Origin of the sequence: Nitrospina gracilis 3/211, from assembly GCF_000341545.2 — a bacterium.
GTDB classification, from domain to species: domain Bacteria; phylum Nitrospinota; class Nitrospinia; order Nitrospinales; family Nitrospinaceae; genus Nitrospina; species Nitrospina gracilis.
Genome location: NZ_HG422173.1, coordinates 426,342 through 484,012 on the forward strand (window position 1 = coordinate 426,342; position 57,671 = coordinate 484,012).

The 57,671-nt window shown below is 53.4% G+C and carries 43 protein-coding genes (1 of these 43 only partly in view); 17 read left to right on the forward strand and 26 right to left on the reverse strand.

Annotated elements, in window-relative coordinates:
- The 6 genes from TX82_RS01995 to TX82_RS02020 all read right to left on the reverse strand — a co-directional run.
- Positions 1-772, reverse strand: a 772-nt coding sequence (locus TX82_RS01995; protein ID WP_371828203.1) for a CBS domain-containing protein, incomplete at its 3' end; no start/stop codon positions are given.
- Positions 773-839: 67 nt separating this feature from the next.
- The gene (locus TX82_RS02000; protein ID WP_042250329.1) at positions 840-1,754 is read right to left on the reverse strand and encodes a mechanosensitive ion channel family protein; all 915 of its coding nucleotides are present in this window, start codon (positions 1,752-1,754) and stop codon (positions 840-842) included.
- 88 nt (positions 1,755-1,842) lie between these two features.
- On the reverse strand, positions 1,843-3,021 hold the full coding sequence (locus TX82_RS02005) for a PepSY-associated TM helix domain-containing protein (RefSeq protein ID WP_005006295.1): 1,179 nt from the start codon (positions 3,019-3,021) through the stop codon (positions 1,843-1,845).
- Between the two features lie 116 nt (positions 3,022-3,137).
- Positions 3,138-5,375 (reverse strand): TonB-dependent siderophore receptor, encoded by a 2,238-nt coding sequence (locus tag TX82_RS02010; RefSeq protein ID WP_222822945.1) that lies wholly within the window; start codon positions 5,373-5,375, stop codon positions 3,138-3,140.
- A gap of 391 nt (positions 5,376-5,766) precedes the next feature.
- Positions 5,767-6,795 carry a FecR family protein gene (locus tag TX82_RS02015; RefSeq protein WP_005006300.1) on the reverse strand — a complete coding sequence of 343 codons (1,029 nt, stop codon included), beginning with the start codon at positions 6,793-6,795 and terminating at the stop codon, positions 5,767-5,769.
- Between the two features lie 100 nt (positions 6,796-6,895).
- Positions 6,896-7,447 carry an RNA polymerase sigma factor gene (locus tag TX82_RS02020; protein ID WP_052338164.1) on the reverse strand — a complete coding sequence of 184 codons (552 nt, stop codon included), beginning with the start codon at positions 7,445-7,447 and terminating at the stop codon, positions 6,896-6,898.
- 734 nt (positions 7,448-8,181) lie between these two features.
- Between TX82_RS02020 and TX82_RS02025 the strand changes: the two genes are divergently transcribed.
- From TX82_RS02025 to TX82_RS02040, 4 genes are read left to right on the forward strand one after another with little or no spacing between them, the layout of a single operon-like run.
- On the forward strand, positions 8,182-8,907 hold the full coding sequence (locus TX82_RS02025; protein ID WP_005006306.1) for a MotA/TolQ/ExbB proton channel family protein: 726 nt from the start codon (positions 8,182-8,184) through the stop codon (positions 8,905-8,907).
- 18 nt (positions 8,908-8,925) lie between these two features.
- Entirely contained in the window at positions 8,926-9,342 is a 417-nt protein-coding gene (locus TX82_RS02030) for an ExbD/TolR family protein (protein ID WP_005006307.1), read from the forward strand.
- Positions 9,339-10,322 carry an energy transducer TonB gene (locus tag TX82_RS02035; protein WP_005006308.1) on the forward strand — a complete coding sequence of 328 codons (984 nt, stop codon included), beginning with the start codon at positions 9,339-9,341 and terminating at the stop codon, positions 10,320-10,322. Before TX82_RS02030 ends, TX82_RS02035 begins: the two co-directional genes overlap by 4 nt.
- A 4-nt stretch (positions 10,323-10,326) precedes the next feature.
- Entirely contained in the window at positions 10,327-11,061 is a 735-nt protein-coding gene (locus TX82_RS02040; RefSeq protein WP_005006309.1) for an EF-hand domain-containing protein, read from the forward strand.
- A gap of 77 nt (positions 11,062-11,138) precedes the next feature.
- On the opposite strand, the gene TX82_RS14935 is transcribed toward TX82_RS02040, so the two are convergent.
- From TX82_RS14935 to TX82_RS02110, 13 genes are all read right to left on the reverse strand, one after another.
- The gene (locus TX82_RS14935; protein WP_005006310.1) at positions 11,139-16,490 is read right to left on the reverse strand and encodes a PAS domain S-box protein; all 5,352 of its coding nucleotides are present in this window, start codon (positions 16,488-16,490) and stop codon (positions 11,139-11,141) included.
- Between the two features lie 257 nt (positions 16,491-16,747).
- Complete coding sequence (locus TX82_RS02050) at positions 16,748-17,188, reverse strand: hypothetical protein (protein ID WP_042250335.1); 441 nt, start codon at positions 17,186-17,188, stop codon at positions 16,748-16,750.
- Between the two features lie 35 nt (positions 17,189-17,223).
- Complete coding sequence (locus tag TX82_RS02055; RefSeq protein WP_052338165.1) at positions 17,224-17,910, reverse strand: response regulator; 687 nt, start codon at positions 17,908-17,910, stop codon at positions 17,224-17,226.
- Positions 17,911-18,001: 91 nt separating this feature from the next.
- Positions 18,002-18,931, reverse strand: coding sequence for a diguanylate cyclase (locus tag TX82_RS02060; RefSeq protein ID WP_042251642.1), 930 nt, complete (start codon positions 18,929-18,931; stop codon positions 18,002-18,004).
- A gap of 19 nt (positions 18,932-18,950) precedes the next feature.
- Entirely contained in the window at positions 18,951-22,199 is a 3,249-nt protein-coding gene (locus TX82_RS02065; protein ID WP_005006313.1) for a response regulator, read from the reverse strand.
- A 68-nt stretch (positions 22,200-22,267) separates the two neighbouring features.
- A complete protein-coding gene (locus TX82_RS14940; protein ID WP_005006317.1) occupies positions 22,268-27,253 on the reverse strand; it encodes an MHYT domain-containing protein in 4,986 nt (1,661 codons plus the stop codon).
- Between the two features lie 447 nt (positions 27,254-27,700).
- Complete coding sequence (locus TX82_RS02080) at positions 27,701-28,081, reverse strand: VOC family protein (protein ID WP_005006323.1); 381 nt, start codon at positions 28,079-28,081, stop codon at positions 27,701-27,703.
- 209 nt (positions 28,082-28,290) lie between these two features.
- Positions 28,291-29,409 (reverse strand): response regulator, encoded by a 1,119-nt coding sequence (locus TX82_RS02085; protein ID WP_005006326.1) that lies wholly within the window; start codon positions 29,407-29,409, stop codon positions 28,291-28,293.
- Between the two features lie 503 nt (positions 29,410-29,912).
- Positions 29,913-30,392, reverse strand: coding sequence for a response regulator (locus TX82_RS02090; RefSeq protein ID WP_084603918.1), 480 nt, complete (start codon positions 30,390-30,392; stop codon positions 29,913-29,915).
- 451 nt (positions 30,393-30,843) lie between these two features.
- Positions 30,844-31,494, reverse strand: a complete 651-nt coding sequence (locus TX82_RS02095) for a response regulator (protein ID WP_005006327.1) — start codon at positions 31,492-31,494, stop codon at positions 30,844-30,846.
- Positions 31,487-33,322: a CHASE sensor domain-containing protein gene (locus tag TX82_RS14945; RefSeq protein ID WP_005006330.1), complete on the reverse strand. Its 1,836-nt coding sequence runs from the start codon at positions 33,320-33,322 to the stop codon at positions 31,487-31,489. Before TX82_RS14945 ends, TX82_RS02095 begins: the two co-directional genes overlap by 8 nt.
- 6 nt (positions 33,323-33,328) lie before the next feature.
- The gene (locus tag TX82_RS02105; protein WP_187291892.1) at positions 33,329-33,835 is read right to left on the reverse strand and encodes a YfiR family protein; all 507 of its coding nucleotides are present in this window, start codon (positions 33,833-33,835) and stop codon (positions 33,329-33,331) included.
- An 81-nt stretch (positions 33,836-33,916) separates the two neighbouring features.
- Positions 33,917-35,857 carry a TonB-dependent receptor plug domain-containing protein gene (locus TX82_RS02110; RefSeq protein ID WP_187291893.1) on the reverse strand — a complete coding sequence of 647 codons (1,941 nt, stop codon included), beginning with the start codon at positions 35,855-35,857 and terminating at the stop codon, positions 33,917-33,919.
- A 513-nt stretch (positions 35,858-36,370) separates the two neighbouring features.
- Between TX82_RS02110 and TX82_RS02115 the strand changes: the two genes are divergently transcribed.
- From TX82_RS02115 to TX82_RS02135, 4 genes are all read left to right on the forward strand, one after another.
- On the forward strand, positions 36,371-36,601 hold the full coding sequence (locus TX82_RS02115) for a hypothetical protein (RefSeq protein WP_005006339.1): 231 nt from the start codon (positions 36,371-36,373) through the stop codon (positions 36,599-36,601).
- 208 nt (positions 36,602-36,809) lie between these two features.
- Positions 36,810-37,808 (forward strand): TOMM precursor leader peptide-binding protein, encoded by a 999-nt coding sequence (locus TX82_RS02120; protein WP_042250342.1) that lies wholly within the window; start codon positions 36,810-36,812, stop codon positions 37,806-37,808.
- Positions 37,795-38,979 carry a YcaO-like family protein gene (locus tag TX82_RS14950; protein WP_005006344.1) on the forward strand — a complete coding sequence of 395 codons (1,185 nt, stop codon included), beginning with the start codon at positions 37,795-37,797 and terminating at the stop codon, positions 38,977-38,979. Before TX82_RS02120 ends, TX82_RS14950 begins: the two co-directional genes overlap by 14 nt.
- 215 nt (positions 38,980-39,194) lie before the next feature.
- Complete coding sequence (locus TX82_RS02135; RefSeq protein WP_052338167.1) at positions 39,195-40,013, forward strand: SagB/ThcOx family dehydrogenase; 819 nt, start codon at positions 39,195-39,197, stop codon at positions 40,011-40,013.
- A gap of 226 nt (positions 40,014-40,239) precedes the next feature.
- On the opposite strand, the gene TX82_RS02140 is transcribed toward TX82_RS02135, so the two are convergent.
- The 7 genes from TX82_RS02140 to TX82_RS02170 form a co-directional block, all read right to left on the reverse strand.
- Positions 40,240-41,370 carry a response regulator gene (locus TX82_RS02140; protein ID WP_005006348.1) on the reverse strand — a complete coding sequence of 377 codons (1,131 nt, stop codon included), beginning with the start codon at positions 41,368-41,370 and terminating at the stop codon, positions 40,240-40,242.
- A 284-nt stretch (positions 41,371-41,654) separates the two neighbouring features.
- Positions 41,655-42,656, reverse strand: coding sequence for a hypothetical protein (locus TX82_RS02145; protein ID WP_005006351.1), 1,002 nt, complete (start codon positions 42,654-42,656; stop codon positions 41,655-41,657).
- Between the two features lie 11 nt (positions 42,657-42,667).
- Positions 42,668-43,426, reverse strand: coding sequence for a zinc-dependent metalloprotease family protein (locus TX82_RS02150; RefSeq protein ID WP_005006353.1), 759 nt, complete (start codon positions 43,424-43,426; stop codon positions 42,668-42,670).
- Positions 43,427-43,916: 490 nt separating this feature from the next.
- Positions 43,917-44,918 carry a GAF domain-containing sensor histidine kinase gene (locus TX82_RS02155; protein ID WP_144079056.1) on the reverse strand — a complete coding sequence of 334 codons (1,002 nt, stop codon included), beginning with the start codon at positions 44,916-44,918 and terminating at the stop codon, positions 43,917-43,919.
- 35 nt (positions 44,919-44,953) lie between these two features.
- Positions 44,954-45,586: a PAS domain-containing protein gene (locus tag TX82_RS02160; protein ID WP_084603925.1), complete on the reverse strand. Its 633-nt coding sequence runs from the start codon at positions 45,584-45,586 to the stop codon at positions 44,954-44,956.
- A 141-nt stretch (positions 45,587-45,727) separates the two neighbouring features.
- A complete protein-coding gene (locus tag TX82_RS02165) occupies positions 45,728-46,837 on the reverse strand; it encodes a hypothetical protein (protein ID WP_052338169.1) in 1,110 nt (369 codons plus the stop codon).
- A gap of 156 nt (positions 46,838-46,993) precedes the next feature.
- Positions 46,994-47,779: an outer membrane lipoprotein-sorting protein gene (locus TX82_RS02170; RefSeq protein ID WP_005006359.1), complete on the reverse strand. Its 786-nt coding sequence runs from the start codon at positions 47,777-47,779 to the stop codon at positions 46,994-46,996.
- A 342-nt stretch (positions 47,780-48,121) separates the two neighbouring features.
- Between TX82_RS02170 and TX82_RS02175 the strand changes: the two genes are divergently transcribed.
- The 9 genes from TX82_RS02175 to TX82_RS14970 form a co-directional block, all read left to right on the forward strand.
- Positions 48,122-49,270 carry a helix-turn-helix transcriptional regulator gene (locus tag TX82_RS02175; protein ID WP_005006361.1) on the forward strand — a complete coding sequence of 383 codons (1,149 nt, stop codon included), beginning with the start codon at positions 48,122-48,124 and terminating at the stop codon, positions 49,268-49,270.
- Positions 49,270-50,430 (forward strand): LuxR C-terminal-related transcriptional regulator, encoded by a 1,161-nt coding sequence (locus tag TX82_RS02180; RefSeq protein WP_005006363.1) that lies wholly within the window; start codon positions 49,270-49,272, stop codon positions 50,428-50,430. Before TX82_RS02175 ends, TX82_RS02180 begins: the two co-directional genes overlap by 1 nt.
- Positions 50,431-50,432: 2 nt before the next feature.
- Positions 50,433-51,590 (forward strand): helix-turn-helix transcriptional regulator, encoded by a 1,158-nt coding sequence (locus tag TX82_RS15585; RefSeq protein WP_005006365.1) that lies wholly within the window; start codon positions 50,433-50,435, stop codon positions 51,588-51,590.
- A 2-nt stretch (positions 51,591-51,592) separates the two neighbouring features.
- Positions 51,593-52,747, forward strand: coding sequence for a helix-turn-helix transcriptional regulator (locus TX82_RS14955; RefSeq protein ID WP_052338170.1), 1,155 nt, complete (start codon positions 51,593-51,595; stop codon positions 52,745-52,747).
- 2 nt (positions 52,748-52,749) lie between these two features.
- Positions 52,750-53,910 carry a helix-turn-helix transcriptional regulator gene (locus TX82_RS14960; RefSeq protein WP_052338171.1) on the forward strand — a complete coding sequence of 387 codons (1,161 nt, stop codon included), beginning with the start codon at positions 52,750-52,752 and terminating at the stop codon, positions 53,908-53,910.
- An 11-nt stretch (positions 53,911-53,921) separates the two neighbouring features.
- On the forward strand, positions 53,922-55,076 hold the full coding sequence (locus TX82_RS14965) for a helix-turn-helix transcriptional regulator (protein WP_005006372.1): 1,155 nt from the start codon (positions 53,922-53,924) through the stop codon (positions 55,074-55,076).
- Between the two features lie 3 nt (positions 55,077-55,079).
- Positions 55,080-56,213 (forward strand): helix-turn-helix transcriptional regulator, encoded by a 1,134-nt coding sequence (locus TX82_RS02205; RefSeq protein ID WP_005006373.1) that lies wholly within the window; start codon positions 55,080-55,082, stop codon positions 56,211-56,213.
- Between the two features lie 217 nt (positions 56,214-56,430).
- On the forward strand, positions 56,431-56,853 hold the full coding sequence (locus tag TX82_RS02210; RefSeq protein ID WP_005006374.1) for a response regulator: 423 nt from the start codon (positions 56,431-56,433) through the stop codon (positions 56,851-56,853).
- 264 nt (positions 56,854-57,117) lie between these two features.
- Positions 57,118-57,671, forward strand: the 5' portion of a protein-coding gene (locus TX82_RS14970; RefSeq protein WP_244874998.1) for a Tll0287-like domain-containing protein. Its footprint extends 463 nt past the window's final position; 554 of the gene's 1,017 nt are visible here — the first part of the coding sequence; its start codon is at positions 57,118-57,120; its stop codon lies beyond the right edge, outside the window.

Sequence of the window (57,671 nt, forward strand, 5' to 3'; positions counted from 1 at the left end):
TTTCGTTTTCCTTTACAGAGGGGGATTTGGGCGGTTCAAGAAACGGCAAGGATACCATGCCGCGCACCCATGCGGTGGCGGCAAGCAGGAACAACGGCACCAGGCTCTCGAACAGCGACGTGTCCTCCACAACCGCCTTGCCTGTGCCCAGCGCCTCCCGAACCTGCGCGGCTTTCAGCACACCTTCCAGTTGATGATCGACGTTGAGGACCGGAAGCACGCGAGCGTGGTGCCAGGCGGGCAAGGCGCGAACAGTCGTGAGAGGCGCCTGCACCAGGACGGGTTCCACATGCGGGTCAAGCAGTTCCGTCACCGGACAATCCGGGGATTCCTGCAGCAGGCGGGAGATCTCCACCGCTCCCACGTAATAACCGCTTCTCTGCATCACGAAAAAATGCTGGCCCTCACCGGACCCCGTACGGCGAAGCTGGTCCAGCGTTTCCTGCACCGTGGCGGAATCCGAAACGACGGACAACGGTTCTGACATCCAGTGCCCCACCGCGTCCGAACGGAAGGTGACCTGCCGGCTCAAAATCTTCTGTTTCTTTTTGGGAAGTTCATCAAGCAGACGCTTGCGAAAATCGGAATCGCTGAGCCGCAGGACATGACTCGCACGGTAAGAAGACAAAAGCCCGACACGCTCGGCCGCCTCCTGTGTCGTCCAGTGACCCAGGCACTGCGCGAGGTACCAGGGCAGAAGTTCCTCCATCACCGGCGCCGCGTCCTCCGGCTCCATGGACAACAGGTACGCGGCGGAATCCTGGGGCGGCATGGCTTCCAGCACGCGCGCGGCCTCCCCGGGGTATGCGGACAGGTAATGCCGGGTGAATTCAGTTGTCTCATCCATGTTCTTGTTGCCCGATCAACTGTTCCATGGGCTCCTGCTCAAACAAACTGGCAGGCAGGATCAATCGCCCTTCTTTTGTCGCCAGCACGACGGAGGTCGGTGTGAATTCCAGGATCACCCCTTCCCGTTTCCCCCAACGCACGCGCTGGCCGACCTCGTATTGCTTGTGCACGAAATGTGCGCCAATGAGGTTGCTGACGAAAGTGCGTCCGCCCAAACCGAATGCCAGCGCAAGACTGCCGAGAAACGCCGCCGCGCCGATGGCAATGAGGTTGGACAGAAACGTCACCTCGATACCGATCTGGTCGAGACCGATCACGAGCGCGGTGATCAATGTCGCGCCCTGTGCCAATGTACCCAGCAGGCTGGCCTGCGGAATGCCCGCCGTGTCCGCGGTGGTGATGGTGAGGTCGCGCACCAGAACGCTCAGCAACACACCTGCAATGAGGATGATGCCGCCTGCCAGGAACGTGGGCAAATAATTGACGACCTGGTTGAGCCACTGCGCCACCGCGTGCAGGCCGAGGATGTCGGTTGCGAACTTGACGAAAAACAGGATCACCGCCCAGAACACGATTTTGCCGAAGAGATCGAGCGCCGGGTGCGTCACCTGTAAATGCGGAGCGGTACTACGTTTAAGAGGTGTGCGGCTGAGAACCCGGTCAAGAGCCACCACTATTTTCACGCAACCGACCTGCGCGAGGCCCGCCACCATCCAGCCGACCGCAAGCAGGGCGGCCGCGCCAAACAGGTTCGGCAGGTAATCGATCAGGTTTTGAAGCGCGGGGAGGCTGGCCTTTTTGATCTCTTGAATCCAGGAGGAGAGGAAATCCATGCAGGTCACCTCATCGTGTTCCAGGAAAAAAATATTTGAAGCCGTTCGGGAAAGCGTGAACCGGATATTCATGATCCCCCTTCCGGCTGCACGTTCTATTATTTTAACTCACTCCACGGAGAAAAGGACAATATAAGAGGGAGGGAAGTGAAATCCGTTGTCAGGAAACGGATTCATTGGAGACTTCGGACAGATTGGTTGCGGCGGACGGCGGCCGGAGGATAGTATCCGCAATTTTGGAAGAAGCTCTGCGACGGCGTTTCCAGAACAGAAACCCGCTGACGAACAAAAGCGCGGGACTGAGGCCGATGATCACCGTCAGCAAACGCCCGGCTTCTCCCCAGAAACGCCCGATGTGAAGCGGGTACTTGAGGTCGGAAACCACCTGCCCGGACGAGGCCTGGCGGAAGCTGTGCACCATCGTCGGCTCTCCGGTCTCCGGGTGCAGGGCGAGGTAGGTGGAACCGTTGGGATGCGGGTTTTCATCGAACCGCATGCGCAGGACATACGGCGCGTCGGGTGTGCTTGGCAGACGCAGGAAAATGAGCGTGGCCTCCGGCAGGATCGATTGCCCCCGCGCCATCAGCTGCTCCGCCGAAAGCGATTGCGCAACAGCCGAATCGAGCTTGGGGGGCATCGGCCGCATGGGTCCGCCCAAAACCGACTCCAGCACGACGTTTACGGTTTTGTGAAACACCATGCCGGCGCCAGTGGCGATGCTGAAAACAAGAAACCCGATCGACACGATGCCGATGAAGCGGTGAAGGCGGAACACCTTGCGCACTCCGGTTTCCTTCCACCCGATGCGGAACGCACCGGACCAGCGCCCGCCACGCGGCCACCAGAGTACCATCCCCGTGCCCAGCAACACCATCGCCACCAAACCGATGAAGCCCATCACCGTCTCACCGGTTTCCCCTGCGAGCAGGTGCACGTGGAGATCGTGAAGGGTTCCCATCAATCCGTCATGATCTCCACGCACACCAAGGAGGCGCGTGGTATAGGGGTTCACATACACTTTCTGGATGACGTCGGCCTTGCGAACCCAGACCTCCATCGCATGGTCCGGTTCGCGAGGCAGGCGCACGAGACCGATGAGTCCGCCGGGATGGGCCTGACGCACCGCATCCAGGGACGCGTCGATGCGGTGCGGGCCTTTTTCCGGCTCCACCCGCCACAGATCCGGATTCAGCGCGTGGTCGATCTCCTTGTGGTACACCAGGAGACTGCCGCTCAATCCCGAAACCACCAACACCAGACCGGCGGTGAAAGCCAGCACCAGGTGCGCACGCCGCACCCATTGCCGCAACCGTTGTGGAGAAGGGTTCGATGTCATCATCGCATTAAGCTCCCTGTTACGGTCCAACTTTTCATTGCGTCACCATATCAGGTTTTCCTCCCGTGAAACAATCCGACACCTGTCCAATCACGCGCCCGGCATGGCGCCTGCAAAACTCAATAATCAAGTTGCACGCCCAGGATGAAGGACCGGCCCGGCGAGGGAAGACGTCCTACCGGGCTCACGTCCACTCCGCGAAAATAGTAATCCTCGTCAAACAGGTTGTTCACGGAAAGGCCAACGTTGAGATTGTAACCTTCCATTTCAAAATCCCGGCCGACCCGGGCGTTGACCAGCGTGTATTCGGGGAGTTCCCCGGCACTTCCATTGGCCGTTTCCTGATCCGTGTTTGCGGCATCACTGAAACTTTCGCTGACGTAAAGTGCGGTGAGCCCGAAGTCCCACTGCTCGTGGCGGTAATCCCCGCTCAGGCTCACGTGATGGTGCGGTGCATACGGCAACTCCTTGCCCTTGTTCGCGCCGGACCGTTGCTCGGTTTCGAGGTAGGTGTACGACAGACTCAGATTGGCGTTCTTCGTCACCTTCCAGTCCGAGGTCAACTCGACACCGTGGTGCAGGGTCTCGCCCAGGTTTTCGAAGCGCGCGGTGCCGCTGTTGAACTGGATCTGGTCGCGGTAGTCGATGACAAACAGGGTCGCGGATGTTTGAAGATTGGGAGAGATCTGAAACCGGCTTCCCAGTTCGTAATTCCACGCCGTTTCATTGGCGACGTCGCCCGCACGCGTGACCTGCGCCGTTTGCACGGGCACCAGCGAACGCTGGGCGTTGGCGAATACAAACAGACGGTCCGTCGCCTCGTAACCCACGGTGATACCCGGGAGCAGTTTGGACGCCTTGTTGGTGTCCATGACGCCGTTCAGGTTGTTGCGAAAATCCATGTACACATTTTCGTAACGAACGCCGGGCGTCACCGCCAGGCGGCCGTTCATGAAACGGATGGTGTCACTGGCGTACACGGCGAAGGCATCCACATCAAACGCCCAGTCCCGGGCCACAGTGCGGGTGCCGGTGGCGAATTCCACGCGGTTCACATCGAAGTCCACTCCCTCCCGCACGTAACGCGCGCCGACGATGATGGTGTGGTTGTCGATGCGGCGAGTCAGGCGCGGCTCGATTCCCAAAACGGAGAAGATGCGCGGCGAGTCGGCTTTGTGCGTGGCCGGGATGGCGGGATCGAACACGTTGCCGCCGCCCAGATTCTGGCCGAAGAAAAACGTGCGGTCCGCTTTGTGATAAAAATTGCGCCACTCGAACTCCGTATCCTTGTCCGGCGTGTACGTCCAGGTGAGAGTGGCGCGGAACATGTCCGCATCGAAGCTGTCGTGCGGCCGTTGCGAACTGGTGCGGTCCTGTTCGTACCGGCCGGGGCTCAGTGACCCCGGCAGTTCGGCTTCCACGTTGTAGTACTGGAACTGGAAGGCCAGTTGGTTCTGTTCATTGGGAAACAAGTCTGCATCGAAAATGAAATTGTGGACTTCGGTGTCGGAGTGATCACGAAAGCCTTGTCCCTGCAGGGTGTTGTATTGCAGTTGCAGTCCCAGCTTGTCGGTGGCGAAACCACCGATGCGGAAATACGTGTCCGTCAGGATGTTTCCGGTTTCCTCGGAGATGGTGATGCGCTCGCCCAGGGTCTGCGAAAGTTCGTAGGGAATGGGACGGGTGATGAAGTTGAGAACACCACCGACGTTGTTCGGTCCGTAATGCACCGCCGCGCCGCCGCGCACCACGTCGATCGTTTCAATGCTCTGCATGGTCAGCGGAAACAGCGACAAACCGATGTTGCTGTAAGGACCGATGGCCACGGGGTATCCGTCCTGCAAAACCTGAATGCGCTGACTGCGAAGCGGAGTGAGGCCGCGCACACCGATGTTGGGCAATATGCCGACTCCGGTTTCATCGAGGATGGTGACATTGGGAACGGTGCGCAGGGTGTCTTCCAGGTTCAATGTCCCCCGGCGTTGAATCTGTTCTTCCGTCACCACGCTTCGGGAACCGCTGTAGGTGCGCACGATTTCCGGTGTGGGCGGGCCCAGCCAGTCGCCCTCCACCTTCATCTCCGGGAGAGCGCCCTTCTTGATTTTTTCTCCACGCTGTAGTGTCACCGTATTCGCATCCTTGAATTCGGCAGACAACCGTGTCCCCGCCAACAGCATCTCCAAAGCCTTCCGGGCCGTGTGCTCTCCCGACACCCCGGACGTCGAAACACCTTTGACGTCCGCAGTCTTGAAGGCAACCTGCACGCCGGACTGATCGAAGAATTGCGTCAACGCCGACCCCAAAGGTTGCGGTGGAATGTCGAACAATTTCACGTCTCCCGCCTGAGCCAGTTGCATCCCGTCCACATTCGAAACCGCAAACTTTTTCGAAAACGTTGAGTGGAAGGGTTCAACTGCATGCGCGTCACCCGCACCCAGCAGATGCAAGAAAGACAGGACCCCTGCCAACGCGACGGCGAATCCTGTTCCAAAAATGTTTCCTGTATTTCTCAGGCCCTTGCCCGATAAGGCGAGGCGCCACTTAATCCCGATGAATGCCATTGCATTCCTCCTCAATTCCAGTTCATGCACGGCATCCTTCCGCCGAAAGGCAGGGTTCCCATCGAATGCCTGTTGAAATTTTCCCTTACTGCAGGAAGTTCAACATAAAGACGGGTGGGAACCCGGTTTGCCCAACTTGCGGTTACAAAAAAATTTAAAGCGCCCCTGCGTTGCGAAACGAAAAAAGCTAACGCAGAACAAGAAGGTAGTCGGTGATGCGCGTGGCGCGAAGCCCCTGCGTGGAGGCGAGAGCCAGGATGGCGCTTTCCGCCTGGTCCACATGAAACAGACCGCTGACGGGTTGCTGTGCGGCGTGCTCCCGAAGAATCAACACGCGTCCGGGGAAATAGGCGTCCAGCTTTGCAATGGCATCGGCAAACGGCATCTCATCGATCACAATCCTGCCCCGTGTCCACGGCAACGCGGCATGCACATTCACCTTTCGCACCGCCTGGGTGGGTACCCCCTCCATGAAATCGACGGACTCCCCCGCGGTCAGGTGCAAGGCACGCGGATTTTCCGCTACCGGCAGGGAAGACTGCGACGACGCGTACACCACGACCTCACCACTCAAAACCGTCACTTTCAGGTTTTCTTTCGAATGCGAAACGCCAAAGCGCGTTCCCAATACCTCCACCACTCCGTTGCCGCTGGTCACGCGGAACGGACGCGATGCATCGCGGCGGACATCGAACAACGCCTCGCCTTTAAGAAGTTGGATGTGGCGCATACCGTTCTCGTAACGGACGTTCATGGCAGTGGCGGTGTTGAGGTGTGCCGTCGATCCGTCCGGCAACTCCACCTTGCGGAGTTCCCCCTCCGCCGTGCGATGGTCCGCCAACCAGATGGAGCCGAACTGCGCCCACAACACAAACAAAAAGAAACAGGCGGCCGCCCAGCGAAATACGGCAACCGGTTTTTTGCGAAGCGGTGCGGAGGCGCGCCCATCCCATTCATTGGCAGGCCCGGGAACGGGAAGGGGAAATGCCGGACCGTCTTGCAAGTCGGCCGCGAACGCTCCTTTCAACGCTTCCATTTCCTGCCATAGTCTCCGTTCCCGGCGGAAGGCGTCCCGGTGCTTCGTATCCGCGTGCAACCATTTTTTAAAACGGCGGGCTTCCGGCTGGGTCATTTCCCCCGAAGCCAGGCGCACCACCCACCGTCGCGCTTCCTGCGGGAGTTCATCTGAAAAAGCTTTGCCTTTATCCGATGCCATTTTTGCACACACAAAAAGAATGGGCCGGCGACACGTATTGCCACCGGTGCTGGGTATTTCGAACACCCTCAATAAACATGACGAATGAACCCATGAGTTGTCATACCCCGCTATTACGTTTTCCGAGTTTTTCCAAACGATCGCGGGTGGCGGCGAGGCGATCGAGCACCTTCCGGATGTGTTTTTCGACTGTGGTGACCGACACCCCCACCTCTTCGGCAATAGCGCGTTGGGGTTTGCCCTCGAACCGGTTCAGGTAAAAAATGCGGCGGCTGAGCGGCGGCAGGTCCTGAACGGCTTTCTGATACAGCTTCAATTCCCAGCGTGCCAGGGTCACTCTCTCCGGCGTCACCTGGTTTTCGGAACGGGTCAATACGTCACGGCATTCACGCAACAACTCCGCCCGGCGGGCTTCGACGCGAATGTGGTCGGTGGCCAGGTTGGATGCAATGCGGAACAGGTAAGCCTTGCGGTTTTCGATACCCGTGGGATTTTGAATTTTCAGGAGGCGCAGGTACAACTCCTGCACCATGTCCCGCGCCGCAAAACCGCACTTCAAACGATGGGACAGAAACCGGACCAGGTCTCCCTGGTATTCATAGTAGGCCTCGAGCAAGGCCGAGTGGTCCATGTGCTCCGATTGCAATCCCATGCGATCCGTTTCCGTTCCCTGTCCCGGGCGAAAACCCAGGTTGTGCCGGGGGAATAATGAGGAATCCTCGATTCCGGCCACCCTGCACAACAAGAACAGTGAGGGCGATTATTTTGAAATTAATAATGGATTTCATTTTCATTATAAACCACTAAAAGTCAACCTTAATTCCCGTCCATCCCCCAATGCTGACTCACGGCCAGTCACCAAATTCACACAATCCATAAGGTATGAAGGACTTAGATCGGATACGTCGGTATTTTCATGCAAAGCTCCAGGATTTCGTTCTTGGAAAAAGCCCCCTTCTCGAACCGAACCCTCGCTGTTGTTGAAACTTTCACCGTCCTATGCGATCGAGGGCAATGCGCCAAGACCCTGGACCTTTGTTTTTACTGACCATTTCGGGGACGCACTGCGTATCCATCAGAAGGAGGAAGGGTAAAGTTTAATAATGACTTTCATTTTCATAAATTTTTGAGTATCATTATGAGAACGAATTTCAAAAATATTTTCATTTTGGTGTCAGGGATCGGGGCCCTTCAAACGTCTTATATATGTATAGCGAGACGGTTGGCCCGTTTCCCGGTGGTTGAAAAGGCAGGATTTTCCTCCAAACCAATCGCCACCTCCGAAAAAAATGATTCCACATATCATCCCGGAGACATCTTGTGAATCTGGCTACTTCCCGGCTCCGGCTATTTAATGTTTTCGAGAAGAAAGTGACTGGAGGCTGAATGGATCCCGCACAAACCAAAACCGCCGTGGAGGGCGCGACTCCGGTACTGGAATTGATCGGCAAGGGAGGGGTTCTCATGATCCCCATCCTCCTTTGTTCCGTGATCGCGCTGGCGTTGATCATCGAGCGGTTGATCTTTTTCTACTCCAACCAGCAAAGTCCGGAAAAGATGCAGAGCGTTTTCAAGGGCCTGTTCCTGGAGGGCAACAACATCTTTTCCCGTTCGCACGAACAGCCAACGGGCCCCGCCGGACGCCTTCTGCAGGTGGCGCGCAACTGCTTCAATTATCCCAAGTGGAAATTCGAGGAAGCGCTGACTCTGGCCGGGCAGGAAGAGTTGAGCCGGATGAGCAAAAACCTGCGTGCGCTGGAAGTCATCGCCGCCATCGCTCCGTTGCTCGGTCTGCTCGGCACGGTGGTGGGCATGATCCAGGCGTTTGGCAAGGTGGCCCAGCACAAGAACCAGATCGACCCCAGCATTCTGGCGGGCGGCATCTGGGAAGCGCTGATGACCACGGCGGCGGGCCTCGCCGTCGCCATTCCGGTGATGGTGATGCTTCATTACTTCGACCGCAGAATGGAGACCATGTCGTTTCTACTGGAGAAGTTCAGCCTGCACCTGGTGCATCAGTGGGACGACACGAAAGAAAAAGCGCGGGCCAAAGCCGCGGCGCCCGACAAAGAACCCGGCGAACGGCGCATGGCCAACGTCCCGGGAAAATGAATTTACACGAAAGAGATCATGGTCAGCCTTAAAGCCCAACCCCGAAAAAGCCGAGGCCTCGATATCGCCCCGCTGGTCGATATCGTGTTTCTGCTTTTGATCTTTTTCATGCTGACCTCAACCTTCATCCGGCAGGAGGGCATGGACATCGAACTGCCCAAGGCGGAGTCCAGCGAATCCTTTGACATGAAGTCGATCAAGATCCAGGTGCAGGAAAATGGAACCTTGATGGCGGGCGACAAAAAGGTTGGATTTGAAGAGTTGAAAACGATTCTTGGATCGGCGGTGGACAAGGATTCCTCGGTGCCCATCATCATCGAAGCCGACAAGAAAACCGATTTCGACATGTTCGCGAAGATCCTCGATCTGGCGCGACTGCTGGGAGCCAGCAATATCGTGATTGCAACCGATCCACTGGAGTCAACTGCGTCATGAATGTGGAAGCCATGGAGACCCGATACCCCGCACACTTGCCGGTAACCGCATCGGTGGTGGTGCACCTCCTGCTGGCGTGGATGATCTGGCAACAGAATCTCACTTTCAAACTGGAGCCCAAACCGGAGCCGAAAGTGAAGGTGCACGTCGCATCCAAGCCGCCGCCCCCTCCCCCGCCTCCGGCACCAACCCAGCCCGATGCGGTGAAGCCCGTCGCTCAAAAAGCCGTAACGCCGCCGCAGAAAACCGTGCCCAAAAAGCCGGTGACGCCGCCGACGCCCCAACCGATGAAAGCGGTGCAAACCCAGCAGGTGAAGGCCAAGGTGCCGCCGCCCCCGGCGAGCATGCAACCCATTCAACAGGAAGTCGCCACGCACAAGCCGCAGACGCCGACGTTCGCGCGGGCGGTGCGGCACACCCCGGTTGAGACGACGTTCAAGACCCCGGTGTCCACCGTGCCGGTTCAATCCAAAATCGCACCGACCACCGCCGTTTTGAAAACGCCGGTCACGACCGACATCACGCCGAAAGCGCAAACGGTGAAGGCGCAGGCCCCGGTGAATGTGGATGAAATGGTTGAAGATGCGGCGGAGCCCATCCAGACCGCCAGCCTGAACCTTCCCGCTTCGCAAAAAACCGGGCCGGTCGAAAAGGTCAAATTCAGCGGCAACGGACCGGACCTGAAAAAGGCGCTGGACGAGTTCAACAGCGCCATCTGGGGACAGATCCTGCAAGCCAAGTACTACCCCAAGATGGCACGCATTCGTCGTCTGGAAGGACAGCCTGTGGTAAAATTCACCATAGAGAAAGATGGGACCCTGAGTCACGTTGCCATCAACCATTCGTCCAGCCATGAAATACTGGACAGCGCGGCGCTCAAAACCATCCGCAACGCGGCCCCGTTCCCGCACATTCCGGAAATTTTGAACGAGGAACGAATTATCCTGGAAATTCCGATTTCATTTATTCTGAACCAATAGGATTATGAACAGATCAAATCATCTCCCCGCTCTGGCTGCTCTGGCAGCTATTACCCTGATCGCTTCTCCCGCATGGGCGGAGGTGCACGAGATCGACTCCGATTTCGACGGCAAGGTGGACCAGTGGCAACACCTGAACCAAAACGGCAAGCCGGAAAAGGTGGAGTTCGACAAAAGCGGTGACGGCAAACCGGACCAGGTGGAATACTACGACATGAACGGAACCCGCATCCGCGTGGAATTCGACCGCAACCACGACGGCAAAATGGATCAGTTCCAGTACTACGCCGCGTCCGGCGCGATTGAGAAAATGGAACTGGACTCCACCTACTCAGGGAAAATCGACTGGACGGAATTTTACAACAGCCAGGGCAAGCTGAACAAAGCGGTACGCGATGAGAACGGCGACGGCAAACCGGACCAGTGGCAGTTCTTCAATGCTTCGGAAAAGCTGGAGCGTATCGAGTACGACACCAACAAAGACGGGCAGGTTGACCGCTGGGATCTTTTGAACAATTCCGGGAAAATCACCGAATCGTCCTTCGATACAAACGGCAACGGCAAGGCTGACCAGTGGCAGTTCTTCAACAGCTCCGAGGTGATGGAGAAGGTGGGGTTCGACACCAACGGCAATGGCAAGGCCGACCAGTGGCAGATTTACGGACCGGACGCCAAGGTGGTGCGGGTGGAGATCGACCGCAACCACGATGGCAAACCGGATCAGGTGATCAACAAGTAACGTTCCCCCAATCACAAACAAAAAAACCCGCCGCAGCAGGTTTGCATATGACCCCTCCAAGCCTGTTCACCTTTTCGTCAATTCACATTCAATTTCCCCTGAATGCGCTTCAGAACCTCAATCGCATCCTCAAAATTAAAATGAGTAACATACTTTATTAAGGCCTGCCATTCTTCTCTGAATGCATTTTCATCAAAATAGTTTTTCAAAACCTTAATCCGGTCAAAGGCCCGGCGGTCTTTTTCCATAAGCAGGGTATAAATATTGTTAAAAAGTGCATTCAAATTTGGATCGTACGCGATTTCAGGCTGACTCTTTCCCCCGGATGAATCTTCTGGGGGCCCGGTTTTATTGTTCAGGACCTCAAGGCCATTGAATACCTGATCAAAGGATTTCCAAAATTTTTGCAGACACTTTTCGATTTCTTCTTCGCTTTTCTCCCTGGTTGCAATCTCAAGGTTACTAGCGCATTGAAATAAATCCTTGGCTCCAATATTTCCGGAAACGCCCTTGATGGAATGAACTTTCATTTTCAGCATTTCCCGATCTTGATTTTTGAGGGCGGTTTCAATGTCCTCCCTGTCCTTGATAAAATCAGTAAAACACGCCTTCAGGACATCGACATAAATATCCAGGTTACCTCCAATGCGCCTCAGTCCCTCCTCAACATTAATACCGGGCAAATCGAGGATTTCCATCGTTGCGGCATCCGATTGCAGGCCCGTCTTGGGCCCCCCGCCAGAAGGCCGGAGTTTTTCCCTGCTCGGCTCACTTTCCTGCAATAATTCTTCCGGTACATTCATTTCGTTTGAAATTTTGGTTTCTTTCCGCAACCAATGCTTCAAGGTACCCAACAAAACATCGGGGTCGATGGGTTTGGTGACATGATCATTCATGCCTGCAGCGCGGGTCCGCTCCCTGTCCCCGGCCATGGCATTGGCCGTTAAAGCAATTACCGGCATATCTTTAAAGCGTTCCTGCTCCCTGATTTTTCGTGTTGCCTCAAACCCGTCCATGACAGGCATTTGAATATCCATGAGAACCAGGTCAAACCCGCTTTGATCCAGAATCTGTAAGGCCTCCCTGCCGTTCTCTGCCAATGTGACCTTAAAGCCGAGTTTTTCCATAAGCTCCTTGGCAATCACCTGATTCACTTGGTTGTCTTCCGCAATGAGGACTTTCATTTCCTTGAATTCCTCGACAGTATCAAAAACGACAGAATTCCACTTCCTCTGCTTTCTAACCGGCAATTGTTTGCCAAAATACAAATCCATAATTGCGTCAAATAATTGAGACAGGCAAATGGGTTTGAATACGACAGCATCTATGGGGTTCCTCGAGTCCGCACTGTCACTGACATTCAATTCCTTGGGTGCAAGGAGTATTATTTTTGGCGGCTCTGGCTGAGGCACCTCTTTTTTCAGGTTCTCGCAGACATCGAACCAGTTCAGTTGTGTCAGATTGATATCCAACAAGATCAAATCCAGCGGATTCTCCGGGCCGGTCTCTTTAAACCGCACCGCGGCCTCTTCTAAAGAAACAGAAGTTTTCGATTGAATTCCAACGGAGCCCAACATGTCCTTTACTATTTCGGCCACCATTTTATTCCCTGCTACAATCAGGGCCCGCTTTTCGTACAGCTCATAGGGAATGGTTATCCTGGGATGATTCTCTTGAGAACTCAGGAAAGGAATGACGAAAGTAAACCTGCTTCCTTCATTCGGTTTACTTTCCACTTCGAGCTTGCCTCCCATCAACTCCACCAACTGGCTGGAAATGGCAAGGCCCAGCCCCGTTCCCCCAAACCTACGGGTGGTGGACGGGTCCGCCTGCTCGAACGCCTGAAACAAACTCCTAATCTGCTCCCCGTCCATTCCAACGCCTGTATCCTGAACAGCAAATTTCACGAACACCCGGTTATTTTCCAGTTTTTCAAGTTCCACAAAAACCGCGACGGTGCCCTTTATGGTGAATTTGATGGCATTGTTGATGAGGTTGGTCAATACCTGCCCCAGCCTCAGCGGATCTCCCGTCAGTTTCGACGGAATCGCCTGTGAGTTGAAGAAAACCAGCTCTGTTCCCTGATTAAATGCCCGTAGAGATTCCTGACTGGCAATCGTTTCCAGCACTTCCGCCAAATCAAACGGAATACTCTCCAAACTCAATTTGCCGGCTTCGATTTTGGAAAAGTCCAGAATATCGTTGATGATCCCAAGCAGGTTTCGAGCGGATCGCTGCATGCCTTCAAGGTACTCTTTCTGCTTGGAGGTCAACTCTGTCTTCAGGCAAAGGTAAGCCATTCCCAGAATGGCATTCATGGGAGTCCGGATTTCATGGCTCATGTTAGCCAGAAACCGGCTCTTTGCTTCATTGGCTGCGATGGCTTCGTGTTCCGCCTGCCGCAATTGCTCCTCAATTCTTTTCCGATTGGTGATGTCGGTGTGCGTGCCGAGTGCTCTCACGGCGTTTCCGCTCTCGTCACGTTCCACGGTTCTTCCCCGGTCCATAATCCACCTGTAAGACCCGTCCTTGTGACGGAGGCGCAATTCAAACTCAAAGTTCTCATCGCTTTCTTCAAGGTGCTTTTGGATCAAATCACTATATTTTTCCACATCCTCGGGATGCAGGAGATTGAAAAACGTGGAGGGTTCATGTGGAAGTTCCCCCGGAGCATACCCCAGCATGGACAACCAATGCGGGCTGTAGTACACATCGCCGGTCTTAATCGACCAGTCCCACAAGCCATCCTGCGTGGCGTACATGGTCAACTCAAATCGTTTTTCACTTTGGCGCAGAGCTTCTTCCGCCTGTTTTCGTTCCGTGATGTCCGTATGCGTTCCCACCGCGCGGACGGCACGGCCATTTTCATCCCGTTCCACGGTTTTGCCGCGGGTCAATATCCACCGGTAACCGCCGTCCTTATGGCGTAAACGCAATTCAACCTCAAAATTCGAATCCTTGCTCTGAAGGTGCTGCATGATCTCGGGGGTATATCGGTCCCTGTCTTCAGGGTGCATCAGTTCGTCAAAAAACGTTGACATGTGTTCTTCGAGTTCCCCCTGCCTGTACCCCAGCATGAACAACCAGGCGGGACTGAAGTAATTGTCTCCGGTAACCAGGTTGCAGTCCCACAAGCCATCCTGGGAAGCATCCATTGCCAGGGAGAACCGTTCTTCGCTTTCTCGCAGGGCTTTCTCAGCCTGCATGCGCCGGGTTATGTCACGGACAACCTTAAATACAATGCGGCCTTCCAGGGTGGAAATGATGCCTTCCATGACCTCTACCGGAAACACCGTGCCATCTTTCTTTTTGTGATAGCGCAATGTCACTTCGGTGACACGTCCTTCCACCAGCTGCTGGAACGTGCTCAACGTTCCTTCCGGGTCGGCCGACAGGGTTTCCGCTTTCATTTGGAGCAATTCCTGCCGGGAGTACCCATACAATTTTTCAACGGACTGGTTGGCGTCAATAATACTCCGCGTCTCCGCATCAAAAATCAGAATGGCATCCGATTCCGCCAGGAACAGTTGGCGAAATTTTTCCGCTTCCTCCTGCGCTTTTTGAATTCCCTTCTGGGCTTTCTTCCTTTCCACTCTGGCTTCCACCTGCTTTCTCCTGAAAACGAGAGTGGTCACCACAACCACAAAAAGAACGATGAGCAGGGAATAGTATATTTTTCGGAGCATGCGTAGCGATTTGTAGGCTTCGTCCCAATCCATTTCACGCGCAATTCCAAAGCCATATTTGGGTAACCAGGTCCAGGCTCCAACAACAGGAACCCCGCGGTAATCACGGTACCCCCCAACATCCACCCCACTTTGACCAGAAAGAGCACGCTCCACCATACGGGTAAAAGGCTGCTTTTCTCTTGGTATCGAGGGCCTGAACCCTTTCACCATGTTTCCGCCAGGGTCACGGATTCTCAGCTTGAGCGACCATGGACTGGGTTCCGGCGGAATCAACCCGACCTGTCTCAAATGATTGGCAAACCGCCCTCCTCCAATCATGATGCCTTCTTTGTTGAAAGCATACGATTCCCCCGTCTCGCCCGAATAGGTAGTCTCGAGAACGTCCTCAAAACTCAAGCGCGGTCGCAGCCTGAAACCAAGCACTGCGATCGGTCTTCCCTCTGCGTCATGAACCGGGGCCGAGGCGAACAGGGTCGGCTGGTTTCGCCTGTATATTCCATCTGGATCCGGAAGTTGGACTTCGGCCCAGAACGGCGGGGAGAAAATAACTTCACCCTTTAACGACCTTTGAATGAATTCTTTTTCTTTAAGGTAGGAATTCCCAACGGGCTCATTCAACAAGGCCGCCATGGTGAGTCCCGAGGGATGGATGACGACAAAGCCGATATGGTTTTGTTTTTTATTGAACGGCCCCAGGATTTTCCGCAACTCCTTCAATTCCGGGGATTTCATAAGGGATTGCGGGCTTGTCGTTCCGTTATCCACTTTCAAAGCCAAAGAGGTCACCAGTTCTTTAACTTGAGGGGTCTTACTCCAGAAATCCACATTTGTGAGCTCCCTCTCTATGAAGGATTCCACAGATTCCACGTTGATTTTCAAATACTCCTGAAGGATGGTGGCTAAGTCCATCTTGATTTCCCTTTCCACCAATTGAATTCCGAGCCAGCCGATAAAAAAAACGCATAGAAACGAAACAATGGGTCCAAGGATCAGGTTCTGCGCAATGAACATGGCCAGCGTCAAATTGAGGACGGTGACCATCACAATGGCGTAGGCCAGGTTTTCAGGAGAAAAGAAAAACTGCTGGCTGGTTTCCAGACCAGACGAAGGAACAAACAGGGTCGCCGCCATGCCCGTGTAATGCATGCCGGCAACAGCAAATCCCAAAAGGAGGGCTGTGGCGACTTTTAAGATAAAACCATGGGAAATTTGTTGGGTTTGAATCTTGACAATGGCGTAAAACGCGACCGTGGCCACAGTGACCGCCACCAGTCCCGACAAGAGAAAAAGGCTTAATTTGTAGTGAAGGGTGCCATTGAATATCATCCCCGCCATGCCGCAATAGTGCATCGTGTCGATTCCCAGTCCCAGAATCAAACCACCGCCAAGAACCCTTGATCGAATCGATTTTGCTCTATGGAAAATTTGAAATGCGATACCGGAAAACAGAATCGGGATCAGCAGGGAGAGCGCCGTAATCCATGGGTCGTAGGTGACGGAGACCGGCATTTCGTAGGCAAGCATGGCGACGAAATGCATGGACCAAATGCCGCCACCCATGGAGATCGCGCTGCAGAACAACAGTAATTTTGGGTGTGTGTGATTTTGATGAAACCGCGTCATCATATCCAGAACGATATATGACGCAAATGCGGCGACCAGGTAGGATAAGATCACCAACCCATAATCATAAAACCCGGTGATGAAAAGGGTATCTTTGGGGATCGGTGGGAAGACCATGAGCCCCCCCCTCTGCAATAATTTAAGGAGCCGTTCTAATTATTAATAAAACAGTACCATGGTAACAAGTTTAGGGTAAGTTGAAACAAAAAAGAGCTTGGAAGCTTTATTCTACGCCATTCATCCAATACATTACAAAAAGCTTACATTCAGAACAGCCGAGTTATCTAACTTTTTTATAGACAACCCATGTTTCCCAAATTTGCAAATGACTTCAAAAGAAACCGGGTTTACCGCAAAGGCCTGAAATTTTTTTCTCACTGAAAAATTTCCCTTCCCGCCACCTTCACCCGCAACGGTTCCTTTAAATTTTTATTCTTGTGATAACTGCGGATCATCTGCACGCTTTCCTGCGTCATCGCGTGGCCCGCACTGGCAACCCGAAAGTCTTCTTCATCCACCAGGTCCTGCAGCAACACCATACCCGCATGCAGGTCCTTGACGGCAACGGATTTTTCTTTTTCGGACGGCATTTCCTTTTCGATTTTTGCAAGAGCCTTGACCAGTTCCGGCGAATAGATGTTCGGTTCGTCGGTCAGGCTGACGATCACCTCAGAGGGCCTCTCTCCCTTGAACACCTTCATGTCGAAAGCAGTCGCCACCTTCAGGATTTGTCCCCCCAGCTGGATGGGATCCAGGAGGTCGGGCGGCCCTTCGTGCAACTGCGGGTTGAACGGATCCAGCTGATGCAGCACCATGCCCGCCACCTCCTCCAGGCCGGGGATCCCCCGTATCAGGTCCGACCTACCGAAGGATGGGACTGGAACAGGTCTTGTTCGCTTTTTGAAATAACCTCTTCCTTGAATACTTTTTTCAGCAAATGAATGGGCAGGGCAACACAGCCGATATTGGAAAGCAGCGCCGCCGTTTCAAACCGCCAGATATTTTCCAGTTGCATTAACTCCGCCATCCTGCGCACCAGCTTTTTGATGCGGCAGGCCTGGTTGAAAGCCAGGGGATTGGTCATCGAGAGGGTCTGGGCCATCAATTGAATGGAACCCAGCAGGGTTTGCGACAAAAGACCTTCCAGACGACTGGAGGTTTCCTGCAATCTCAGGTGCGTTTCCACCCGGGCGCGGATGATCACCGGCTGAATCGGTTTCTGGATGTAGTCCACCCCTCCCATCTCCAAGGCCCGCACTTCATCCATCTCGTCCTTCGATCCGGTAATGAAAATGACGGGAATCATCTTATGCGGCAGAGTGTCCTTCAATTGCTGGCACACCTGGTACCCGTCCATACCGGGCATTTTGATATCAAGCAATATGAGGTCCGGGGGAGTTTTTGAAAATACGATTTCCAGTGCCTTCGAGCCGTTTGTGGAAACCTTGACCACGTAGTCATTTTTCAGGATTTCCACAAGCGCATCGATGATTTCAGGCGAGTCATCCACAACGAGGATCTGCTTTTTCGCTTTCATCTAAGACAATCCTTTATTCATACTTTTAATGGGGGTTCAAGTTTTCTCCTCCAATCCGGACGGCATTTATAATCGCCCACTACAGGGATTATTAAATTGAGACCACCATGTTCCTTCCATTCTTTTTGGCTTCATACAGGTTTTGGTCCGCCCGGTTTAGAAAATGTTCCACGGTTTCCTCCCCATCAAACTGCACCACACCGAGACTCATGGTGATTTTGATTTCCCGGTCCTCCATGGAAATGGTTTCTGCCTCGATTTTACTGCGAAGACGGTCTGCGACATGAGACGCTCCCGCCAGGTCGGTTTCCGGAAGCAATATCAGGAATTCCTCGCCGCCCCAGCGTGCGGCCATGTCGTGACACCGAAGGCTCAGGGTAATGATGCTGGAAACTTTTTTCAAAGTTTCGTCGCCGGCCAAATGTCCGTTTTCATCATTCACCTTTTTGAAATGGTCTATGTCCGCCACGATACAGGAAAGCGGTTTGCGGTTTCTAAGGGAACGTTTTCTTTCAATTTCCATATTTTCCTGCATGTCGCGGCGGTTGGACAATCCTGTCAACTGGTCCCTCCTTGCCAGTTCGTCGAGAATCTGGTTGGCCCGCTTCAACTCCTTGATCATTTGTTTGTTCTTTTTGAGAAGGCACCTCATCTGGACGTGAGTGCGGACCCGCGCCCTGGCAATTTTGTGGTTGAAGGGTTTCTGGATGAAGTCCACCGCTCCAAGGTCCAGAGCCTGCACCTCATCCATTTCGCCGTCCCGGGCCGTGATGAAGATCACGGGAATATCGTGGGTGGCTTCCTGGCTTTTCAGCGTTCGACAGACTTCAAACCCGTCCATTCCGGGCATCATGACATCGAGGAGAATCAGGTCCGGCGGCGAATCGGAATTGGCAATCTCCAACGCCTTGTGTCCGTCCAACGCCACCTTGATCCGGTATTCCGGCTCAAGGATGGCCGCCAACACATCAATGTTTTCGGGACGATCGTCCACCACCAGCACCCACGCTTCATCCAGCATCCGGTCCAACGTCACCCTCCTAACAATGTTTCTGTCTTTCCGTTATGATCTCATCCAGAACCTGCACCGCTTCATCGAACTGGTACAATCGGATGCACTTCTGCAGATTCATCCACAGGTCATGCAGGGTGGACCCTTCCAGGTATCCCCTGAGTGCGTTCACCCGCACCGTGGCTCGGCTGTCGCTTTCTTCCAGCAACGACCGGAGGTTTTTCATGAGCGTGTCCACCTGCACATCACACATGGTCAGCGAAGAAGCCGGGGCAGGGCGTTCGCGCTCCCCGGTTTTTTTCCATTCCAGCAGCAGGTTCATGAGGTCGTTCATGGATTCCACTAAAATATGCGTGTGAATTTCCTGCTCTTCCCGGCTTCCGTTTTGCAGTGCGTTTTCGAGAATTTCCGCCTGGTCGTAGAGTGCCCTGGCCCCCACATTACCGGCAACTCCCTTGATGGTATGCACCAGCATATGCAGTCCTTCATAATCTCCTTGATTGAAGGCAGATAGAATTTTTTCTCCATCCCCGGAGTGATTGTCGCAGAACCCGGACAGGATTTTGCAATACCTTGTCCGGTTGCCTCCGATGCGCATCACTCCCTCGTCCACATCCAGTCCCGTGATAGAGGGCAGGGGAATTTCGGGAGATTCGGTGGTTTCCAGATGAGGAGACGCGGCCTGCTCTTCACGGGTATCCGGTTCACCGGCCGGCACTGCGGGTTCCTCTTTTTTCCCGGTTGAGGACGTCACCCATCGGCGCAGGGTCTGGTACATGGCTTCCGGGTCGATGGGCTTGGTCACATGGTCGTTCATGCCCACCTCCGCCGTGCGTTCGCGGTCCCCCGCCATCGCATTGGCGGTCAGCGCGATCACCGGCAGGCTCTCGAACTTTTTGTCCTGACGGATCTGCCGCGCCGCTTCAAACCCGTCCATCACCGGCATCTGCAAATCCAGAAGCACCACGTCGAATTGCTGAGAGTCCAGGCACTCCACCACTTTTTTTCCGTTGTCCACAATGGTGACGTCGAAACCGACATTCAGCAACAACTCCTCCACCACCTCCTGGTTGATTTCGTTGTCCTCCGCCACCAGCACCCTGCAGCCCCGGAACGATGTGGGATCAAACAGGGTTTCCTCCCTTTCGGTAACCCGCACCATACGCGCATTTTTGTTTTCAAACAGATTGGTGACCAGGTCGAACAACTGCGAGAGGCGAATGGGCTTCACCACCACCCCGTCAAGGGATGCACCCTGGGACTCGATCCGGTTCAGGAATTTCAGTTCCGGAACCACCAGCACCACCCTGGTATTTCCGGAAGGGGTGCTCAACAGTTTCAATCGCTCGGAAATTTCATTCCAGTGAGATTCGGTGAATTCCAGGTCGACGAAAACAAGGTCATATGCCTGATCCATCTGCACCGCCACAATTTGATCCACCCCTGCATCCAGGGACTCCCGGTGCTCCGCGAAAAATCCCAACGACTGCAACATCCCGGTCAACACCCTGGCCAGGACCGGATTTTTTTCAATCACGAGCGCGCGCTTGTCGGAGCCGTCCCTTTTGAGTTTTACTTTTTCCAGTTCCCCGGGATCGCAATCAAAAGGTATGGAAATAATGAAGGTGCTTCCTTTGCCCGCTTCGCTTTCAATCTCGATGCTGCCGAGCATCAGTTCCACCAGTTGCCTGCTGATGGCGAGGCCCAGGCCGGTCCCCCCGTATTTCCGGGTCGTGGAGGTGTCCGCCTGATTGAACGCACCGAATACCCCCTCCACCTGTTCCGGGGTCATGCCGATCCCCGTGTCCTGAACCGTAAACTTCAAGATGACCCGGCTGGATGTGTCCGGTTCCCCCAACTCCACATCGGTATAAACCGCAACCGTACCCTTGAGAGTGAACTTGATGGCGTTGCTGACCAGGTTGGTCAGCACCTGCCCCAAACGCAACGGATCGCCCATCAGGTTTTGCGGAACCTTGGGCGAAGAGAAAAACACCAGTTCCGTTCCTCGTTTCTCCGCGGCCTGCGCCTGCTGGTAGGCCACGTTTTCCAGAACTTCCTGGAGGTCAAACTGGACGATTTCCAATTCCAGTTTGCCCGCCTCCACCTTGGAAAAATCCAGGATGTCGTTGATGATGCCGAGCAGGCTCTTGCCGGATTTTTCTATTTTCTCCACATAGCCTTTTATTTTCGTGGGCAGGTCGTGTTGCAGGGCCAGGTGAGCCAGCCCCAGGATGGTGTTCATGGGGGTGCGGATTTCGTGGCTCATGTTAGCCAGAAAGCGACTCTTGGCCTCGTTGGCGGAGACCGCCTGGCGTTCTGCCTCCACCAACTCCTCTTCCACGACCTTGCGCTCAGTGATGTCCCGGCAGATGCCGACAAACTGCCGTTCACCATTGATGGTCATTTCGTTGATCAACAACTCTATGGGGAAAACGGTTCCATCCTTGCGGTGCCCCCACTCTTCCCGCAATTCACCCAGTATGGTCGGTTTCCGGGTGTTCCGGTACCTTTGGATGGCGTCATCGTGCCCTGTCCGGTAGGTTTCCGGCATCAGGATGGCGACGTTCTTTCCTATGATTTCCGATGCCTCGTAGCCAAAGATTTTTTGCGCGGCGGCATTAAAATTCTGGATGCTCCCCCGTTCATCGATGACGATCAGGGGGTCCAGCATGGTTTCCAGGATGGCGTGTTTTTTTGCCTCTTTGGCTTTCAACTCCTCATTCAATTCCTCGATCTGGTTATACAACTCCGATTTCTGCACAATCAACTGGTGTTTGAGGAGTATGATTTTCCTCAATTCGAGTTGGGAGACCACCTGGTGGGCCAGCAGTGTCAGGCACCTTTTCTGGTCTTCCGTGAGTTTGTGAGGTTTATGGTCGATGGCGCACAGGGTGCCGATCTGTTGCCCGGAGGGGGTCTTCAAGGGAGCACCTGCGTAAAATATGACCCTGGGTTCCCCGGTGACGATGGGGTTGTCCGCAAACCGCTCGTCCTCCAGGCTGTTCGGGACCTCAAACACGCCTTCCTGCAGAATGGCATGCCCGCAGAAGGAAACGTTCCGCGGCGTTTCCCGCGCGCCCAGCCCGTGGAACGACTTGAACCACTGCCGTTTCTCATCGATCAGGGAAATCAGGGCGATGGGGACATCGCAAATTTGCGCAACCAGTTCCGTCAACTCATCGAACTGTTCTTCCGGATCGGTGTCCAGCACGTGGTACTCGAACAACGCCTGAAGTCGAACCTCTTCATTTTCCGGTACAGGTGGTTCCAGCATGGACCGTTCACCCCCCAATCATTCAGTCCAGTGTTCCTTTATTAATAATCGGCACGCGCCAACCGAAATCACTGCGAAGTCACCCCGGATGTCTGGCACTGCCGTTTTCTCTGCCAGGTGATTTTCTGCAGCACCTGCAACGCTTCATCAAACTGGTATACTTCGATGTATTTATTGAGACGCTTCCAATCGTCGTGCAGGGGAGACCCTTCCAGGTAGCCCCGGAGCGCGGCGACTCGAACCGTGGCCCGGCTGTCACTTTCTTCCAGCAGGGACTGGAGGTTATGTAACAGGATTCCCGCCTGCTCATTGCACATCGAGTTTCGTGAAGACAGCGGAATCAACGGTTCGCGAACCGGCTTGTCCACCCCACTCCATTTGCCGAGCGGGTCCATGACCTCCTCCAGGGAATTCAGAAACCCCCGCAACTGGTTTTCATGATCTTTCCTGTCGCCCGCCTTCAATGCTTGCTCCAACATTTCCGCCTGATCGAACAAAGTATCGGCTCCCATGTTGCCCGCCACACCCTTGAGGTCGTGTACCGCCATACGCAAACCCAGCGTGTCTTTATTTTCGAACGCGGACCGAATCTTCTCCCCGTCTCCCGCATGCTTCTCATAAAAATCGACGAGGGTTTTCCGGTACCGCTCGGGGTTGCCTCCCATCCGTTTCAAACCGATTTCCACGTTGAGGCCTGGGATGACGGGGAAACCGTTGTCGGAAGTCTCGACTGCGTCTTGGCGCATTCTCTCCATAGGAGGTTTGGCGGTTTTTTCTTCCATCGGGGGAGGCTCCGCAGGCTTTTCGGATTCAGCGCGGGCGGGGCTTTTTATCCACCGGCTCAACGTTTTGTACATGGATTCCGGGTCGATGGGTTTGGTCACATGGTCGTTCATGCCCGCCTCCGCCGTGCGTTCGCGGTCCCCCGTCATCGCGTTCGCGGTCAGCGCGATCACCGGCAGGCTCTCGAACTTTTTGTCCTGACGGATCTGCCGCGCCGCTTCGAGCCCGTCCATCACCGGCATCTGCAGGTCCATCAGAACCATGTCGAACTCTTCGGATGACAGCCGATCGACCGCCGCCTTCCCGTTGTCCACAATGGTGACGTCGAAACCGACTTTCTGCAAAAGTTCCTCCACTACCTCCTGGTTGATTTCGTTGTCCTCTGCAACCAGCACCCGGCAGCCATGGAACGTTGTGGGATCAAACGCGCTTTCCGGCTTGCAGGCAGCGCTCCGCATCATTTGGGAGTCCTTGTTGTAGAAGAGGCTGGTGACCATGTCGAACAACTGCGAAAGACGGACGGGTTTCACCAACACCCCGTCGATCGCTTCCCCCTCCACCGTCACCAGTTGCAGGTATTCCAGTTGCGGAGCCACCAGGACTAATTTCATTTGTTCGGATTGCGGGTTGCTTGCTTTCAGTCGCGCACAAACCTCGCTCCAGTTGGATTGCACCAGGCCCAGGTCCAGAAGAACAAAATGATAGGGATTCGCCGATTCCGCCTGTGTCAATATCCGCTCCCCTCTTTCCAAAGTCGAAGCGTAATCCGTGTCAAACGAGACGGACCTCAGCATCCCTTCCAGCATTTTTCCGAAAACCGGATTGCTCTCGATCACGAGGGCCCGATTCTTGATTTTATGGCTTTGCCTTGTGGCTCTTTCCAGTTCTTCCTGCTCGCACTCGAAGGGCAGGGCCACGGTGAAAGTCGTGCCTTCTCCCGGCTCGCTTTCCACATGGATGCGTCCCCGCATCAGTCCCACAAGTTGCCGGGTGATGGCGAGGCCCAGGCCCGTGCCCCCGTACTTCCGGGTGGTGGACGCGTCCGCCTGCGTGAACGCCCCGAACACCCCCTGTATCTGGTCCTCCGCCATGCCGATTCCCGTATCCTGAACCACAAATTTCAATTCCACCCGGTTTTGCTTGGCATTGGGACTCTCCACCAAATCGGTATACACCGCCACGGTGCCCTTGCTGGTGAATTTGAGTGCGTTGCTGACGAGGTTGGTCAACACCTGGGCGACCCGCAGGGGATCGCCGATCACCCTGCCTGGAACCATGGGAGAACAGAAAAAAACCAGTTCGGTCTCACACTCCTCCGCAAAATAAGTCTGCTGCTGGGAAATATGTTCCAGGGTTTCACGGATTTCGAAAGGAATCATCTCCAGGTCCAGCTTGCCCGCTTCCACCTTGGAGAAATCGAGGATGTCGTTGATGATGCCCAGCAGGTTCTGTCCGGATTTTTCAATTTTTTCCAGATAGCCCTTTTGTTTCGGAGGCATTTCGTTTTGCAGGGCCAGGTGGGCCAGCCCCAGGATCGCGTTCATGGGAGTGCGGATTTCGTGACTCATGTTGGCCAGAAACCGGCTCTTGGCTTCATTGGCGGAAATCGCCTCCGTCTGGGCCTGCATCAATTCCTCTTCTATGGCCTTGCGCGCATGGATGTTCGTGTGCGTGCCCACCGCCCGCACGACGTTGCCCTCTTCATCCCGCTCGACGGTTTTTCCCCGCGTCAGAACCCAGCGGTAACTTCCGTCCTTGTGAACTAAGCGCACTTCGAATTCGAAATTCTCGTTTGATTGCTCCAGATGTGCTTGGATCAACTCCCCGTAACATTCCCGGTCCTCCGGATGGATCCGGTCGAAAAAGGTGGCGTTGGTATGGGGCAATTCATCGGGCTCGTACCCCAGCATGGCCATCCACTGCGGGCTGAAATAACAAGTTCCCGTCCTCCTGTCATCGTCCCAGATGCCGTCCTGCGTGGCATCCAGGACCAGCGAAAACCGTTCCTCGCTTTTGCGGAGGTCTTCCTCGGCCTTCATGCGGCGGGAGATGTCCCGGATCACCTTGAACACGACCGGGCCTTCCTGCGTGGAGATGTGGCCTTCCATCACCTCGATCGGGAACTGGGTGCCGTCTTTCTTTTTGTGATACCGCAATGCCACTGCGCTGAGGCGCCCTTCCCGCAATTCGCGGAACGTAGCCGCCGTCCCTTCCGGGTCGGCGGACAGGTCGTCCACTCTCAGGGCCAGCAACTCGTCCCGCGTGTAGCCGTACAGTTTTTCAGCCGCCGGGTTGGCGTCCCGGATCTGCCGGGTCTCCGCATCGCAGATCAGGATGGTGTCCGCCTCGGCCAAAAACAGCTTGCGGAACTTTTCCGCTTCGTCCCTCGCCCGGATTTCATTGTCCTGAAGCTCGGCCCGCCGCTTTTCGGTTTCCGCCTGCCGCCGTTTCAAAACCAGCGTCACGACCACCGCAAAAAACAACACGAACAGGAGGGCGACAAAAATCCTCTCCAGGGTCCGGGAAGACCGGTAGGCCTCGTCGAAGTCCATTTCCGTGGCGATGCCAACATTGTATTCAGGCAACCAGGTCCAGGCTCCCACCACCGGGACGCCGCGGTAATCCCGGTAACCGTCCACGTCCAGCCCGCTTTCCCCTTTCAGGGCGCTTTGGATCATGCGGGTGAAGGGTTGCTGGTCGCGCGGAAGCGTGGGACGGTGCCCTTGCAGAATGTTTCCTCCGGGATTGCGGATCTGAACTTTCATGGTGGTCTGGCTCGGAAGATGCTGGCTCATCCCGATCCGTTTAAGGTGACCGAGGAACCGGCTTCCCCCGATCATGTAGCCTTGGGAATTGAACGCGTAGGCTTCCCCCGATTCGCCAAAAAAAGACACTTCCAGCGATTTTCCGAAAGCCTTGATCGGACGCAGGCGAAAGCCCAGCACGGCGATGACCTCCCCGTTTTCATTGAAAACCGGAGAGGCGGTGAAAATGGTGGGCTGGTTATCGCGGTCCACCCCGTCCAGGTCCGGAAGCTGCACTTCGCCCCAGAAGGGAGAGGAAAAAACCACCTCGCCCCGCATCGCTTCCTTGACGAATTCCTTGTCCTTCAACAGGGACCTGCCGACGGGTTCATCCAGCAGGGCCGCCATGGTGAGCCCGGAAGGGTGAACGACCACAAAGCCGACGTGGTCCTGGTTCTTGTGAAACGGTCCCAGTATTCTCCGCAAATCGCTGAGCTCCCTGGATGCCATCAATTCGTTCTTGGTGGTCATTCCGTTTGAAACTTTTTCGGCGAGGGATTGGATGTTCTTCTGGATGCGCGGATCCCGGCTCCAGAATTTCGCCACCTGCATTTCGCGCTGGACCAGGGCACGGACGGACGCCACGTTGGTTTTCAGATTCGTGTTGAGCAGGTTGGCGATGTTGCTTTTGATTTCGCGGTCCACCAGCTGGAAACCGCCCCAGCCGATGACGATCATGAAAAAGCAGAACATGACCGGCAAAACCGTGATGGAGGAGTATTCCTCAAGGAACAACGCCATGGTGAGAATGAAAAACGTCATCAGCACCACCGACAGCGCCAGGTTGTCTTTGTCGATGACCACTTCCAAATCATGGATCAGTTCCGGCGACGGGACAAACACCGAGGCGGCCATGCCGGTGTAATGCATGCCCGCCACGGCCAGCCCCATAACCATGGCGGACACCAACTTGAAGGCAAATCCGCTGAAGGAGCCGCCTTCCCGGAATTTCAGAATGATGTACAGGGCCGCCATGGATGCGGTGACGGCAATCAGAATGGAAAGGAGCAACAAGCCCAGCCTGTAATGCTGACTCGCTTCCAGGGTCATGGCGTGCATGCCGGAGTAATGCATGACGCAGATGCCGGCACCCATGACGAGTCCGCCCAGAACCACTTTCTGGACCATGCGTTCCAATTTAACCGCAAGGTAAAAGCCAATACCGGAGGCCACGATGGCGGCAACCAGGGAAAGGATGGTGATCCACGGATCGTAAGAGACCGGGATAGGAAGGGTGTATGCCAGCATGCCGATAAAGTGCATCGACCAGATGCCGCCGCCCATGCAAACGGCAACGCTTACGATCAGAAAATTTTTGAAAGAGAGTTCTTCTTTCTTGATGCGGTTCATCACATCAAGTGCGGTGTAGGACGCAAATACCGCAATCAGGTAGGAAAGGGCCACAAGGCCATAAGAAAATGTACCTTGAAGGGGCGGGATTTCCTGAGTGATGGCTGGGAAGATCATTTTCCAAGTCCTTCCAAAGAGGCCCCTCGTGAATTTTTGTGGCAATTCAAATGATAAATGGGTTTTCAGGAGAAGGCAATTTCAAAAAGCGGCTCGACACGAACGATTACACGCTGAAAATCAACGAAATAACAACTTTTCACATGACTTCGGAGAAACTAAATCACCCGCCCTCCCCGCAACGGTTTCGAGAATTTTTTCGTCCCAAGGCACTCACCCCAAAACACCTTAAAATCATTGCTCTTTTGGATTGAAACAAAGAGCCAATCCGGTCCGGGCGACGCGGTGGAAGGGCCTGCTACTGGCAAAAAGGAAGAAAATCGAAAAGCTCTACAGGATTCTAAAATCGGAAAGGTGATAGCTGCTTGCAGGGTTGAAAAAAATGCCCGGCGCGACACACAAAAAGAAGGGGAATCAAGGGACAGGTTGAGAACGGGGTGGGACGCTTCACCCACTGCCGTAGGGCCGCGTGAGAATTTCCAGCAGGTGGCCGGACGGTTCCTCGAAGTACACGCCGCGCCCGCCGTCGCGGTGGTTGATCTCTCCCTGCCTCGCCTGCTGGGGGTCGGCCCAGTAAGGCAAGCCGCGTTCCTGAATGCGGCCGAAGATCTGGTCGAACTCCGGTTCGCTCACCAGGAAGGCGTAGTGCTGGGTGTCGATGGTTTCGGTGATTTGCAGGAAATCGAGACTGACGTTGTTGCTGGTTTTGACGATGAGGAAGGGCTCGTACTCTTCAGGAACGGCGAGGCCCAGAATTTCCGCCACGAAGTGCGCGGATTTATTTTTGTCCGCAACATAGATGATGGTGTGGTTCAGCTCGACGCCCATGACGCTTCCCCAATGCCGCCCATGAGGGATGGCGGCACCGATGGATTGAAATCATTCCCACTCAAACCTGTACTTCCATCATAAAAAATCGAAGGAGTGAATTCAATCCATTAACCGGGAGGGAGCGGCTTTCGGATTCCGGCGCAGGCGGAGGGATCGAACCCGCCCGTGCACCGTTTTCGAATGCGTCTGGGAATCGGCATCCCCGGTCACGCACAAAGGGGAAGGGTTTCCAGCTCTTCCTGATGGTCCGCGTAATCAAGGGCGATCTGCATGAAATCCGGTTCGAGGTCCACAAACACGTCGACCATCTCCGGATCGAAATGCGTGCCCCTGCCTTCCAGAATCACTTCCACCGCACGCTTGTGAGGAAAGGGCGGTTTGTAAACCCGCTTGCTGATCAACGCATCGTACACGTCCGCCACGGCCATCAATCTTGCCGACACCGGAATCTCGTCCCCCTTCAACTTGTCCGGATACCCGGTTCCGTCCCAGCGCTCGTGGTGGGAGTAGGCGATTTCCCGGGCGTAACGCAGAAACGAATAGCGGTTGTTTTCCTTGCCGAGCCGCCTTTCGGCTTCGCGAATGGCGTCGCGTCCGTACAGGACGTGCTTGTCCATCTCGCGGGTCTCTTCATAAGTCAACTTTCCCGGTTTGCGCAGAATGCGGTCCTGCACGCCCACTTTGCCGATATCGTGCAACGGTGCGGATTTATAAAGGAGATGGATCACCTCGTCGTCCAGTTCCCCGCGAAACCGCGGAAGGTCGCGTAAATTCTCGGCGAGCAGGCGGACATAGTTTTTGGTGCGCGCGATGTGGCCGCCGGTTTCATTGTCCCGGTACTCGGCGAGGGTCGCCAGCCCGGCAATGGTGACGTCCTGCGTGTTTTCAAGTTCCCGCGTCTTTTCTTTGACCAGGTTTTCGAGCAGCCGCTTTTGGTTGTACAAAGCAAGATGGGTCTGGACGCGGGCCATCACGATGGGAACGCTGATGGGTTTGGTGATGAAGTCCACCGCACCCACTTCAAACCCCTTCGTTTCGCTGTGCACCTCATTCATTGCGGTCAGGAAAATAACCGGGATGTTTCTGGAAACCGGGTGAGACTTCAGTCTCCGGCACACCTCGTAGCCGTCCATGCCGGGCATCAGGATGTCGAGCAGAATCAGCTCCGGCGGATTTTCAGACTGTGCCAGACGCAATCCTTCTTCTCCGTGGGTTGCGACCTGCACCAGGTACTCCTCTTTTAACAATTCCACCATGAGGTGGAGGTTGTCCGCCGAATCGTCAATAACCATTACAGTGGGTTTGTGGGTTTCGGAAGCGAACATAGTCCATCCCCTTCTCTTTTTTGAGGGTTGTATATTCAAAAACCAGAATTTTTTTGGGTAGAGGCCAAGCCTTACGAGACTTATCGGGAAAACATTTGAAACCCTTTACACAAAAAAGGCCTTCATCGTGATTTTCTTTTACCAGGAAGGCAAAATGCCCGCGGGGGCTGCGGGGCACCGTAGATTTACAGCAATATTTTCAATTGCTTCTGGAGTGGAAGGCAGACCAGGTTGGTCGCGGGAACGGAGGCGGGCTCTTGGAAAAAAAAGGCCCTGCACCTTGAAAAGATACAGGGCCTTTTCCGTTTGGGAGGCTCCAGACTTCGAAGGAAGGGGAAGAAGTCTACCGTCCCGCGAGTAAGCCCGGCAATGACGCCGGGGCTTTCATCATTATTTTATTGTGCCGACCCTGGATTCTGGCGAGTGCCTGCAAATATCTTTTTTCGGAAACGTCCTTCCTGATTGTATCGCCCCGCAGGCACTTTTTTCCGCCGCCGGGTGGGTCAACCCGCTGTCGCGGCAGAATATTCTTTTCCGTACCTCGACCGCTTCCCGGATAACTCCCGAAGCAGGTTCTCCAGAATGCGGGACTGCTGGTGAAGTTTCAGATGGGTCCTGATACGAGCCTGAACGATGGGAATGCTGATCGGCTTGGTGATGTAGTCCAGGGCCCCGACCTCGAACCCCTTGGCCACATCCTTGAGTTCGTGCAGTGCAGACAGAAAGATCACCGGAATATTTTTAGAAACCGGGTGCGTTTTAAGACGGCGGCACACTTCATACCCATTCATCTCCGGCATCATGATGTCCAACAGAATCAAATCCGGAGGCCGGTGCGACTGGGCGAGCCGGAGCCCCTGCTTGCCGTCGACAGCGACTTGAATTTCGTAGTCATTCTTCAAAACCTCAACCATGAGCTTCAAATAATCCAACGAATCATCAATCAACAATACTGTGGGCCGTCTGGTTTCTACAGGAGTCATGATGCTTTTCTTTCGCAAAAGGGAGTAATGGACTTCTTCGGCCCGATACCAAATACCTGCCAGTTCGTGCCGCTCTTTTTCGTATGTTATGAAGTTTATAGTCTGGAAGGGTTGGGAACAATCGTCCGGCTTGCTATTGATTTTTAGAATAAGCGAGGAACAATCTAGTAATTTTTAAGGGGTTACTAGTACTTATTCGGAGACCGGGTAAATACGGGGAAAACCGGGAGGAAGGTTCTCGATGCAATCCGCTGAAAATCAGGGGCATTGCCGCCTCCCCACCTGTTCCGTTAAGGCCGGCATCACCAGGGAGCCTTCTGCTTCTCGATCCGTATTCAAAAGCGGATGCGGCTGGTTCAGAAAAAATGGCGTCGGTTTCTACGAAACGGCACTGAAATCCGGCATTGTGCCCAGACAGGACATGCATTCGGGTTTGGTGTGGATGGGTGGATTAAATGATCCCGTTTTTCAAGGCGTACTGGATGATATCCGCGTTATTCTTCATTCCCATTTTCGCCAGGATGTTTCCCCGGTGGGTGCTGACGGTGGTGATCCCCAGCGCCAGTTCATCGGCGATTTCCTTTAATTTCTTTCCCGCCGCAATCTGGCAAAATACCTGGAACTCCCGATCCGTTAAAGTCTCATGGGGGGGTTTGTCCGAGCTGCCGTCCAGGTTGAAAGCCAGTTTTTCCGCCAGGCTGGGGCTGATGTATTTGCCCCCGGCAGAGACCTTGCGCAGGGCATCCACCAGCAGTTCCGGCGCACTGGATTTGGTCAGGTACCCGGAGGCGCCGGCGCGCAGGAAGCGGAGCGCATAGTGATCCTCCGAATAAATGCTCAAAATGATGATGGGCAGTTCCGGAGTCTGGCTTTTCAGCTGAACCAGGGTTTCCCAACCGCTTTTCTCCGGCATGTCAATGTCCATCACCACCACATCGGTTTTGACATTTTTAACCAATTCGAGAACTTCGTTCCCGTTTTCCGCTTCCCCACACACGATCATATCCTCCATTTTAGACAAAACCTGGATCAATCCTTTCCGGACGATGCCATGGTCGTCTGCAATGAGAACATGGATTTTTCCACGAGCAGCACTATTCATAATGGTATATCGGGATTGTAACATGCACGATCGTGCCCTTTCCCTCTTCTCCGCTGATTACCGCCTCGCCTCCCCAATGGAGGGCGCGTTCCTGAATTCCGATCAACCCAAATGATTTCGGGTCGGCCATCTGGTTTTTCGTGATCCCCGCCCCGTTGTCTTCGACTCTCAGCACAAGCTGGTTGCCCTCATTGAACAAATGGACCTGGATTTTGGTTGCTTCCGAATGCCGCGCGACATTGGTCAGCGTTTCCTGGAAAATACGGTATATGGACGTCGCGCAGTCCTTGTTCAAATCGGTCAGGTTGTTCTCGATGATCATTTCACAGTATATACCGGTCCGCTTCTGAAACTCCGTCGCCTGCCATTCAATGGCCTCGTTGATGCCGAAAATATCCAGGATCTGGGGTCTGAGTTCCGTGGTGATGCGTTGAACCGTTTCAATGGTTCTATCGACCAGATGGGACATTTCCTTAATTTTGTTCTTGATAGGCCTCTGGTCCGGCGGAAGGTCGCTGTTGACATTCGTCAGGTCGATTTTCAATGCGGTCAAAGTCTGACCCAGTTCATCATGCACTTCCCTCGCGATCCGTTTGCGCTCCTCCTCCAGCAGGTTCTGCGCATGCGAGTACAGCTTTCGAATCTGCTCGCGTGACACCTTGAGGGCTTCTTCATTTTTCTTCCGTTCGGTAATGTCCCGGAACGTGCCCACAATCCGGGTGGGATTTCCTTCCTTGTCCCTGGCCACGATTTTTCCCCGCACCAGGGTCCATAAAAGGTAGCCCGACTTCGTAATCAAACGACTCTCGTACTCGTAGAGAGGCGTTTTGCCTTCCATATGAGCGTTGGTCGCGCCGACAGCCAGCTCCACGTCCTCCGGATGAAGGAGACTGCGAAAAGATTCAATGTTGGCAGCAAACCCATCGGGTTCATAACCCAGCATGGAATAACACCCCGGACTGAAGAACACCTCTCCGGTGGTCACATCCCAGTCCCACACACCGTCGGTAATGGCCTCCAGTGCCAGCTTGAGCCGCTCTTCACTGTCCCGCAACGCCTCCTCGGAACGCTGGCGTTCCAGCATCTCGTTTGTCAATTGCCGGTTGGCGGCGGAGAGCGCGGACTCCCGCTTTTCAATTTGCGACACCATTTCGTTAAAACCATTGAACAGCATTCCCAGCTCGTCCTGGTTTTGGTGCTTGACCCTCAAAGAATAATTGGGTTCCTGTGAAATCTGCAGGGTTGTGTTCGCCAGGGAAAGAATGGGATTGGAAATGATGCTTTGAAGTTTGAATGCGATGGCCACCGATACCAGAACGGTGACGAAAAGAATGCCCCCAATCAGAAAAATGTAGTTGGACAGGACTTCTTCATATTCCTTCAGGTGAGCCTTCAGGTAAATCCTGCCTATGACTTTGTCATTCAGCATGATCGGCCGGATCAGCTCCAGGCTGTTGTTATACGATGCCTGTCCTTCCTGATCGACCGGAAAAGAGGGGGGAGAGATTTTGACGTTTTCATCCAGCCGGTAGGTGACGAAAGAATCCCCATCTGCATCGTACAAAACCGCGTACATAATTTGAGGATCGACCTTCAGGGAAGAAAGAATATTTTCCGCGGCATTAGGGTCTTCGAAATAAACCGCGGCGCGGCTGTTCGCACCCACGGTCTGCGCCAGGATATCCAGGTTCCTTACCAGGCTCTTGCGAAACAGCTTCAGGTCGTTATAGAGGAAGATGGAACTGCACAGGGCGAAGGTAATCAGCGTCATGGTAAGCAGGATCAGGATCAGCTTGCTTTTTATGGAAAGATCACCAAAAGTTTTCATAACCCGTCACTCATCGACCAGGATGGCCAGGTTTAGAAGTTCCGAACTGATCTTGATATTTCTGTCTTCCACGGCACTTCGGTTGATTTTAAACCGGATCTTGTTATTTAGGATCACAAAATTGATTCCCACGCCGCGCCGGGAAAAACCCGGGGTGTCTCCGATAAACAGGATGGGCATACCCTTTGTGCGATGAAGCATCTCTTCCAGATTATTATCCTCCGATTTACCGATATAAACCATGTGACAGGAGTCCAAATGCGAGCCGGAGGAAAATATTTTTACGATTAGCTTGTTCCGAAAAACCCCTTCCTTCTGAGCCAGATCGAACAGGCTCCCGAAAGGGTTGCTGCCCACCACGCACAGGACAAACTGGGGTTCACTGTTGTGGATCATTTTTTCTTCCGGCCACTGGATGAATTCGAAAAACTTCAAGATGATACTGGTCTTCAGGAGGTATTCACGCGGGACGGCCTCCTCGCTGTAGGCATTGGGTGTTTTATGTAAAAACACCGGCCAAACAGCCAGAAGGGAACAAATAAATAGTTTAAAAAGACCGTGCCTGAGCATTAAGAATACAGTTTCACTGAGTGTCTAATCAAAATTCATGGTGACTTTAAAATAGAAGCTTCTCTGGGTTTCTGTAGAGGCTTCCAGCAGTTCCGTCAATTCAGGATGGGCATTGTCCTGAAGGTTTTGGGCCACGAGGGACAATTCCAGGTCATCCACGGGTTTCCATCCCAAGCGCAAATCGACCCGTGTGTAGGCTGGTATTCTTCGGGAGGAGTTTCTGGATACGTAATAGAGGAAGGAATCGAACTCAAAATTGTGCGGAAGGTTCAGGTAGGAGCGGATGTTGAAAATGTGTTCGGGCTCGCCTTCCGCGTCCAGGTCCCCCTCGCTGTTGAAAGCTCCCGGGTTGAACACGTTGGCCAGGAGCGGCTTGAGGTCGATCTTGGTGAACGTGTAGCTTCCCGCAATGCGCCAGTTGGAAAGTGGCTGCCATTGGGCGGCCAGCTCAAAACCAAAGACTTCCCCCTTCAGGGAATTGTCGCTTTTGAAGGGCAAAACCAGATGCGGTGGAGGCGGGGCGGCCTCGAAAAACACCGGGCCGGTGGTGAACTCGATTATTTTGTCATAATCGAAATAGTAAGCCGTGGCATCGAAATTCAATTCCTTTATCGGCTTGTACCGGTATCCGATCTCATAGGCGATCAGTTCCTCCGCGTCCAGATTGTCCTGGTTGCGCTCACGGAGGAGCAGGGGCGGAGCACCCGGGATCAATGCGCGGTTGACCTCCGCCGTCGCCTCCGTGACCGTCGGTATCCTTACGGCGCGTGAAACTGCCGACCACAGGGTGTGCCGCGAGTTCGGAGTCCACACCGTGCGGATACTCGGCTGAAATTCAAAACCGGAAAATTCATTGTGCTCGATCTTGATGCCTGTAATCAGACTCCAGGTGTCGGGCACAAGCGAAATTTCATCATGGATGAAAAAGCCGAACAGGTTGGTGTCCCGGTCCGGAAGGTGGAGGATCTCGGTGCGGTCGAAGTTGAACCGCGTGTAACGGTAGTTGAGTCCCCACGAAACATTGTGGGTCTTGCTCCAGAACTCGGTTAGAAAATCGTACTGGAATTCCAGGTCCGCCTGCTCGACCACGTTGTCAAAAGGAACCCCATCGGCCTTTCGCAACAGGCGGTCGTAATAGGCCTGCACCTTGAAGGCAGAAGCGTCTTCCAGGTACCGGTCCCAGCGCGCCAGGAAGTTGGACCCCCTTTGTGTCGTGGTTCCCTGGAAAGGCGCATTCCCCTGGGAAAGGGACACGAACCGGCTGTTGAAATCCAGGCCGGCATCCAGACTGTAGTGGTCTCCCTGAAAAGTCAGGTGATTTTCCGGGTTCACCTGCCAGTCCGTACGGAACCCGCCTATATACATTTGCTTATCGTCGATGCCGGTGTTGCCATCCGGCCTCAATCCCTCGTCCCGGTCCCGGTACCTTGCGTACGCCCGGTAATTCAATCCTTCCTTATACTCACCCGCATATCGAACGGAACCGAACCCTTTTTCTTCCGTACCCGTGCCACCAGACACCAGAAGCCCGTCGGTGTCGTGAGCGGATTTGGTTATGATGTTGATCACCCCCGCCACGGCATTGGACCCCCACAGGGCCGCTCCAGGTCCGCGGATCACTTCAATGCGGTCGATGTCCTCCAGCATCGTATCCTGACCAATCCAGAACACACCGGCGGCGGAGGGGCTGTACAGGGTGCGGCCATCCATGAGGACCAGTAATTTGTCCGAACCCAGCCTGCGGTTGAATCCCCGGATGGAAATGGCGTAGCGGTTCTGGTTGATCTTTGATACCTGAACACCCGGGACGATGCGCAACGCTTCCATGATGTTCACCGCACCGGTCCTCCGGATATCCTCTTGTGTGACAACATAGATCGCCGAGGCGGTTTCGTGAAGTTTCTGAGGCCGCTTGCTTACGGAAGTCACCACCACTTCCGTCTGCATGAGTTGCTGGAGATCCATCTGGAATAATTGTTTTTCCTCTTCCGTCAACGTTTCGCTTGGCTGAGTGGAACCGGGGATATTTTCTTCAGGATGGGCGGCGGACAGGAAAAAGCAATAAAAGGAAAGCCAAATCAGAGCAAATACAAGGGTTTTGGATTTAAAAGAAATCATAAGCATTCATCTGATGAAAGTGGCCGAAAAGGACTCCTGGTAACAACTATATAATTTAGGCATACCAATTTTTTAACCAGTCCGAACAGGCTTTCTCCCATATGAGCGGCGCTTGATTTTAGCACAAAAAATTAGTAACTTAGCCTTTAAAAACAATAGGTTATAGTAACTATACTATTAAAATATAGTAGTTCCGGGGATTGAATAGTAGTATCCGAAGAGATACATTTATGGTGAATAAGTTGATTTGTAGGGGCTTTCAGGGAACCGGGGCTATAGTCCTCCAACAAGGCCTGAGACGCAAATCAAAGTTGATTTATCCGATTGAATTTATTAAAAATTTATTAAAAGGTGACTGCCATGACCCACAAGAATCTCCAAGACGCTTTGGCCAAAATCTCCAACGATTCCGATTACTGTGAAACCATTGTCGTAGATCCGGAACGCCTGAAAAAAGATTTCGGTCTGGAACACGAGGACATGGACTTTTTGAAAACCGGTGGAATTCCCGGCATGAAGGATGGCGCGATTCGCCCGGTGGCTATCTGCTGCACCTGCTACGCGGCGCCTTCCGATCCGTCCCGGAACTAAACCGTTTGTAATTTTTTTATACTGCCACATCGGCCCACCCGGGAACCATCCACTCTCTCACGTTCTTTGCTCGCTCCCGGGTTCATCTCTAACTGCTTCGTTTCCTCTGCTTCATGGGTATTCTATGAAGGGAGTCCAATACACCCCCTCGGATTATCTTGCCGTCACTCTTCCGAGTCGGCCTTGTTTGGCTCCTTGGGCCACATTGATGGAACTGGAAGACGGTCGTCTTCAGTTTTGCGGAGCGGAATTCAATTACGCTCTGCGGAATGATCTGCTGGTTGAAGCGTTCCACACCATTCATCCCCTGCTGGATGGCAATCATCGGGTAGATGAAATCGCAGATGCCGGGGGCACGGACATCCTGCCCACTACGATCATCTTTCTCCTTAAAATCCTGAGGGCGCATGGCTTGTTACAACAGAGCCTTGCGCCCTCTTTGGTTTCAACCCAAACAGAAGCGCCTCCTCAAAGAAACAGCGAAATCCAATTCATTTCCCATTTTGTATCCGATGCACCCGGTTCATTGGACCAGTTGCAGCATTCGCGAATTGGGGTGGTTGGAGCCAAATCGCTGAAAGACTGCGTCGAAAGCTCCCTGCTTTCCATCGGAATCGACCAGGTCGTCAAAATCGGAATTTCCTCCACAGATCCGGAGTCCAAAACCCTGCAATCGCGTGCGCTGATGAACTTTCTCAAAGGCGTGGACTTTCTCATCGCCTGCCAGGATGCACCGGCTTATTCTTTTTTCGAAATCATCAATTCCGCCTGCCTGGAAGTCCGAAAACCCTGGCTGCACCTCGCGATTGAAGGCACGAAGGCATTGATGGGCCCCACGTTCATTCCGCACCAGTCGGCCTGTTATGTGTGCTATGACAAGCGCATGGCTTCCAATGTGCCGGACCTGGAAATACACGTCGCTTACCAAAAACAACTGGCCGTCCAGCCGCATTCCGGCAACGAAGGTGTGTTTCAGCCTTTGTGGTCCACCCTGGCCGCCCAGGCCGCGATGGAGGTGAGCCGCAACCTGTCCGGGTTTGCCCCGCCCGCAACCATCGGCCGGTTTTATGAAATCCCCTCCACCTCGCCGGTGACGGTCGGGCACGATGTCTTGCGGCTGCCCCGTTGTCCCGCCTGCAAACCAAACCGTCCCCGGCACGAGGCGTGGGACAGCACCTCGCCGGCAAAAGAAAATGGAAACCATTGAAACCGTGCTGAAGGTGCGGCGCTCATCGTCCCGGCCCATCCCGACGTCTATAGAGGATAGCTTGAGGCGGGCCCAACGCCTGGTCAGCGACCGCACCGGGATCATTCAAAAAGTCGAATTCGAGGAACTGGTGTGTGGCGAGCCCAATGTGTTTTTCGCACGCAGTCATCCCGCCAACCTCAAGCCCATCAGCGGCAAGGAAGCATTGAACAACGGCGACGCCGCATCCACCGATCCCGACCGAGCCATCATGAAAGCCGTGGGCGAAAGCATCGAACGGTATTGTAGCGCACAATACGAGGAAGAGGACCTTGTACTGGCTCCTTACCAGGAGTTGGGCAGTCCCGCTGTGGACCCTTCGGATTTTGCCCTGTTCAGCCAATCCCAATATGCTTCGCCGGGGTTCCCCTTCACCGCTCCGGGCACCCAGACACCCTTATGTTGGGCCAGGGGATATTCGCTGACTCACGAAACCCCCACTTTCGTCCCCGCGGCGTTCGTGTACGTTCCATATTATTACCGGGCTCCGGACGAACCCCCCGTTCAGGATTCCATTTCCACCGGGCTGGCCTGCGGACCCAACCTTGCCGCGAGCGTGTACAAGGCCATCTGTGAGGTGATCGAACGCGACGCGTTCATGATCGTCTGGCAAAACCGCCTGCCGCGACCGCGCATCGATCTCGAATCCGTGCACGATCCGTTCGTCCATCAATTGTTGCAGGCATTGGACGGCATCCCCGTTACCTGCAACGCCTTCGTGCTGACCCTGGATATTGCGGTGCCGGTCATCGTGGTCATGCTGCAAAGCACGGAGGGCCAGGTGCCGCACACCGTCATGGGACTCGGCACCTGCCTCAATCCAAACAAAGCTCTGGTACTGGCACTGGAAGAAGCGTTGCTGACCTATATCGGGATGAGCCGGTATGCGCGGAACAACCCGGAATTCCAACCCGATCCCGATTACAGTAACGTGGACAAGCCCACCCTGCACGCCCTGGCCCATGCCCTGCGTCCGGAACTTCGGACCGCCATGGATTTCCTGATGACGTGGCCGGATAAAATTCCGATCCAGAACCTGACGAACCACTTTCAACCGGATATGTCCGCGAACGTGCAGTTCCTTGTGAAACAACTAAAAAATCCAACCTCGATACCGTGGTGCTGGACCTGACCACATCGGATATCGACGAAGCGGGATTCAAAGTGGCCCGGGCGGTGGTGCCCGGGATGCAGCCCCTGGACCTGAATCATGCCCGCCAGCATCTGGGCGGACGCCGATTGTACGAGGTGCCCTATCGGCTGGGGTTGGTCGGGCGCCCGCGGACCGAACACGAAATGAATCCGTACCCACACCCTTTCCCCTGAATTGTGGAGGCATGGCTTGACATGGCCGACATCCTCAAACCCGTCATTGCACTCGGACCTCGGAAAGACCCGGAAAAGGTTTCCTTGTCCGAACTGTATAACGAAAACACCAAACTGCATCCGGATCTGCTGGCCGGCATGATCCCCAGTTCGTTTTCCCGTACCGAACTGGTTGCCATGACGCACGGCTACAAACAGTATTCGCACGTAAAAAAAGTGAAGCTGATACCGAAGGAGGAATTGGGCACCAGCGACCGACCGTTCGATGAGACGATCGCCACACGCCGTTCCATCCGCGATTTCGGGGAAACTCCCCTGAGCCTGCTGGAGCTGTCCAAGGTCCTGCACCAGAGTTACGGCATCACGGGACAGATGCCCATTCCCGGTGGCGGTGTCCAGACCTTGCGCTCCGCCCCTTCCGGTGGCGGCCTCTATCCCGCGGAAATTTACCTGGCGGTGAGGCGGGTGGAATCCGTCGAGCCCGGAATCTATCATTACAACGTGCCACGGCACGAACTCGAACTGCTGGTTCCCGGCGACCCCACCGACGCCGCGTACGAAGCCTGCTGCAACCAGGAGCACGTGCGTCGCGCGGGGGTGGTGGTGATGATCTCCGGGGTGTTCCAGCGCACCAAGCGCAAGTACGGCGAGCGGGGCTACCGCTACGTCCTGCTCGATGTCGGGCATCTGGGACAGAACATTTACCTGTCCTGCCACAACATGGGGCTCGCCGTCATGACCACCTGCGGGTTCTTCGATGACATCGCCAACGACCTGCTCCGCCTCGACGGCGTGGACGAGACCATGCTCTACGTGGCCTTCTTCGGCAAACGCAAATGACGCCTTCGGACCTTCCCAGCGCATCAACCCGAAGGCATAAAAAAAGCCCGCATCTTTGCGGGCTCATAATTTTCCTGGAATTTCATCAGGCTTGAAATGGGTGGAGGCGGGGACCCGGAGACTCCTGAACGGTCTTTGCAAACAATCGCATTTATATAAATTGGACTGGTAAGCTTTGTCGCCTGCCCGCAACGTTACCCCTCCCTGTTACTTTTTCCCACCGGTTTTATAGTAATCGCACGGCTTCCTTTGGAAGGGTGACTCGCTCCTCTTCATGGTCAACCAGTTTCATTGCAATATTGAAAAACTCCTGCTGCAATTGAACAAAGGTATCAACTATATCCGGATCGAACTGCGTCCCCTTTCCTTTAACGATTAAATCCACTGCCTGCTTGTGGGAATAAGGGGGTTTGTAAACCCGCTTGCTGATCAAAGCGTCATAGACATCGGCCAGAGCCATCAGCCTTGCAGAAAGAGGAATTGCATCGCCCTTCATTTTTTCCGGATAACCGCAACCATCCCAGCGCTCATGGTGAGAATAAGCAATTTCACGGGCAAACCTTAGGAAAGAATACTGATCCCCGGACCGACCCAAGAGCTTTTCCGCTTCGAGGATGGCGTCCCTTCCAAAAACGACATGCCGGTCCATCTCCACAATTTCTTCATGCGTCAACTTGCCGGGTTTACACAAAATTCTGTCCTGCACACCCACCTTGCCAATGTCATGCAGGGGTGCGGATTTGTACAGGAGATCGATGACCTCGTCGTCCAGCTCTCCGCGAAACCTGGATAAGCCCTTCAGGTTCTGCGCCAGCAGGCGAACATAGCTTTTTGTGCGCAGGATGTGTCCCCCGGTTTCATTGTCGCGGTACTCCGCCAAAGTGGCCAGCCCGGCGATGGTGACATCCTGCGTGTTCTCCAGTTCCAGAGTCTTTTGTCGTACCAGGCTTTCCAGGTGCCGGGTTTGATCGTACAGATTAAGATGAGTACGGACGCGGGCCTGAACGATGGGAACGCTGACCGGCTTGGTGACGTAATCCACACCCCCGACCTCAAATCCCTTGGCCTCATCCTGAACCTCGTTCAGTGCGGTTAAAAAAATAACAGGAATTTTTTTGGAAACCGCGTGTGCCTTCAATCGGCGGCACACCTCATAGCCATCGATGCCCGGCATCATGATGTCGAGCAGGATCAGGTCCGGCGGGTGATCCGACTGCGCCAGGGCCAGTCCCTTTTCCCCATTGGGTGCAACACGAACGTTGTAATCGTCCTTTAATAACTCCACCATGAGATTCAGGTTTTCTGGCGAATCATCCACCACCAGAATGGTGGGGCGGACAGCAGGGGAAATCGGCATGAAGTCAGCTCCCTCAATCAGGCTTACCGAATTATAATTTCAGTATAAACCATGACGGAAGGGGATGAACAGTCCCTTCCCGCACCCGACAGAAAACCCCTTGTCAGGAATCATTGAATTCAGTGTGGTAGGAGCATAAAGCTCGTACAATTGTGCGAGGTGGCTTGGGTCAGGTCCGCTCCACTTTGGCTTGAAATGCTTCGTTCGAGTGCACCAAAAAAAGAAAAGGGGCTGGAGCCTGAAGGCTCCAGCCCCTTTTACTTTGATCCTTAATTTTTTGAAACCTACTTAAGATATTTGCTCAATCGTTTTTGCATTTCCTCGATGCTCCGAGAATAAGCCCTGAACTCGGGTCGATCTGAAGCCAATCTGGAACCGGCATCGAGCGCTTCCCTTGCCGCATCCCAATTCTGGCTTTCAGCATGACAATGCGCCTGGGCAATAAAATCTTCAATTAAAAGATTTTCCGGAAGAACGTTCATGTTTACCGTTTTCCTCAATGCGTTCGCCTGCTCACAATCGGGGGCCCGCACTTCCTTCAAAGTGTAGTTTGCAAAGGGTTCACTGTAACTTTGAACACGCGCTGCAGAAATATAGGAAGACAATGCAGAGTTCGGGTGCTGTTCTGAAAGCGTTGTCAGGAATTTGATTCCAGCTTCCAGGTGGTCCCCCCTGCGCCACAACAAGAACTTTCCGGCTTCCATATTGCTGGGATTGTCCACCGAGACCAATGCTTTCCCGGCTTTTGAAGATCCAACTTTTATTACAGCGGGTTCCGAAGCGAATGCTGAAAAACCGCCTTCGGCAGGCACTTCCAATTGCACCGAAATACGATATTCTCCGGCTTCATTAAAATTCCAACCATTGGCCCCGAAAAAGATGGGGAAGACTTCGCCTGCAGTCTGGTCAGGCCCCAAGGTTGTCGAGCCGCTGAAATCGCTTGCGCTGAGAGGGAGCAATATCTTTTTCTCACCATTGGCGCCGATTGAATAGACTTCAATCAGTCCTTCACCGGGTTTTAAGCTTCCAATCAAACTGACAGGTTCTCCTCGCATATTGGTGACTTGCACGGCCAGGTAAACCGGTTCTCCCAGTTCCACGGATTGCTTTAACGGCATGGCAACCACTTTGATGCCTTCACCTTGAGAAACCGTGGCAGGCGCAGGCGCATCCACGATGGACGCGGGATCGCCCAAATCAAGCCCCTGCTTTACTGGCGATGCACAACCGACCAATGCACCCGTTAGTGTGAGTACGAAAAGAAACGATAGGAATCTATAAATCATTTTCTCCCTCCTTAGTGAACATGCGGGCACGCGTAGTCGCGAGGACTCACACCAGGCCAGACTTCGTTGTCATTATGATTCTGCAGGTGATCCAAACTGGAGGCGCTGAACTGGTAATTATAAGTATTACCAACGGTCCCGGTTGAGTTCATGATGGTCGTCGAACCGTCCCCATCGCAATGATTGAGATTGAAGGCATGGCCGACTTCATGGGCCGTCGAACGCAGGTATTTGCCATTGTCGGAATTCACTATGGAGTTTTTCCAAAAGCTGACAAATGCCGACCGGTCGTTTGTTGCCCCACCTGCCCCCGCATACATCAGGCCTAACATGCCTTGATTTCGGCAGGCGATGCCACAATTGCCTTCCCGATAGTGATTAACGACAATTCCATAGAGATGATATCGTGTACAGGTGAAGGCATTCCACAACCCGCAGTTGAAGCTCACGGGACCGATCGGGTCTCTTCTGTTCGCGGCTTCAACTGTCTCCAGCTCCGCCGGATTGATGTAATCATACTGATCCGGGTCCAGCGGATTGGCCGGTCCCGTCAGAGGTGCAATATTGGTGGTATTTTCATCAACGGTAACCACCCGCTCGCCCTGCCAGTAGATGGTCGTCAAATTCACATCGTCCCCAGACACGGTTACCGGCTGTGGATACTGGGTACCCGTCATTCGATCGTACTCGATACGCGTGGTGGTACAACCAATGAGGGTAGTTAAAGCAAGCACTAAAACTATCCGGGATAAGCCGAGAAAAGGACCCATATTATCCTCCATATAGAATTAATTGTTTGGTAAGCGGATATACAACGCTAACCAGCGAAAATACAATAAAATTATAATTTAATTATAGTTGTGAGAGTTTTGGAGCTTGGCTTCGCAATGAGGCCTACAGAAAATTTTTGATTTTCCAATACACATATATCGGAAAACCAAAATTAAACCCTGATTGGGATAAATAGTCAAGACCCAATATCGGTATGTCCTGCTCCGGAAACCGGTTCAGGGGTTAGGGTCTGGGCCAATAAAATTGGATAAAGGGGACTTTAGGGGCAGGAAGCGCTTCGAAAGGAATCCATAAAAAAAAGCCCGCTTTTACACGGGCTTATGGACCTGCTCGGATTTTATTGGACTTGAAATTGGGGCGGGGACTCCTGAATAATCACTATAACCGATTATTTTTAAACCATTTGAGCGATTAAATTTTTCTCACCTGCCCCCAAAGCTGCCCCCAAACCACTTAAAGAAATTCTAATTATAGAGGTAGGTCAAAATAGAAGTTGCTACCCTTTTCTTTTTCACTTTCTACCCCAATTTCCCCACCATGAAGATTTATGATTTTATTTGATATGGCAAGCCCCAGACCAGTCGCTTTCTCTCCTCCTGTTGGCTTGGCGCTCAGGGTCTGGAACTCTTCAAAGGCCAGGGCCGATTCCTGCTTGTCCAGTCCCGGCCCCTCGTCCTCCACCGAGAACCTCATACCATTGCCGTTTTTCCGTGTTGATACGATCACCCTGGAACCCGGCGGGGAAAACTTAATGGCGTTACCAACCAGGTTGTCCACCACCTGGATCATGGAGCATTTATCCACATCGACATCAGGCAACTCATCGGGAATGAACTCAAGCCGGATTCGCTTTTTATCAGCCAGCTGCTGGTTCATCTCCACCTGGGACTGAACGAGGTAATTGAAATTGACCGGTTTCTTTTCCAGATGGAAGGACCCGCTTTCGATCTTGGATATGTCCAGCAAATTGCTCAGCAGATCCCGCATGTATTCTCCCGAATAAATGATTTTGTCGATGATTTTCCCCTGCCTGTCGTTCAGTTTCCCAAATGATCCCTCGGCTAAAATACTGCAATAAGTCAAAACCAGATAAATGGGATTTCGCAAATCGTGAGAGGCGATGCCCAGGAACCGGTTTTTAAGGAAATTAAACATCTTTAGCTGCTTGTTCTGCTTTTGAATTTCCTTTTCGTACTGACGGTGCTTGATCGCGCTTCCCATCAGGGCCGCAATGGACAACAGGATTTCACGGCTTCCTTCATAACATGGGGGGATTTCAGGGGTGTAGAGGAACAGGACGCCTACCGTCTCGTTCCGGCTTTTTAGAGGAACGATATAGGAACCGTATTGGTTTTCGCTGCCGAAGGGGCCGGTTTTCCGGGGATAAAACATGCACCAGTCCCGCACCACCATTTCACCGGAAGTGAAACAGCGTCCATAAGGAATGTTATAAAAAGGAATCTCCTTCAAATCTTTCAGGAATCCATTTGGGAATTTCCCGATTTTCACCAACAGGCGCAACACCTGCCTGTCGTTGTCAGCCAGGAAGATTCCTGCTTTGTTTTTAAGTTCAATTCCTTGCTCCGGCTGATCGCTTCCAGCGCTTCCCGCAGCATGGCTTCCATGCTTCTCGAATTTTGAAGCGCCTGCGCCACTTCATGCAGGACTTTGTATTCCTCTTCCCGCAGCCGGGCCTGCCTGAGGGCGTCCTTGCTTTCCGTGATGTCCCGAATGATACCAGTAAAGAGAACCTTCCCGTTTTGGCGGGAAGGGACAATGGTAATTTCGATAGGAAACTCGTGGCCGTTTCGATGCAAGGCGCTCAATTCCAGCTGTTGATTCAATACCCGTGCACCGCCGTTATTCATAAACCGGCGCAGGCCCTCGGAGTGCGCCTGGCGGTAGCGCTCCGGAATGATGATGTCCGCCAGTCTCTTGCCAATCACATCCTGCGCATTCCAGCCAAAAATGGATTCCGCACGCAGGTTCCAGCTACAGACGGTGCCTTCGGTATCGATCGACACAATGGCATCGAATGAATGATCCAGTATGGCTTGATATGTATTTTGAAAATCGAGTTGTCGGTCTCTTTTATTTTGATCATCGGTGGTAAGCATAGTGTCCCCCCTTCCCTGCATCACAGCACAGGATTGAATCTTTCAAAGTTCCCTATGGAGGTATTTTAGAATTGGGGAAAAACCCGGTAAATAGCCTGAAAAAGTCATTTTCGGGGATAGGAACAAATAGACCTGTAAATGCCCGCAGGGTGGTAGGAGACTTTAAAAATGGTAGGCGAGGGTGATCTGGCCAAAATCCTCGTCGCGCAAAAAGATAAAGGGGTCATCATCCGGTTGATTCATGATACCGCGCACTTCCACGGTCAGCCGCCAGTGTTCGTCCAGCCGGGAGCTGGCCTCGATGAAAAACGCCTTGCTCGGGTCTTCCACGTCCTGGATGAAGGCAAACAGGATTTCGGTACCGTTGACATCGTTCCAGCCCCAGCGCAAACCGAAGGTGAGGTCATTCTGGAACAGCGTCGTGGCGCGGGACTGGCGTTCGTCGTAGGACCATTCGGTGAGAACCCCGATGTCCATTCCGGTTCCGAACACGCCGGAAAAAGTGTACTCGTATCCAAAAGTCGTCGCGTAAAAATCTTCCGGGCGCATGTCCCATCGCTGGATCACCTCCAGCTTCCATATCCAGTTCGCATAAATGTAAAGTAGGTCCAGTCCCACCTGGTGTATCTGCTCATAGAAGGGAATGAGAACGGGGGTGCCCGAAGGCGAAATGCCGAAATCGAATGTGGGTTCGCGGCCGGTTCCGGAAAAGGCGGACAAACCGATGTCCCATTTGCCGATGTTCTGAAAATAACGGACGGCGAAATCCGTGTGCCATTCTTCAGCGGCGCTTTCGTAGCGGGGGTTGTCGGTATCGACGAGGAGTGGAGGACGCAGGCGGCCGCCTCCGCCGGGGAAGGTGCGTTCCCGGAAAAAGGGCAGTACAAAAAAGTCGATGATGCCCCAGTCGCGCACCAGGGACACGTTCAACATGGGCTGGCCCAGCTTGTCCTCCCCGTCCAGCCCTTCCAGGAAATCCGTCTGGTTGACGATGTCCACCAGATGAACGGTTTCGGTGACGCCCCAGAATACCTTGCGCACACCCACCCGCACACTTCCAAGATCTCCGGAAAAAATGAAATCCAGTTCACGCAGGTCGAAATGCGTGCGTTCGGAATCAGCGTGATCGTAACGGTAAAACGGAATGAAATAAAACTGGGTCCCGCTTTCAAACTCGTGAAAAATTTCCGGGTTGAGGGCAAGGGAAACGGTGTGGTCTTTTTGACCGGAAAAACTGGCCGAAGTGAAAAACGGACGGGCTTCGCCTTCCACAAAACCGCGCAGATCCCAGGCATGAGACGGTTCATCCCAAATAAGGGCAAGAATAATCCCGACCGTCCATCGACATAGGTGCTGGTGCGATTGCCTCCCCAACCAATCCCACATAGGACACCAATTCTTTGAACAAGGAACTTGAATATTTACCAATCAACGGATGTTCTGCAATCCATTCACCGTAAACCGGCTCTCTCTCAAACCATTATTGAATCTCCAGTTGATGAAATCTGAAACGGTCACCTCTCCCGTCCGGTGGTCGGTCAGCTCATGCCGGTCCCACCGCCAGAACTTCCCATCGTAAAGTCTGTAACCGAAAAACCTGAACGTTTTGACATGATTTCCGGAAAGGTCGTAGGAATCGATCTGTTGAAAGCGAAAGTGATCGGTGTCGATCCACATCACCTGCCGTGAGTAAATCGTGCTTTTTTCTTTCGGAAATCGGTTCACCAGGTAGCACTCCAGTTCCCCACAGGGTTTGGTTTCCAGATATTCATAGGTGTACTTTTCCGGTTCGGTGCGGATAAGATCCTCGGTCTGGAACTCCGTCCCCATGAAGTCACTGCCCTTGGTCTGGGTACTGATGCGCTTCACCCGCCGCAGGTCGGGAATGTAAACCCACAGATCGTCGAACGTGTCCTTGTGGGTCCAGATCAAAAAGGCCATCCCCTTGACGTCGGCCGGGTGGTGAAACTGCATGAGCACCTTGTCGGTGTTCTCTTCCGTCGCCAGGATCTTCATCGACATCATGCGGGTGATGATTTCCCGATCCTTCTTTTTTATATGAATGGCCACATCCGCCGTAGTGTCGTTGTATTTATCAAAGGTTTCTTCTGCTTTGAAGGCGATGGCGCGGCCTGTTTCCTGCGGGGATTCAGAAGAGAGGTCAAGCGGTTGGAATGCGACAGCAAAAACAATTGTAAGCAGTATCGTTTTCATTTTCGTCCCTCCCCCTGAAAACAATATATCCCATTCGGAAAAAACTTCCAGAATATTTCCCTTGCTGAACTTTTTGAGTCAGGTTTTCGATACGCGGAAAAGTCTGTACCAAATTACAAATCCATTTTCCGGAATCCCTTAATTAAAACAACTTACGGTTACAGGCTGTAGTCAACTTGAGACATTTTGGGCCAATCTGGTTTTTACGAAAATTTTTACGGATTGCAATGAACCTTATTTTATGGCCTATTCCCATTGCCTTTTATCAAGACACCTATAAAATAAAAGTGCCCCCTTCATAAAATTTTGGCATTCGAAAAATTTCAGTGAAAGGATAAGATCATGACTTCATCCTTTCAGGATTTATCGGAGCAGGATTACCTCGACCTCATTGAGTTGATCCATCGGCTCGAAGAATGCGAATCGCAGTCCGATCTGGAAGGGGTTGTCCAGACCCACCTGTTTCCCCTGTTTCAGATTGATGCGTTTGGCAGTGCGACAATCTCGGCCGCCCCTTCAAATCCTTCCTCCACCAAATTGGCCCCCATCGCCGCCGTGGGTTATTCACCCCATGAAATCGAGTGGGCTCTGTCTTGCCAACCCTACCTGGAGGACTTCACCCGCCTGCTTAGTACCGGCTTGCGCACGGTGCTGGCCACCGACATCGACGTTTCCCGCAAATCTCTGAGAGACAGCTTTCACCGCTTTTTCGACGATCATCAGGAGATCGACCCTGACGACGCCCCCACTTTGAAGAATATGAGCGGGCATTTAACCATAGTGGATGGACCGGAAGTGTCCCTTGCCGTCGGATTGAGCCGGATTCGGAATGACAATTCGTTCACCTATCGCGAACTGCGCATGGCGGAACTGCTCCAGCCCAGTCTTCTGCACGCCTGCCGGTACGTGGCGCTTCGCCGCACTTTGAACCATTTCAGCGCGCTGGCGGAACACCTGGCCGACACCGCCAATCCCCTAGTGCTGGCTCAACCGGAAGGGTACATCATGTTTTGCAATGCTTCGTTTCGAGACCGGTTCCAGCTCCAGCAGGGGGACCGCCTTCCTGAAAATCTGCACCGGTGCATGCAGATGCAGGACGACATGTATTCCCCTGCCGAGAGTTTTGAAGAGTTCGACCGGTTTCCTCCCTTTTACAAGATCGGCAAAGACGTGTTCCGCCTGACCCTGACACGGCTGGACCCGATGCAGGATTACGAAAACCGTTGCTGGCTGTTCCAGTTGAAACCGGCACTGGCTCCTCAATCGCGGGTGGGTTTCGCCATGAAGGAGGCGCACCTGACCGTGCGGGAAATCGAAGTTGCGTCGCTGGTGTGCGACGGGTTCAGCGACAAGGATATCGCGCGACGGCTTTTCATCAGTCCGAACACCGTCAACAATCACCTGAAAAACATTTTCAGGAAAATGGAGGTGCACACGCGCGTGCAACTGGCACACCGACTGCAGGGCATCCTTCAAGGAAAGGAAGCGTGATGAGTCCAGATATCGACCCACCTTGCTCCCTGTCGGAAGCCGATTACATAAAAGTCATCGAGAGCATCCGCCAATTTTATCGATGCGAAACACGGGGGCAACTTGAAACCTTAATCAAGGAAACCCTTTTCCCATTGTTCAGGGTGCAAACATTTGGGGCGAGCTGGATCGATTTTGATTTGGGAAGAAAGACCCAGGGGCATGGAAAAACAATTTTTCAACTGGGCTACACGCAGGAAGAAGCCGACGCCTGGCAGAAAGTGTATCCCTACCATGAAGACATCACCCGATTGTTTGCCACCAGCCTGCGACCCGTCCTGGCTTTCGATGTGGACCTTCCCCGGTCCAGCCTGCAAGACGTTATGAAAAATTTTTTATGCGACCACCCACAATACAGGAAGCCCGGATTCGAGTCCCTTCACACCGTTACCAGCCTGATTGCTTTGGTCGACCCTCCGGACTTTAATATTGGAATCGGTTTGACACGGTTTCAACCCTACGAGGACCCATTCACCGCCCGGGAAGTGCGATTGGCGGAATTGATCCGTCCCAGCCTCATTCATGCCCTCAAATTTATAGCCATTAATGAAGAGTGGAAAACCACCCGATCTCTTGTAAACCAGCTTTCAAAAACCGCCAGCCCCATGTGCCTTATTCAACCGCAGGGGCTGATCACTTTTTGCAATGAAGCTTTCCAGAACATAACGAATTTGAAGCGAGGTCAATTCCTTCCCGAATCTTTCAGGGAATTGATAAAGGAGAGGGAAGAAGGCCTTACCGAGCCGGCCTGTGTGGAAGCCCCTTCCGATTTTATGGATTTTATCACATTGCCCTCTGGAGACGTGCATTGCGCGTGGACCCGTTTGGTGCATTCGGACGAAACCGAGGCTGGATGCTGGCTGCTCAAAATGAAACCCGTCGCCGATCCCTATTTAAATACCATGCTGGTGATGAAACGGGCGGGATTGACTCCACGAGAAAAAGAAATTGCAGAAAGGATGTGTGATGGGCTCGGCGATTCCAATATTTCCCAGCGCCTGTTCATTTCCCCTGCCACTCTAAAAAATCACTTCAAAAGCATCTATCAAAAACTCGACGTACATTCACGCACACAATTAATGGAACGACTCAGACCAACTTCTAAATCCGAAAGGAGTTGATCATGAATAACTCAAAAAGATTTACGCTGGCTGAAACAGATTATTTGAATGTAATCCACATCATGCAGAAACTCCACCCCTGCCGGACGCGAAGCGATTTGAAGAATTGCTTCAAACAAGACATCCTTCCTTTCTTTGAAGCCGATGACGCGATTTACGGGTCGCATGATATCAACCTGATCAAGGGATTATCCCTTTCCGTGAATGCCATGGACGCAGTACGGGTTCCGGGCGACCAGATGCCCCTGGTGAATAAAATGGGCCAGTACTTCATTTCCTTTCCGCAAACCTTTTCCCGAACCCACCGGAAAGTCATCGCTCATGATGTGGACATCCCGAGAGAACGTTTGCAAAAGGAAATCCAAAACTTTTTCAAAGACCATCCCCAATATTCGCCTCTAAACATTTATCCCATTCAGCGCGGTTACGAATCTTCCCTGGGAACCCATGACAGCGGGGATAAGGTCACAACCGGGATCCTCCGTTACGCACCCAATCACAAACTCTGGACGCGGAGGGAAATCCGCCTCATGGAACTTCTTCTGCCCGCGCTCAACGGCGCCATCAAGCGAGTGGCCATTCAGGAGCAGGTGAAAACCCACCAGGCATTGATTGTGGCGCTGGAAACCATGGATACCCCCATGGCGCTGGTGCAGGAAGACGGACGGGTGCCGTACCGCAATGCGGCCTTCTCGCATCTCGTTCCTGTCAAAAGCGGCGGGGTTCTGCCACAACCCTTGATGGGGTTGGTGGAGCAACAGAAATACCGGATGAAACCGGACCGACGACCGGATTCAGCCAGTCTTCGTTTGGCGTTTTATCAGCATAACGGCTCTACCCATCGTCTGGATCTTACGGAGTTGAATGCGAATGGCAATGGCAGGGACCCCGCCTGGCTGTTGCGCCTGGATGCGGCCGACGATCCCCACACCGGACTGCACCGTACTCTGCAAACCGCCGAGCTGACGCCGCGCGAGGTGGAAGTCGCCATACTTGCAGGCGATGGACTGGAAGATGCCGACATCGCCCAGCGCCTGTTCATTTCTGCCGCCACGCTTAAAAACCATTTCAGAAGGATTTACAAAAAACTCGGCGTGCATTCCCGCACGCAACTGGTGGCAAACCTCAGGTCATCATGGAATCCCATAGCAGGAGGTTGATCATGGACGACCGGACTCACACCGCACTGCCTGAAAATGATTACCAGGCTCTCATCCAAATCATGCATCGGCTGTACAACTGTAAGGCCAAAAGCGACCTGAAGGCCGTGTTTAAAAACAGCATCCTTCCCTTCTTCGAAGCCGAGGACAGCAGTTATGCCTGGATGGATGTGCAAATGATTGAGGACAAGCTCATACCCGGCCAAACCATCGACTGCATCCTGATCCCGGAAAAACAGTTTTCCATCCTGGAAAAAATAAGCGGTTACATGGTTTCCATTGGGGAGACCTTCATTCAATCCGGCCGCCCGGTGATCGCCCACGATGTGGACATCCCACGCGAGAAGCTTCAGGAAGAATTGCAAAACTTTTTCCGGGATCATCCGATCCACACTCCGGCGGATTTATACGGCAATGAAAGTTATCTGGCAACACTCGTCGCCAACCATCGTCCGGACAACGTCGTGGTGGGTTTGCACCGCTATGCGCCCAACGACAAGCTCTGGACGCGGCGGGAGATCCGCCTCATGGAGTTATTGCATCCAACCCTTTTCAGCGTGATCAAACGCGTGGCCATCCAGGAACAGGTAAAAACCCACAAGGCGTTGGTTGCAGCACTGGATCAAACCGGCGCACCCATGGCGCTGGTAGGAGAAGGCGGACGTGTGCTGTACCGCAACGCCGCATTTTCCTGCATCGTCGCAGTCGAAAGCGGCGGCGTCTTACCTCCACCCCTTCGAAAATTATTGGAACGACAGGCAAACCGGATGAATCCCGCAAAAGTTCCGGAATCCGGCGCGCCCCTCCTGGCATTTTTCCCTCAGGGGCAAGCCGTTTACCGTCTTGATTTCACACAATTGTTTCAGGATGGAAACAGGGCCGACCCTACATGGATTTTACGCCTGCATCCCGTTGACGATCCTTACACCCGGCTTCGTTTGAATCTGCAAAAGGCCGGGCTGACGCCAAGAGAAATGGAAACTGCCATCCTGGCGGGCGACGGCCTGGACGACGTCGACATCGCCCAACGCCTGTTCATCTCCCCCAACACTCTTAAAAACCATTTCAAAAGCATCTACAGAAAGCTCGACGTCCACTCGCGCACGCAACTGGTGGCAAACCTCAGGTCATCATGGAAGCCCATAGCAGGAGGTTGATCATGGACGACCGGAACCACACCTCACTTCCTGAAAAAGATTACTTGAAAATCATTGAGATCATCCAGGCCTTGAACCGTTGCCAGATCAGGGAGGATATAAATCTGGTAGCTCTCAATCATCTTCTACCCTTAGTGGAAGCGGACCACATGGGAGTCGCTTTTAGCGGCATGGATATTGGCAACAAACAACATTTACCCTGCAGGGTTTTTATGGGATCGTTTAAGAATAGGGTGGAGTTGAGTGATCAGGAGTATGAGGCCATTGAAAAAGCATTTCCCTACTATAAATCCACGGCCAAAACTCTGCTTGAAACGTTCAGGCCGGTGATTTCTCATGACATCGATATACCAAGAGAAGAGCTACAAAAAGAACTTAGCCAATTTTTTGCGGACCATCCGCAATATAATCGGGACAAATTCTTTTATCTCAAAAATATAGAATCCACTTTGGCTGTTATGGAGCCACGGGACTGGAATCTGGCTATGGGTTTCAATCGTTTTTACCCTGGAGCCAAGTTTTGGACACGACGGGAAATTCGCCTGATTGAACTGCTGCGTCCTACCTTGTTCACCGCTGTCAAACGCGTGGCCATCCAGGAACAGGTAAAAACCCACAAGGCGTTGGTTGCAGCACTGGATCAAACCGGCGCACCCATGGCGCTGGTAGGAGAAGGCGGACGTGTGCTGTATCGCAATGCGGCGTTTTCGACGATGGTGGAAGTGGATACGGGAGGCGTGCTACCACGGCCTATGCGAGAGTTGGTGGAACAACAGGTGGCGCGGATGAGTCCCGATGAGATCCCGGAATCCGGCGCGCCCCTCCTTGCATTTTTCCCTCAGGGGCAAGCCGTTTACCGTCTTGATTTCACACAATTGTTTCGGGATGGAAACAGGGCCGACCCTGCATGGATTTTACGCCTGCATCCCGTTGACGATCCTTACACCCGGCTTCGCTTGAATCTGCAAAAGGCCGGGCTGACGCCAAGAGAAATGGAAACTGCCATCCTGGCGGGCGACGGCCTGGACGACGTCGACATCGCCCAACGCCTGTTCATCTCCCCCAACACTCTTAAAAACCATTTCAAAAGTATCTACAGAAAGCTCGACGTCCACTCGCGCACGCAACTGGTGGCCCGCCTGCGGCCACCGCCGGAACCTTAGGGAGATTGATCATGAATGGCACTCGGCACACTTCTTTGGAGGAAAGGGACTATCTCGCCATTCTGGACATAATCCCCCGAATGCTTGACTGTCGTTGCCGGGAAGATATTAAAATTTCCATACAAAAATACATTCTGCCTTTGTTTGAGGCTCAATCCGCCATGTGGGTTTGGGTTGATGTTGATTTTTTATCCGAGCGACTCCGCAATCCAAAATTCATCGGCAGTGCAGGGATACCGGAAGAAGAGCTGGAAATAATTCACCTTTTTGTCCCATACCAATTCTCCATACCTCAAAAAATTGCAGAAACGACTCGGTTGGTTGTCGCTCACGACATTGATATCCCCAGAGAAAAAATTGAAAAAGAGAAGGACTTGTTCTTTGCAGATCACCCGCAATACCGGGGAGAAAAAGGCAACTATCTGAGGCAACCGGTAAACATTTTGGGCACCATTGACCGCCCGGATTTCAGCCTGGCTTTTGGGATTCAACGCCGTTTCCCCTTCGACAAACCGTTTACATTGAGGGATATCCGGGTGCTTGAACTCATCCAGCCTCACCTTTTGCGAGTCATAAAAACCGTGGTATTGAATGAAGAACTGACCAAATACAAGGCATTGACGGAAACACTTGCGGAAACTTCCTCAGCGGTTGCACTCGTCAGCCTGGATCACAGGATCATTTTTCGTAATGCGACCTTTTCCCAGTTACTGCCTGTCCAGGAGAATCAACGGTTGCCTCGAAAGGTTGCGGATTTGCTGGAAACGGAGGCATCCAAATACATATCTCCTTTCAGTTCGGATTCCTCGACTCTTGAACTACCCTTCATTCAATTACCCAAGGGGATGTTCCGTTTGACCGCCTCCCCAATGAGTCCACAGGGGGAGGTGGAAGAGCAATGCTGGCTTCTGCAATTAAAGCCCGCGACGGAACCGTTTTCCCAAATGAATTTGTTGATGCAGAACAAAAGCCTCACCCCCCGGGAAATGGAAATCGCTTATTTGATCTGCGATGGGATGACCGATCAAGAAATAGGGGGCCGCTTGTTCATCAGCATTCATACAGTCAAAAACCATTTCAAAAGCATCTACAGAAAGTTCGACGTGCATTCGCGTACGCAACTGGTGGCAACCCTGCAATCCTTCAAGCCCACACCGGAGGGCTAAAGCATGGCCAGGCAGTCCCACACACCCCTTCCTGAAAAAGATTACCTGAAAATCATCGAGATCATCCAGGCACTGCACCGTTGCCGGAACAGAAATGACATGCGGCAATTCATTCAAAAATATTTCGTTGAGGGGATGGAGGTGGATTACGTAGCCTGGGGGTGGGTGGAGGTACAGAAAGATTTAATGAAGGTTAGGGGCGCACAGGTACTCGATTGCGTCGGGTTGCCGGAAAATGAAATTGAATGCGTCCGCAAGATGCTGGACTACCACGACCAGTTGACCGAGTTTATACTGAACGGATTCCGCACCGTCACCGCTGCCGATGTGGACCACAGCCGGTCCCTTCTTCCCCGCCAGGTGGACGCCTTCTTTACAGACCATCCGGAATACGATCGCGAAACAATGAAAGTGGGAAAGCTGGTGACGGCCATGTGCTTTTTCGACCGGCCCAACCTGGATGTCGGCCTGGGTTTGAACCGGGTGTTTCCCAACACCAAGGCGTTCACCCTGCGGGACGTGCGCATGCTTGAGTTGCTACAACCGGTTCTGGTGGCCACAATCAAACGCATCGCCCTGCAGGAGCAGTTGAAAACCTACCAGGTCCTGACCGACGCACTGGCGGATTGCGACCTGCCTCTGGCGCTGACCCAGACGGACGGCCGCCTGCTGTTTCGCAATGAGAGATTCCAACAGATCGTTCCGGTGGAGCCAATGAGCCTTTTGCCGGAAACCCTGATTGCATTGCTCCATAAACAGGCCGCGCGGATTTACCCGGAACATCCGTCCACCGCCGCCGCCCCCGGCATCGAAACTTTTGAACACGGCGGGGAAGCCTACCGGTTTGAAGCCACACCGGTTCATCCCGATACCGCCTTGGACAACCCGGCATGGCTGTTGCGCCTGCACCCGGCGGACGACCCTCATTCCACCCTGCACCGTCACCTGCAGACCGCAAAGCTCACCCCACGCGAGGTGGAGGTGGCCATCCTTGCCACGGACGGAATGGAAGACGCCCACATCGCCGAACGGCTGTTCATCAGCCCGCACACGCTCAAGAACCATCTCAAGCAAATATACAGGAAGCTGGGTGTGCAAAACCGCACGAAGCTTGTCGCCAGGCTCAAACCCTTTTGATCCAATGGACCTTGAAGCCTCCGTCCCGAATTCGCCCACCCACCAAAACACCTTGTAGCTGATTTGAGTTATTTTCGGGGGCAGGATGCAAATGACTGATTTGGGTCATTTACATTCTTTGCCTTCATTTTTATTGTAGAGGAAAGTTAAACCCTTCCGAATTATTGACGCCTTCGGGGGGTTGCTTGTCCAATAATCAAACGAAGGGGGAATGGTTATGTCCATCATGGATGATTGTGCAGGCACTCATGGAAAAATCCTGATTATCGAAGACGATCCTGATATTCGCGACGTGCTCCGGTTTCAGCTGGAACAGGCGAATTACAAAGTGATTGAAGCCGCAAACGGGGAAGAGGCCATTGACCTGATGAAAAAAGGATCCAACCTGCTGCAGGTGGGCCTGATCCTCACCGATATTCGCATGCCCAAAATAAATGGAGTAGAGGCCATCGAATACATCAAAGCCAACGCCCCGTCCATTCCGATCCTGGTGGTCACCGGGTATCCAGATACGGATTTGGCGGTGGACTTGTTGCGCAAGGGGGTCAAGGATTTCCTGGTAAAGCCCGTGGAAAAAGAAACGTTATTGAACAAGGTGGCTGCAATTCTCGCCTCCCCGCAGGAATTCAAATACGCGTGACCTCCGATCCCGTTTTTTCCAATACGGGTCAAATAATTTGCTAAGAAATAAGAAAGGAGATCGATGTCCACAGGCTCACACAGTGTTTAAGGGATTTGAAGACAAAATTTATTGGCTTGTTTCCAGCAAGGCAGGAGGTGTTCCATGCGTATTCCAGTTCGAACTCTCCCCCAAATCTGCTTGCTTTCCATACTTCTTTCGCTCCCTTCGACGGCGCGTTGCGCTGAACTTAAAGTGTCCACTTTGGGGGTGGCCCCACACAAAGTGGCCTCTTACCTGCATTCGGTCATTGAGGCCAACCGCACCATTTATTCTCAATACCTGGTCGATCGGCTCAAAGAAACGGTGAAACTGAATGCGACCGAAAACTGGGAGGAGGCCCACACCCTGCCTTTGCCCGCGCAATTCCTGGCCATGTCGGCGGATCGGGTGCGTTCCCAAAACCTGGGGTTGCAATACCGGCTCATCAGCCTGTGGCCAATCAATCCGGAGAATGGGCCCGAAAGCAACATAGAGGAAAAGGCGCTGAAGAAAATCAGCAAACCCTCCGAAACGCCCTTCGCCTGGATCGATGAAAGCAAAGGGGACCTCACCTTCAACACCCTGTATCCGGACAGGGCAATTACCCGCCAGTGCACCATTTGTCACAACAACCATCCGGACAGTGGAAAAAAAGATTTCAAGATGGGTGACGTGATGGGCGGGATCCTGGTGCGATTTCCCATCCATAGTGCCAACGATGGCCGGAACACCTACTTTTACGTTCCTCCGGAAACGGCTGCAGACTACATCCATGCCATTCTGGAGGCGGACCGCGC

Coding starts and splice junctions, on each gene's coding strand:
- TX82_RS02205 (WP_005006373.1), top strand. CDS start 55,080: ATGGCCAGGCAGTCCCACACACCCCTTCCTGAAAAAGATTACCTGAAA.
- TX82_RS02150 (WP_005006353.1), bottom strand. CDS start 43,426: ATGGGTCCTTTTCTCGGCTTATCCCGGATAGTTTTAGTGCTTGCTTTA.
- TX82_RS02170 (WP_005006359.1), bottom strand. CDS start 47,779: ATGAAAACGATACTGCTTACAATTGTTTTTGCTGTCGCATTCCAACCG.
- TX82_RS02005 (WP_005006295.1), bottom strand. CDS start 3,021: ATGATGACATCGAACCCTTCTCCACAACGGTTGCGGCAATGGGTGCGG.
- TX82_RS02015 (WP_005006300.1), bottom strand. CDS start 6,795: ATGGCATCGGATAAAGGCAAAGCTTTTTCAGATGAACTCCCGCAGGAA.
- TX82_RS02145 (WP_005006351.1), bottom strand. CDS start 42,656: ATGATTTATAGATTCCTATCGTTTCTTTTCGTACTCACACTAACGGGT.
- TX82_RS02160 (WP_084603925.1), bottom strand. CDS start 45,586: ATGCAGGGAAGGGGGGACACTATGCTTACCACCGATGATCAAAATAAA.
- TX82_RS02060 (WP_042251642.1), bottom strand. CDS start 18,931: ATGCTGGATGAAGCGTGGGTGCTGGTGGTGGACGATCGTCCCGAAAAC.
- TX82_RS02000 (WP_042250329.1), bottom strand. CDS start 1,754: ATGAATATCCGGTTCACGCTTTCCCGAACGGCTTCAAATATTTTTTTC.
- TX82_RS15585 (WP_005006365.1), top strand. CDS start 50,433: ATGAATAACTCAAAAAGATTTACGCTGGCTGAAACAGATTATTTGAAT.
- TX82_RS14960 (WP_052338171.1), top strand. CDS start 52,750: ATGGACGACCGGAACCACACCTCACTTCCTGAAAAAGATTACTTGAAA.
- TX82_RS14945 (WP_005006330.1), bottom strand. CDS start 33,322: ATGAAAACTTTTGGTGATCTTTCCATAAAAAGCAAGCTGATCCTGATC.
- TX82_RS02210 (WP_005006374.1), top strand. CDS start 56,431: ATGTCCATCATGGATGATTGTGCAGGCACTCATGGAAAAATCCTGATT.
- TX82_RS02120 (WP_042250342.1), top strand. CDS start 36,810: ATGGAACTGGAAGACGGTCGTCTTCAGTTTTGCGGAGCGGAATTCAAT.
- TX82_RS02135 (WP_052338167.1), top strand. CDS start 39,195: ATGGCCGACATCCTCAAACCCGTCATTGCACTCGGACCTCGGAAAGAC.
- TX82_RS02110 (WP_187291893.1), bottom strand. CDS start 35,857: ATGGATCTCCAGCAACTCATGCAGACGGAAGTGGTGGTGACTTCCGTA.
- TX82_RS02180 (WP_005006363.1), top strand. CDS start 49,270: ATGAGTCCAGATATCGACCCACCTTGCTCCCTGTCGGAAGCCGATTAC.
- TX82_RS02050 (WP_042250335.1), bottom strand. CDS start 17,188: ATGGTGCTGCATCAGCTGGATCCGTTCAACCCGCAGTTGCACGAAGGG.
- TX82_RS02095 (WP_005006327.1), bottom strand. CDS start 31,494: ATGAATAGTGCTGCTCGTGGAAAAATCCATGTTCTCATTGCAGACGAC.
- TX82_RS14935 (WP_005006310.1), bottom strand. CDS start 16,490: ATGGTCTTCCCACCGATCCCCAAAGATACCCTTTTCATCACCGGGTTT.
- TX82_RS02080 (WP_005006323.1), bottom strand. CDS start 28,081: ATGGGCGTCGAGCTGAACCACACCATCATCTATGTTGCGGACAAAAAT.
- TX82_RS02065 (WP_005006313.1), bottom strand. CDS start 22,199: ATGCTGGAACCACCTGTACCGGAAAATGAAGAGGTTCGACTTCAGGCG.
- TX82_RS02140 (WP_005006348.1), bottom strand. CDS start 41,370: ATGCCGATTTCCCCTGCTGTCCGCCCCACCATTCTGGTGGTGGATGAT.
- TX82_RS14940 (WP_005006317.1), bottom strand. CDS start 27,253: ATGATCTTCCCAGCCATCACTCAGGAAATCCCGCCCCTTCAAGGTACA.
- TX82_RS02020 (WP_052338164.1), bottom strand. CDS start 7,447: ATGGGATTGCAATCGGAGCACATGGACCACTCGGCCTTGCTCGAGGCC.
- TX82_RS02175 (WP_005006361.1), top strand. CDS start 48,122: ATGACTTCATCCTTTCAGGATTTATCGGAGCAGGATTACCTCGACCTC.
- TX82_RS02035 (WP_005006308.1), top strand. CDS start 9,339: ATGAATGTGGAAGCCATGGAGACCCGATACCCCGCACACTTGCCGGTA.
- TX82_RS02030 (WP_005006307.1), top strand. CDS start 8,926: ATGGTCAGCCTTAAAGCCCAACCCCGAAAAAGCCGAGGCCTCGATATC.
- TX82_RS14950 (WP_005006344.1), top strand. CDS start 37,795: ATGGAAACCATTGAAACCGTGCTGAAGGTGCGGCGCTCATCGTCCCGG.
- TX82_RS14965 (WP_005006372.1), top strand. CDS start 53,922: ATGAATGGCACTCGGCACACTTCTTTGGAGGAAAGGGACTATCTCGCC.
- TX82_RS02115 (WP_005006339.1), top strand. CDS start 36,371: ATGACCCACAAGAATCTCCAAGACGCTTTGGCCAAAATCTCCAACGAT.
- TX82_RS02010 (WP_222822945.1), bottom strand. CDS start 5,375: ATGCAACTGGCTCAGGCGGGAGACGTGAAATTGTTCGACATTCCACCG.
- TX82_RS02055 (WP_052338165.1), bottom strand. CDS start 17,910: ATGAAAGCGAAAAAGCAGATCCTCGTTGTGGATGACTCGCCTGAAATC.
- TX82_RS02090 (WP_084603918.1), bottom strand. CDS start 30,392: ATGACTCCTGTAGAAACCAGACGGCCCACAGTATTGTTGATTGATGAT.
- TX82_RS02085 (WP_005006326.1), bottom strand. CDS start 29,409: ATGTTCGCTTCCGAAACCCACAAACCCACTGTAATGGTTATTGACGAT.
- TX82_RS02025 (WP_005006306.1), top strand. CDS start 8,182: ATGGATCCCGCACAAACCAAAACCGCCGTGGAGGGCGCGACTCCGGTA.
- TX82_RS02040 (WP_005006309.1), top strand. CDS start 10,327: ATGAACAGATCAAATCATCTCCCCGCTCTGGCTGCTCTGGCAGCTATT.
- TX82_RS14955 (WP_052338170.1), top strand. CDS start 51,593: ATGGACGACCGGACTCACACCGCACTGCCTGAAAATGATTACCAGGCT.